Below are 41,187 nucleotides of genomic sequence, written 5' to 3' on the forward strand. Positions count from 1 at the left end.
CCGGCATGCGGACATCCTTGACATGCACGTGGTTGATCCGCCGGTGATGATTGTCGATTGCACGCAGTACATCGCCGCCGGCGAAGGCCAGATGGCCGGCATCCAGCAGGAGCGGAATACCCTCGCCGGAATATTTCATGAAGGCGTCGAGCTCCGGTTCGGTTTCGACGACTGCCGCCATGTGGTGATGGTAGGAGAGCGGCATGCCCTGTTGTGCGCACCATTCACCGAACTCGGTGACCTTGCGAGCATAGGCCTTCATCTCCTCGTCGCCGAGTTTCGGTTTGGTAGCCAAGGGCTTGGACCGATCGCCCTGGATCGAGCGACCGACCTCGCCATAGACGATGCAGGGCGCATTCACGGCCTTGAAAAGGTCGATCATCGGCTGGATGCGTTCCTTGTTCTTCGCCAGATCCTCGTCAACCAGCGTGCCTGAGAACCAGCCGCCACACAGCGTAACATCCGCCTCCCGCAGGATCGGCAGCATCACATCCGGATCGTTGGGAAATCGGCGGCCCATTTCCATGCCGGTAAAGCCCGCAGAACGCGATTGGCGAAGGCACTCCTCCAGCGAGACGTCGTCACTGAGCTCCGCAAGATCATCGTTCCACCATGCGATCGGGGACATGCCCAGTTTTGCCTTCACGTCATTCTCCATTCCGAATTGAGGTTTTGTTTTTGCCAGTCGAGAACCAGGCAGTCATCCTCGCTCTATAACCCGTCACCCCCTCTGGCCAGAGGGGGTGATCAATTTGTCACGACATTCAGTTCCCGGCCGACCTCAGCTTGATCGCTTCCTCATATTCCTTGCGCTTGGTATTGACCTCGCTGCGCTGGCTGACCTCAGGCACAGCGACATCCCACCAGAATCCACCCTCCTCGGTGGATATCAGGGGGTCGGTATCGATGACGATGACCGTCGTTCGGTCATTCCGTTTGGCTCGCTCCAAAGCGCTCTCCATGTCGGCAATGGAGCTCACCTTCTCGGATATCGCCCCAAGGCTGCGGGCGTGTGCAGCGAAGTCTATCTCCGGCAAGACCTCGTGCTTGGCGTCCTTCAGGAGATTGTTGAAGTTCGCCCCGCCTGTGCCCATCTGCAGCCGGTTGATGCAGCCATAGCCGCGATTGTCGAGCAGTACGATGTTGATCTTCTGGCCGAGCATCACCGATGTGGCGATCTCCGAATTCAGCATCAGATAGGATCCGTCGCCAATCATGACCACGACCTCATCGTCGGGCTTGGCCATCTTGGCACCGAGCCCACCCGCAATCTCATAACCCATGCAGGAGAAGCCGTATTCGGCATGGTACGATCCCGGAGCGCCCGCCTGCCACAACTTGTGCATTTCGCCCGGCAGACCGCCAGCCGCGTGCAGGACAGTGGCTTCGCTGCCCATGGTTCGTTGAACGGCACCGATGACCTGCGCGTCAGAAGGCAGCGATACATTTGTCGGGCCTGTGACCTTTGCCGCAGCTCTCTGCCATTCCGCCTTGCCATTTTCGGCTTTCTCGGTCCAACCTTTCGGAGCGCGATAGTTCTTGAGCCCGGCGGCAAGTTCGACCAGGCCCTCCCGTGCGTCACCCACCAGCGGCAACGCCCGGTGCTTGGCCGCATCGAACGGCTGGATGTTGAGGCCGATAAAGGTCTTCTCGGTATTCTGGAACAGTGCCCACGAGCCGGTGGTGAAGTCCTGGAGCCGCGTTCCGACCGCGAGGATGACATCGGCCTCCTGCGCCAGCCGGTTGGCTGCTGACGTCCCGGTGACGCCGACAGCCGCCATGTTGAGCGGGTGCCTGTCCGGCAGCGAAGATTTGCCGCCCTGGGTCTCGCAGACCGGAATGCCGGCCGCCTCGACGAAATCGGCGAGTTCGCGGGAGGCTTCGGAATAGATGACACCGCCGCCGGCGATCACCAGCGGCTTTTTGGCCGAACGCAGCGCGCCGATTGCGGCGGCGAGCTCGCCGACATCGGGCCGCGGGCGTCTCGGTGCCCAAAGCCGCTCCTCGAAGAAGCTTTCCGGATAGTCATAGGCTTCGGCCTGCACATCCTGGCACAGGGCGAGCGTGACCGGCCCGCATTCGGCAGGGTCGGTGAGCACGGTCATCGTTCGTTGCAGCGCAGGGATGATCTGTTCGGGCCGCGTGATGCGGTCGAAATAGCGCGAAACCGGGCGGAAGCAGTCATTAGCCGAGACGGTACCATCGCCAAAAGATTCCACCTGCTGCAGCACAGGATCCGGAACACGGTTGGCGAAGACATCGCCCGGCAGGAGAAGCAGCGGCAGGCGGTTGACATGCGCCAGCGCGGCAGCCGTCACCATGTTCGTTGCACCGGGCCCAACGGAACTCGTCACCGCCATCATGCGGCGTCGGAAAGTCGCCTTGGCAAACGCGATGGCGGCATGGGCCATCGCTTGCTCGTTATGGGCGCGATAGGTGGGCAGTTCTTCCCGCACCTGATACAGCGCCTCGCCGAGGCCCGCGACATTGCCATGGCCGAAGATAGCCCAGACGCCCGCAAAGACAGGTACTTTCTTGTCGTCGATCACCGTCATCTGCTGGCTTAGAAATCGCGTCAGGGCCTGTGCCATGGTCAGGCGTATTGTCTTCGTCATGTCAGTCTCCTCCCAACGCCACTAAAAGGCTCCGATGCTGCCGCCGGTTACCCTCCCCCTTGTGGGGAGGGAGGCTGCGAAGCAGCAGGGAGGGGTCTTTCTTCGATAGGTCCAAGAGAGACCCCTCCCTGGACCTCCGGTCCTTCCCTCCCCACAAGGGGGAGGGTAAAGAGGTGATGCCTTCTGCACGGTTATTACACATGTAGAAATTCTGCATTGCCAGATCTTCCTATGCCGCTTGTTTGTTGCGGCTGGCAAGCCAGGCCTTGGTCAATTTCTCGAAACGATCGGCCATGTCGTCGATCGCAGCCTCATCCGAGAGCTTCCCTGACAGCCAGCCTTCCGCCGCGTCCATGAACAATGTCCGGCCGACGGCAAAGCCCTTGACAATGGGTGCCCCAGCGGTTGCGGCAAACGCTGCCTCAAGCTCGTCATGCGGCGCTTCCAACCCAAGCAGCACGACACCGCGGCACCAGGGATCGTGCTTTTCGATCACTGCCTCGATGTTTTTCCAGGCCGTCGCCGAGGCCTGCGGCTCGAGCTTCCACCAGTCCGGTTTGATACCCAGCGTATAGAGTTCTTCCAGTGCTCGCGGAATGGTGTTGTCGTCGAGTTTGCCGTGTTTGCCGGCGATGATTTCGATCAGCAGCTCGCGTCCGACCTTGCGCGCTGCTTCGAAAAGCGTGCGCAACTTCTGCTGCTGTTCCAGCTTCAGATCGGCAGGATCGTCCGGGTGGTAGAAGCACAGACACTTAATGCAATGGTCCACCGGCCATTCCGCCAGCTGCGAGCCGATATCCTGCGAAAACTCGAAACGCAGCGGGCGCGAGCCCGGCAGTTCCACGGGCCGTCCGAGCCAGTCGAAATTATGACGCGCGAACTCGAACATCGCCTCGCGCCCAAACTTCTCGTCAAGCAGCATGCCGTAGCCGCCACGGCCAGCCGCAACCTTTGCCGCCGCCTTTACCGCCAGCTCCTTGAATGCGCGGATTTTGGCATCATCGGCACCGACCTTTTGCGCAAGATCTTCCAACTGCACACGGTGATCGATGGCGAAGGTCATCATCGACGGTATCTCGCGCCGCCGCGTCGTTGCCCAGTGCACGTGGTTGATTGCCTCGTCCTTGCGCAGGGCGTGAAATTTGCTGCCATGCTTGAGGAAATATTGCAGTTCTTCGAAGGTCGGAATCTCGGGTGCGCAGAGAAGGCGCGACACCGCGAAGGCGCCGCATGCGTTGGCCCATGTAGCGGAGGTCGCCAATGACTCGCCGCCAAGCCAGCCGCGCAGAAAGCCCGACATGAAAGCATCTCCCGCGCCGAGGACGTTGAACACCTCGATCGGAAAGCCCTTGCCGACGACGCCATCCTCGAGATCGTCGGAGATCGCGCCTTCGTAAACGATGCAGCCCATCGGCCCGCGCTTCAGAACGATCGTCCCGCTCGACAGCGACCGAATGGTCTTCAGCGCGCTGAGAAGATCCTCCTCGCCTGACGCGATCAGCACTTCCTCTTCCGTACCGACGATCAGATCGCAATCGGCAAGGACGGTCTTCAGATGGCTCGACACCGCATCGGAGGCGATATAACGGCTATCGCCCTCGCCGTGCCCTGCGAGACCCCACAAATTGGGCCGGTAGTCGATATCGAATACAACCTTCCCACCCGCTTCTTTCATCAAGCGGATGGCCTTGCGTTGCGCCGCATCGGGCTTTGGCTTGGAAAAATGCGTGCCGGTAACGACGACGGCGCGCGCCGAACGGATGAATTCAGGATCGACATCGCCCTCATCAAGCGCCATGTCGGCGCAGTTCTCGCGGTAGAATATCAGTGGGAAGCTCTTGTCGTTCTCGACCGAGAGGATAACGAGGGCCGACAGCCGCTCCGCATCTGTGATGATTCCGTTCGTCGCGACGCCTTCGCGCACCATCTGCTCGCGTATATACCGGCCGATCTGCTCGTCGCCCACGCGGGACAATAGCGCCGAGCGCAGGCCGAGCCGCGCCGTACCGATCGCTATATTGGCAGGGCATCCACCGACCGACTTGGCGAAGGAAGTAATATCCTCGAGCCGGGAGCCGATCTGCTGACCGTAGAGATCGACGGACGAGCGGCCGATGGTAATGACATCGAGCGCGTGGCCCGTATCAGCTCTGTCCATGATATCCTCCCGATAGACTGATAAACCCCGGCCCACACAGGCCAGGAAATTTTCCTATATGAAATAATAATTCTATCGAATCGTCAATATGGAATGTCTGTTCTTTTTCATATTCTACTATTTGACGAGACCCAGTGGTGTTGAAAATGCCCGATGCGATGTGTATATTTTGGAAGAACCATACACATCGGAGCTACCATGCGTACCAATATCGACCTGGACGATGAATTGCTTACCAAGGCCATGAAAGTGACAGGACTTTCCACCAAGAAGGCAACGGTCGAGGAAGCCTTGCGCATACTCGTGAAAAGACATGATCTGAAAAAGGTCATCGATGATCTCGCCGGCATCGGCTGGGAAGGCAATCTCGATGAAATGCGAGAAGGCCGTTTTTGGGACGATGATGGTCGTTTGGATAAATGATCGTCGTCGACAGTTCGGTCTGGATCGCCCACTATCGCAATATCGATATCGAACCTGTAAGGCGCTTCAGAGCGCTGATTGAGGTCGAGACAGTGATTGTGGGCGACCTTATTCTTCTAGAGCTGCTACAGGGTGCCCGCAGCGAAGCTGAGGCTGGACGGCTTGAGAGGGGCTTGCGGCAATTCGGCGTCCAAACCATGTTGTCTGCCGACACGGCAGTTCAAGCCGCGCGCAATTATCGGCATCTGCGTCGGCACGGTATAACCATTCGCAAGTCCATTGACGTTGTCATTGCCACCTTTTGCATTGAAGGCGGGCACCAGCTTCTCCATCATGACCGCGACTTCAATCCGATGACCGAACGCCTCGGGCTTCAAGTTTTCTAACCTAAACACTCCGCCGCTTCTCCGCCACACTGACCGTCAGCGCCATGGCGAGTGCCATCGTTCCCGATAGTGACCGGAACCCGGAGAAATCCCCTTCCGCCGCTTCGAACCACACCTTGGCAGACTGGGCGAGCGGCGAAAACGCGCTATCGGTAATGGCGACGACTGGCACATTGCGTGCTGCCAGCGCCGCCGCGTGCTCGATTGTCGCTGACGCATAAGGTGAAAAGCTGATGGCGATGGCGGCGTCGGTCGGCTGGGCAAAGGAAAGAATTTCCGGATCGATACCAGCTGTCGATTCGATCAACTGGTTGCGGATTTTCAGCTTGCCGAAGGCGTAGGCCATATAGGCGGTGATCGGATAGGAACGACGACGCGCCAGCAGATAGATCGTGTCTGCTCGCGCCAGGATATCCACAGCGCTGGCCAACACATCCTCTTCGACATTATGCGAAATCGTCTCGATTGAATGGCTAGCCGCGGTCAGAAATCCGTTGAGGATGACGCGGTTCTTGGAAAGGCCGTGCGTATCGCCGCGTAGCGCTGACAGCCGCTCCTCATAGGAAACCTGCCGCTCGCGCAACCGTTCCCGGAATACCGATTGCAGGCTCGTGAAACCATCGAAACCGAGATGCTGGGCAAAGCGGATCAACGTCGATGGTTGAACACCGGCCGTCTGGGCGATGCTCGCCGCCGTGCCGAAGGCGATCTCGTCGGGATTGCTTAAGGCATAGGCAGCGATCTGCGCCAGACGCTTCGGCAGCATCTCGCGACGGTCGAGGATCATCGTGCGCAATGCATCGAAATCCCGCGGTAACGACATTTCATTGTCCATGCTTTCCATCCCGAATCGTTTCCCGGTTGCTGCCCCTTGCCTGAGCAAAATATTTATATCAGGACGGATCAGTTATTCCATTTTTTCTTGTTATAGATTATTTCAATCGGAAACTGCAAGCGATGGGAGCAAGCGATGCTGGGCGTAGGACTGATCGGAACGGGCTTTATGGGAAAATGCCATGCACTGGCGTGGAATTCGGTTCGCGCCGTCTTTGGCGATGTGCCGGCGGTACGGCTTGTGCATCTTGGCGAAGCCAACACAGAACTGGCCGTGCGCCGCGCCAATGAGTTCGGTTTCCAGAAAGCCTCGGGCGATTGGCGTGCCGTCATCGACGATCCAGCGGTCGATCTGGTCTCCATCACCACCCCCAACCAGTTTCATCCGGAAATGGCGATTGCAGCACTGAAAGCCGGTAAGCATGTCTGGTGCGAGAAGCCCATGGCGCCAACATTCAGCGACGCGGAAGCCATGCTCGCCGCGGCGAAACAGTCGGGCAAAGTAGCAGCCCTTGGCTACAACTACATCCAGGGTCCGGCCATCCGCCATATCCGCAAGCTGCTTGCCGAGAAGATCATCGGCGACATCAACCATTTGCGCATCGAGATGGATGAGGACTTCATGGCCGATCCCGATGCCCTCTTCAACTGGAAGCACGAGGCCACCTCCGGCTATGGCGCGCTCGACGATTTTGCCGTCCATCCCCTGTCGCTGCTGTTCACATTGTTTGGCCGGGTTTCCCGCGTCATGTGCGATATGTCGAAGCCCTACGCCACCCGCAAGACCGCGAATGGCACGGACCGCACGGTCGAAACCTACGACAGCGCCAGCGTTCTCATGCATATGGAAAACGGCGTTGCCGGCACCTTGCAGGCCAATCGCTCCGCCTGGGGCCGCAAGGGGCGCATTGCGTTGCAGGTATTCGGCTCGAAGGGCTCTATCCTGTTCGATCAGGAACGCGCCAACGAGTTCCAGCTTTACGTCACCGCCGACCGCGCCACCGAACAGGGCTACCGCACCATTCTTACGGCGCCGCATCATGAGCCCTATGGGCAGTTTATCCCGGCTCCCGGCCATGGCCTCGGTTTCAACGACCTGAAGATCATCGAGTGCCGCGAGTTGATTAAGCGCATCAATGGCCAGCCCGCCCACCTGATCGAATTCGCCGACGGCCTCGAAATCGAGCGCACCGTGCATGCGATGGCGCGTTCGTATCAGGAGCAGCGCTGGGTGGATGTGCGGTAATTTTTTCAATGCAACCAACGACAACCCCTATGACGCGTTGCGTTATAGTGGTATATAATTTATTCTCAAGTCATGATTCAAAACTTTGCCGATCGTGAAACGCAGTTGATCTGCTCCGGTGTTAGAAGTCGAAAATTGCCATCTGATATTCAGGCGGTGGCCTTGCGAAAATTGCGTCTTTTAAATCAGGCACGGGTAGTGGAGGATCTCCGGATTCCACCCGGTAACCGTCTTGAAGCGCTTAAGGGCAATTTGGCAGGACGGCATTCGATCAGGATAAACGATCAGTGGCGCATTTGTTTCGTTTGGCAGGAAGGAGGCGCAAGAGATGTCAAAATCATCGATTACCATGACTAACAAAAATTGGCTGCCGAATCCGCATCCTGGCGAAATACTGTTGGAAGAATTCTTGAAACCCTTGGCCCTTAGCCAGAATGGCCTTGCCCGTGCGGTTCACGTTCCGCCACGACGCATCAATGAGATCGTATTGGGCAAACGAGACGTCACTGCCGACACCGATCTTCGACTCGCGCGCTATTTCGGCATCTCGGAGGGTTATTTTTTGGGACTGCAATCCGACTTTGACCTTTTGCAAAAACGTCGGGAAATAGACGGCGATTTAGCGACCATCGAGCCAAGAGCCGCGTGAGGGATGCGTGGTCGGCACGCACCCCTCACGCTTGTTTAAACCCTGATTGTCTTGCCTTCCTTCACCGACCTCACCGCTGCGTCGGCAAGCGCCAGCGCTATCAGCCCGTCTTCGCCGCTCGGCGCCGCCTTCGTGCCCTTCGCAATCGCGCTGATAAATGCGGCGATCTCATTGGCGTATGCCTCCGTATAGCGTGTCATGAAGAAATCGTGCAGCGGCGGGCGGGTATAGCCGCTACCGTTGGCGATCTCGATCGACACTGGCCGCTGGTTTTCCGCCGCGACCATGCCCTTTGAGCCATGCACTTCGATGCGCTGGTCATAGCCATAGGTCGCGCGGCGTGAATTGGAGATCACGCACTGCTTGCCAGACGCCGTCGACAGGATCACGCTGACGCTATCGTAATCGCCAAGCTCGCCAATCTTCTTGTCGACCAGCACTGAGGCATGCGCGGTGACAGCAACCGGATCTTCGCCGAGGAGAAACCGCGCCATGTCGAAATCATGGATGGTCATGTCGCGGAAAATGCCACCGGAACGGCTTATATATTCCGCAGGCGGCGCACCCGGGTCCCGCGAAGTGATCGTCACCATCTCCACGTCACCGATCTGACCATCGTCGATCGCCTTGCGTACCGCAGCGAAATGCGGATCGAAACGGCGGTTAAACCCGACCATCAGCGTAGCGCCCGTTTCACGCACCACCGCAAGGCATTCTTCGACACGCTTCACATCGAGGTCGATCGGCTTCTCGCAGAAGATCGCCTTGCCGGCCCGGGCGAAGCGTTCGATCAGGTCCGCGTGCGTATCGGTCGGCGTACAGATGATGACGGCATCGATATCCGAGGCTTTCTCGATCTCGTCGATGGTGCGGATTTCACAGCCATGCGCAGCGGAAAGATCCTTGGCGGCCTGTTCAAAGGCATCGGCGACGGCGACGAGCTTCGCCTCTGGGTTCGACGTCACCGCTTTCGCGTGAACCTTGCCGATACGGCCTGCACCGAGCAGACCAAAACGTACAGTCATTTCTTACCTCATTAAAGAAGCCCGGAAGTATCCCGGGCGTTATTGATCGATTTGGCCAGCAACTCCATTGTACGTGGTTCGACGGGGCTCACCATGAGGGAGGTGAGTTGATTGCAGGGGAGCCAAGGCTTTGAATGTTGGCCATTACAGCCGCAACCTTTCTTTCTTAGCGCCCCCTGCAACACTCAAGTCCCCTCATGGTGAGCCTGTCGAACCACGCACATGGTCATGCAAATCTGGCTAGCCCCGGGAGCACTGCTAAATTTTTCTCTTCTTCTGGCGATATACATCGACGATAACTGCGGCAACGATGATCACGCCCTTGATGATTTCCTGGTAATAAGCATCGACCCGCAGGAACGTAAAGCCGGAGATCATGATGCCAAGGATGATCGCGCCGATCACCGTGCCGGTAATGCGCCCGACGCCGCCGGCGAGCGAGGTGCCGCCGATGACGGCCGCCGCGATTGCGTCGAGTTCATAATTGACGCCCATGCCGGCCTGCGCAGTCTGTGCCCGGGCAGCGGTAACAATGCCGGCAAGTCCAGCCAGCAATCCGGCAATGGCGTACACCTTGATGAGATGTTTCTCGACATTGATGCCGGAAACCCGCGCCGCCTGCACATTGGCGCCGATGGCGTAGGTGAACTTGCCATACCGCGTGTAGCGCAAGGCGATGTGGAAAACGAGCGCCACGACGAGAAACACGACCACAGGCCAGATGCTCGTGCCGATGAAGTTGAACTGGTCAGTCAGGCCTGAAACCGGCGAGCCCTTGGTGTACCATTTTGCTATGCCGCGCGCCGACACCATCATGCCGAGCGTGGCGATGAACGGCGGTATCTTTGTATAGGCGATCAGCCAGCCATTAATGATACCGGCGAGAAGGCCGATGCCAAGTCCAATACCGATCGGAATGAAAAACGGCAGGTCCGTCAAGGCGGGATAGACCGGCCGCGCCCAGGTGGAGGCCTGCGCGAAACTCGCCGCAATCATCGCGGTTGCACCAACGACCGAGCCGGAGGAAAGGTCGATACCGCCGGTGATGATCACCTGCGTCACGCCCACTGCAATGATGCCGATGACCGAGACCTGCAGGATGATGATCCGCAGGCGCTGCACATTCATCAGGAAGCTCTGTCCGGCAAAAATCCAGCCGAGTATTTCGAAAACCAGCGCGATACCGATCAGCACCAAAAGGATATTGACCTCGGGTGGCATACGCCGGCGGTGTTTGCGCCCGAGTGCCGGTGTTGTCGCCTTGGCGGTTACTGGTTCGCTTGTCATTATTAATCCTCCCGATAATTCGAGGTGGGCTCAAATGCCTTTTGAGAATTCGTCCCGGCGCAACAACTGGAGTGGTACTTAAGAGCCCAAGCGTAGCGTACAGGAGGAATTATCGAATGGTTTTTCACTTGGAAGCGAGCTCCATCACCTTCACCTGCGTGGCTTCGGCACGATCGAGAAAACCGGTAACCCGGCCCTCGTGCATCACCATGACCCGATCGCTCATGCCGAGCACTTCCGGCATTTCCGACGAGATCATGATCACCGCGACGCCCTGTTTCGCGAGTTGCGATACGAGGCGGTGAATCTCCGCCTTGGCGCCGACATCGATGCCGCGTGTCGGTTCGTCGAGAATGAGTATCTTCGGATTGGTCAAGAGCCACCGGCCGATCAATACTTTCTGCTGGTTACCGCCGGAAAGGTTCTCGACCCTTTCCTCCATGTTCGGGGTCTTGACCCGCAACGTATCGCTCATCTTGGTGCACGCCGCGGTGATGCCCTTTTCCTGGACAAACCCATACTTGACGAAACGGTCCTGCAGCACCGCGATCTGCATGTTTTCAAGGACGTCGAGAATAAGCAGGCAGCCCGTTTCCTTGCGGTCCTCGGTGATAAAAGCCATGCCGTGGCTGATGGCCTGCGTCGGCGAAGTCATCTTGACCACCTCGCCTTTGATCTCGATGGTTCCGCTCGTCGCCGGTGTCACGCCGAAAATCGTCTCGGCAACGTTCGAGCGGCCAGAACCGACCAGTCCGGCAACGCCGAGGATTTCGCCCGCACGCACGTCGAACGACACATTGTGGAAAACGTTCTTCAGCGAGAGGTCTTTTACCGAAAGCACCACATCGCCGATCGGCACCTCTTCTTTCGGAAACATCTGCGTGATCTCGCGGCCGACCATCATCTTGATGATGTCGTCGCGCGTCACATCGGTGGAAAGATGCGTGCCGATATAGCGCCCGTCACGGAACACCGAGAACTCGTCCGCGATCTCGAAAAGCTCGTTCATCTTGTGGGTGATATAGACGATGCCGATGCCCTGCTCGCGCAGACTACGGATAATCTCGAACAGATGCGCCACCTCGCGCTCGGTCAGCGCCGACGTCGGCTCATCCATGATCAGGACATCGGATTCGTATGAAACCGCCTTGGCGATCTCCACCATCTGCCGGTTGGCGACGCTCAAATCCCGCACCTGGCTTTCCGGATCGAGTTTGATATTCAGCCGCTCGAACAGGTCTGCGGTCATATCGTACATCTTGCCGTGGTCGACGAAGCCGAAGCCGTTCTTCGGTTCGCGCCGGATCCAGATATTTTCCGCGACGGTCATGAATGGCATCAGGTTGAGCTCCTGGTGGATCATGGCGATACCATTTTCCAGCGCATCGAGCGGGGATTTCAGGCGGATCGGCAGGCCTTTCAGATGAACCTCGCCCTGATCTGGAATATATATTCCAGCAAGGATCTTCATCAGCGTGGATTTACCGGCGCCGTTCTCGCCCATCAGCGCATGAACCGTGCCGCGCTTGAGCCGGAACTGCACATTGTCCAGCGCCAGAACGCCAGGAAATTCCTTGCGGATGTTTTCGACGTTCAAGAGATATTCCGATTGCGGTACGGCGCCACTGGCGCGCACCGCTGCCATGGTCGAGGGACTGACTGCCATGATCATCTCCTCCCAGAGAGGCTCTATCATACACCGGAACGCAGCAGATTGACGCGTTCCGGTTAAAAGTTAAGCGCGGTGGAGGCCTTTTGAGAATTCAGCCTGACGAGGCAGGTGGTGCGGTTTTCGAGAACCGGAGCGCAGTGGACTATTTCGTCCATGAGCACCGGAAGCGCAGCAAAATCGCATCAGATGCCCGTCAGGGTGGATTGGCAAAGGTCTCCTCAATTAGACTTCTGATACTTCGACAGGTTCTCCGGCGTCACCAGTTCGAACGGCACATAGACCTTGGTCTCGACCTTTTCGCCCTTGGAGAGCTTCAGCGCCGCATCGACCGAACCCTTGCCCTGACCGGCAGCGTTCTGGAAAACTGTCACATCGAGGTCGCCGGCAGCCATGGCGGCAAGCGCGTCCTGTGTGGCATCGACGCCGCCGATAACGACGCTGTCCATCGAGCGGCCCGCAGCCTTCAGGGCCTGGATCGCACCGATGGCCATTTCGTCATTGTTGGAGACGACCGCATCGAATTCGAGACCAGCCGAAAGCCAGTTCGTCATCAGGTCGGAGCCTTCGGTGCGCGACCAGTTGGCGGTCTGTTCTTCGACGATTTGAAGCCCCTTGCACTCGTCGGTTGCAATCACATCATGCACGTCCTTGGTGCGCTGGCGGGCGGCCTGATTGGAGAGTTCGCCCATCATCACGACGATCTTGCCCTTGCCCTTGAGCAGGCGGCAGACTTCCTTGGTTTCCAGCGTACCGGATTCAACTTCGTTCGAAGCAACGAAAGCCTGCTTCTCCGGCAAGCTGTCGACATTTGCCGGCTCGCGGTTGACATAGACCAACGGGATGCCCGCATCGGCGGCAATCTTCGACATGGCGCCGGTAGCGTCCGTGTCGACCGGATTGACGATGATCGCATCAACCTTCGAAGCGATGAAATTCTGGATCTGGCTCTGCTGTTTGGCAACGTCGTTCTGCGCGTCCTCGACCTGCAGGTTCACGCCATCAAGCGTCTTGGCATAGTCCTGCATGCCATTGCGCAGGACGGTCAGGAAGTTATCGTCGAACTTCGCCATCGAGACGCCAATATTCGCGGCCGAAGCCGAACCAGCCATCAATGCTGAAACAGCCACTCCAAGCAAAAACTTTTTCATGTCTTCTCCTCCACAAATGGTGCCCCGGCTGCACCTGTTTTAATCCGGAACCCTTCATACCCCGATCCTGCCAACCCACCTTGTCCCTGGCTGGCAATATCTTGATATGAAGCGTGCGCGGCGTTTGCGCGCAAATCTAATCTGAACACCCATTACGGAATATACGGACCGTTATGCCCAGCTTCTGAAATATTTATTCCATTTTATGCAAGGAGCGTCAAGCGGGATTTGAGAGCTATAGACCAATTAATGAGAGGCTTCAGGTTGCACTGCTGTGCAGTCTGATTGCGGAACCTTCTGGGCGGCACGCGGTTTAACTCCGTAACCGGAGACAATCACATGCGCGTTCAAACATGGATATCGACGGCTGTTATTATCGTCCTGGCGGTCGCGGCATTCGTTTGGCTATACCCGGCCGGCGATCAAACACCCGGCCAACCTGCTCCACATGCGCTGGATCAGTCCAATTAACCCTTCCATCCAACACAAAAAGGATCAAATAGTGAATCGCAATGGCCTGTATCTGATTATTGGAGCACTTCTCGTCGCTGTTATCGGTCTCGGTATCTACGCCTACCGGGAGGAAACAAAGCCCGCAGGCGTCGAACTGAAAATCGGAGAGGGCGGCGTGTCGATCCAGGAGAACTGATATTCACGAATGGGCAACACGCGTTCTAATCGGAGAAATCCCGCCTATCCCAAAAATATGCCGATAAACACATGAGATCGGGAGATGAGAGGAGCGAGCTACCGCTCCTCTTTGGAATCAGCCGCCGCCTGGACGCGAATCCGCGGACCGACCACCACACGACGAACCGTCACTTGCAGTCTGCCAAGAATGGTCACATGAACCAGCGAATGATGCCGCAGGTGCACAAAGTAGGAGCAGAATGGCTGCGAGAGCTATTTTCATTATTTTTGTTTCCCCCAAATAACACATTACAACACGACGTAAACATCCGTGAATACAACCGGTCAAGTGTCGTAATTCGAATTGATTAGTTGTGGGACGTCGATGTAACTGTCCACCGGATATCTCTACGGTGTTACGGGAAATACGTTGCCACTTAAATCAACCCGGCCTTGATCGTATCCATGCTGGAGGCCAGCGCTTCGGACGGGTTTTCCAGTTCCTGCACTTCCCGTGCGAACGGTTCGAATGAAAACAGGCCGGTATAGCCCTGGTCGATCAATTCGCGCATCTGCCGAACGTTGCCAAGCCGGTCATCCTCGTCGACCAGTACCCGGTGCGGATCGCGCATTTCGCCAACCGCAAGATCAGGGTCGGCAACCCCTGAAATATGAACCATGCCGGTCATCGCCGGAAACAACTCGGGTTCGCCGGCAAGGTGGTGATGGAATGTGTCATGCACGAGTTTGAACCGGTCCCGGCCGCCGACTGCCTCGATCGCTTCCACCGCCTCGCGCTTTGAACGCAGCGAACAGATCTCGAAGCCGAGCGGTTCGACGAAACCCATGAGACCGCGCTGTTCAAGGATAGGCTTCAGTGCCGTCAATGCGGTGCGCAGGTTTGCCTGACGCTCGCCATCTGTCTGGCCGGAACCATCATTGACCGGGACAAGGACCAGTGCCGTCGCACCCGCATCGCGCGCATAATCGGCAAGCTCGACCGCCTCCCGTTCGCGCTCCGGCGTCCATTCGTTGAAGCGCTGCAGCGCATTGATCGTAGCGATGCGAACGCCTGCCGATTCAGCCATTGCCCGGACCTCTGCCGCCGGCGTTCCGTCGACGATAGCATTGCCGCCGAGGTCGTTGCGGATCTCCACATCGCTGAGGCCGAGCGACTTCGCCAGCTGGAAGAATTCCGCCGGTGTCATATTCGGCGCGGCGATATGGTTGATCGCAAAGACGGGGTGAGAAATCGTATCGCTCATCTGAATCATACTCCCGGTGGTACTTGAAGCGGCCTGCGCCCATGGGTTGCCAAGAGCCCGTTTGGAAAGTCGCGGCGGTGGCGCAACCATCTGTCGGAGCCGCTATTCCGTCAATTGCCGTTCTGGCTAAAAAACTATCATTTCTGATAGATTCCGATGCGTGAGAAAAAGAGAACTGGGTTTGCGGGATCCGGCGCGGCTTTTACGCAAGAATGTCTGGATCTGGCGCAAGAACATGCGAAAATGGAACATGAATCCTCGATTCCGGCGCAGGAATTTCAACCGGCGCGGGCAATTTGGTTGTAGCCGCGTGTAAATGCCGCTCAGATGTTCTCTGGAAGGTAGATATCGAACGGCAAAAAGGTCTGGCCCGGAGCGTTGGCCGCGCCGCTTTCGATGGCGTGACCCATGAGCTCCGTGAGTTCCCTGCAGAGCCTTGGCAAGGGAGTTGCGATGACCATGGTGACGATTTTGTCGGCCAGCGCTGCCCGCGATTCCGGGGTGATTTCATTGACGATCATCACCGGAGACTGTTCCAATTGCGCCTCGCGAATCGCACTGATCGCGCCTTCCATTCCACCGCCAGCCACATAGCAGCCGGCAAGGTCCGGATGGCGGCGCAGCAACTCCGACATCGCCTCATTGGTGATCTGTCGCGTCTCCAGATTGACCATCGTGTCGAGCACGGTGAACTCCGGCGCCTCTTCACGGAAGAAGGCACGAAAACCGATTTCGCGCAGTTCATGCCCATGAAAGCGATGACTTCCGACGAATATCGCTACTTTTCCGGGCCTTTTGGCGGCTTTCGTGATCATCCAGGCCGCCGTGCGCCCTACCTTGCGGTTGTTGACGCCGACATAGCCTTCGCGAATTCCAGCGGCATGGTCTGAAAGCAGCGAAAAAACCGGGATATTCTTTGCCTTCAATTCATCGACAGCGGCGGTGATCGACGGGTGGTCTGGCGCGACCAGGCCGATGGAACGGCAGCGTCCCGCCAGCGATTTCAGCTTGGCGACAATCTCGTCCGGCGCTTGTGATGCGCAAAACTCTATCGCAGGAACGCCGCGGAAATGCGAGGCTTGACTGACAGCATTCTCGATCTCCCGCGCGAACTCCTGATAGAAATAATGTCCGGGTTTCTGCAAGAGAAAGCCCAAGCGGTATTCAGGCAATTCCTGCCGCATACGCTGGCGGATCAAACCGGCCGCATGGTATCCGATGCTGTTGGCAGCCTCATACACCCGCCGCGCCGTTTCCTCACGCACTGGCAGCCGTCCGTTCAGCACCCTGTCGACTGTCGCGACACCTACCCCCGCCGCACGCGCCAGATCGGAGATTGTCGGCCTATTTGCCACCTCATGCGCTCCCTGATAGAATCTATCAGTCATTTATACCAATCTCTGATTGAAAATGATAGAATTTCATCATTTCAGATTGAGGCAGGTTGCAGCAACGCGTATCTTCTCCCGACTAATTGAGGGAGGTCTCATATGCAAGCAGCAGCGCTCACCATGCCGACAAGGCGGGATTACAGCCTTATCGGCCGTGACTCGCAACTGGCTGTGGAGTCGGGTCTTGCTGCGGCCGAATGGTATCACACCGACATCCCCCGCAAGCAGATGAAAGAGCTGATGAAGCGCTCCGATGGTCCGGCGATCCGCGACACAGCGATCTGGCTCGGCAGCATGTTGATCTTCGCCGGTCTTGGCGTTTATTTCTGGGGCACCTGGCTATGCGTGCCGTTTTTCCTCGCCTATGGCGTTCTGTATGGTTCCGCCTCGGATAGCCGCTGGCACGAGTGCGGCCACGGTACGGCGTTCAAGACACGCTGGATGAATGATATCGTTTATCAGATCGCCTGCTTCATGATCATGCGCAATCCTGTCACCTGGCGCTGGAGCCATACGCGGCACCACACGGACACGGTCATTGTCGGCCGCGATCCGGAAATCGCGGTTATGCGTCCACCCGATCTGTTGCGTGTCGCATTGAATTTCTTCGGTATTCTGGATGTTTGGCACGCCATGGGCGATCTCATCCGCAACGCTCTGGGAATTGTCAGCGCCGAGGAAAAGACCTTCATTCCCGAGCAGGAACAGCCAAGGGTCGTACGCATCGCCCGCATCTGGGCCGCGATCTACGTCGCCACGTCCGCCTTATCCTTGTACACGGGATCGATCCTGCCGCTGGTGCTGATCGGTCTGCCGCGACTGTACGGGGCATGGCATCATGTGCTCACCGGGCTTTTGCAACATGGCGGGCTTGCCGACAATGTCACCGATCACCGTTTGAACAGCCGCACCGTCCTGATGAACCCGGTGAGCCGGTTCATCTACTGGAACATGAACTACCACGTCGAACACCATATGTTCCCGATGGTGCCGTATCACGCGCTGCCGCAGCTGCATGCGATGATCAAGCATGATCTGCCGGCGGCAAACCCGTCCATCCTGCACGCTTACCGCGAGATGGTGCCTGCATTCCTGCGGCAGTTGCGCAACGAAGACTATTTCCTCAAACGGGAATTGCCGCCGACCGCCAAGCCCTATCGCGAGGAATTCCATGGCGAATCTGTCGCGGCAGCAGCGGAATAATAGTCCATAAACGACCGGGAGGATCGAACGATGAGCAACTGGGTAGAAGCCTGCACTTCAAACGACATAGACGAAGAAGACGTCATGCGTTTCGACCATGCGGGAAAGACCTTTGCAGTCTACCGTAGCCCCGACGATGAGTTTTTTGCAACGGACGGGCTGTGCACTCATGAACACATCCATCTCGCCGATGGGCTTGTGATGGACGAGATCATCGAGTGCCCCAAGCATAACGGTCGCTTCAACTACAAGACCGGAGAAGCCAAGGGCGCTCCCGTCTGTATCAACCTCAAGACCTACCCTGTAAAGGTCGAGGCTGGCAAAGTATTGATTCAGCTGGGATAATGGCGATGGAACGAGGAATGGTCATCATTGGCGCTGGCGAATGCGGCGTGCGCGCGGCTTTTGCCTTGCGGGAAAACGGCTATGGCGGACCCGTCACCTTGATTGGCACTGAAAAGCACCTCCCCTATGAGCGCCCGCCCCTTTCCAAGGAAGCGATGGTCTCGGAAGATCATCCGTCACCTCGCACCATAGCCGCCGAATCCCTGTTTAACGAAAAGAACATCGACTTCATCGGCAGCTCGACGGCGACGTCAATCGACCGGGGGGAGAAGCGCGTCGCACTCGAGGATGGCCGGCAAATACCCTACGAGCGTCTTCTGTTTGCGACAGGTGCTATTCCGCGCCCTCTGCCTCTTGCAGCGGGCAGCAAACATTGCACCACCTTGCGCAGTTTTGAGGATGCACTTGCCATCCGGGCAAGGTTTCAGCCTGGAGCACGCATCGTCATTGTCGGCGGCGGATTCATCGGACTGGAACTTGCGGCCAGCGCTCGCAAGCGCGGCGCGTCGGTGACAGTGATCGAGGCGCAAAGCCGTATCATGATGCGCGGCGTCCCGGAGGAAATCGCCAAGGTCATCGATACGCGCCATCGCGACGAAGGCGTGACCATTCTATGCGATACCGGAATTGTCTCCTTTGCTGACAATGCCGAAAACGTTGCGATCACGCTTTCGACAGGAAACGTCATCGTGGCGGACCTCGCGATCATCGGCATAGGCGCGACGCCGGTCACTGCGCTGGCCGAAGCGTCCAGCCTCGAAACCGGCAACGGTATTGTGGTCAATGACTGGTTGCAGACCAGCGATCCGGATGTTTACGCGGCTGGCGACTGCTGTATCTTCCCGCTCGCTGTTTACGGCGGGCGCCGGGTGCGGCTCGAAGCATGGCGCAATGCCCAGGAGCAAGGGGCGCTGGCCGCGCGCAACATGCTCGGGGCACAGGAGCCGCATCAAGCGGTACCCTGGTTCTGGTCGGATCAGTATGAACTCGGTCTGCAGGTCGCTGGCCTTTCGGACGAGGGTACGCAAACGATCCGGCGCGACCTCGGCGATGGCGCCTTCATTCTGTTCCACCTTGCTGCCGATGGCCGTCTTGTCGCTGCAAGCGGCATCGGCCCCGGCAATTCGGTGGCGAAGGACATAAGGCTTGCCGAGATGCTCATTGCCCGTGGCGCGACGCCGGACATTGCCCAGCTTGCCGCATCGGACGTGAAACTTAAATCACTGCTTGCGGCCTAGGATGACCATGAAAAGCCAACGACCTACCGTCGCCGACATCCTCGCGCTGAAGGGTCGGCGTCAATTGACTATGCTGCGTGTGGAAACGTTGGAGGAGGCGGAGGCCGCCGAGCGAGCCGGCGTAGACATGCTATCTGTCCCGCCAGCGCTGCTTTCGCCCGAGTTTCGGGATGCCGCGCCATCGGTCTTCGCAGTGCCGGGATTGGAATATGGTGATTTCGTAACTGCAGAAGAATACATCCGCGCGGCGTTCAAGGCGCTTAGGGCGGGCGGCGATGCGGTTTATTGCGCCGCGAGCCTCGCCACCGTACGTAGCATGCGTAACGAAGGGATCCCTGTTTGCGGTCACGTAGGGCTAATCCCGTCGCAGGCGACTTGGACCGGCGGTTTCAAAGCTGTAGCGAAAACGGCCGAAAGCGCATTCGCGGTATGGCGACAGACCAAAGCGTTGGAAGATGCTGGCGCATTCGCAGCAGAAATAGAAGTTGTGCCTGTTCCGATTGCGACAGCAATTTCCGAGCGCACATCTCTGTTCATGATTTCAATGGGCGCCGGCGCGGGCTGTGATGCGCAGTACCTGTTCGCGCAAGATGTTCTTGGCTCGAATCGCGGCCATTATCCACGTCACGCCAAGGTATATCGCAACTTCAACGCCGAATATGACCGCCTGCAGCAGGAAAGGGTCGCAGCCTTTGCGGAGTTTGTCGCCGATGTTCAATCGCAAGTCTATCCTGGCGCGGAACATACAGTCGGAATCCCGCAAGACGAGTTGAATCGGTTTCTAAAAGAACTTTCAAGCAGTTAAAGACGTTTCAAGCCTCAATTTCAACATTGCCGAGTGGCTTTGAACAGCACGCAAGCACATAGCCCTCGTCGATCTCGTCGTCGAGAATACCGCCATTGTGGTCCATGTCGACCTCGCCGGAAATTTTCATAACCTTGCAGGTGCCGCAGAGCCCCGATTCACACGCCGCAGCAATGCGTATCCCCGCACCGCGCGCGGCCTTCAGGATCGTTTCGCCCGGCGCACATGCCACTTCCATACCCGACATGGAAAAACTGACCATCGCGGATCTCTCAACGGCCTCTGTCGATATCGCGTCCATCATCGGCAGCACCGGTTCGGCGGCCGGTCCGAAACTCTCCTGGTGGTAATGCGTCATGTCGAAGCCGGATGCTTCGAGCATGGTGCGGACATCGCGCATGAAGCTTTCAGGCCCGCAACAGAAGATGGTCCTGTCCTTGAAGTCCGGCGAAAGCAACGGCAACCTTGCCTCTTCGAAACGACCGCGAATACCGGTCCACACCTGCCCCATCTCGTGTTCCTTTATAAGGAAGGCAAGCTTCAGGTTCGGCATGCAGCTCGTCAGGTATTCGAGCTCCCTGCGGAAAATAATATCGCTGGGCCGGCGTGCGCAGGTCACGAAATTGACGTCGCTTTGCGGGGCGCAATCGTGCATCCAGCGCGTCATCGACATCATAGGCGTGATGCCCGAACCCGCCGAGATAAACAGGTATTTCTCGCCCGGATGCTTGCGCATGGAGAAATCGCCAAGCGGCCCGAATGCCTTCAACCGCGCACCCGGCGTCAGATGGTCGAGCATCCACCGCGCACCTATACTGCCATCCTGGGCTTTCACGGTCACGGCAATGGTGAATGGCCGCGATGGGCTGGACGACAATGTAAATGTGCGCAAGACGGCTTCCGGCTGCACCGGCAATTCGAACGTCATGAACTGGCCTGGCTCATAGCGAAACCAGTTCTGATTGTCCGATTTGAACGTGAACGTCTTCACATTGGGCGCTTCCTCGATGACCGACAGGCACTCCAGAAGATGCAGCCGATCATTCCATGGCTGCATCTGATCGAGGTGTGGATAGGTCTGAGGAAGCGTCATATTCATCATGCTACCTTGCTGAGTTTGGTTTCGCTGGAAAGCCTTGTTTCCATGGAATTGCTGTACCATTCGAGGAATTGCAGCACGCCGCCTTCGTGTTCGACCGAGTATGGACCCGGTTCATAGGCAGGCGAGCGGATACCGAATGCATTTTCTTCAACGATACGGCGGTCCTGATTGTTGGTCTCGAGCCAGACATGGGTCAGTTCTTCGAGATTGTAATCGACACCTTCGACCGCGTCCTTGTGGACGAGCCACTTCGTCGTGACCTCGGTCTCGTTCGGTCCAAGCGGAAGCACGCGAAAGGATATCGCCTGATCGCCGAGAACGTGGTTCCAGGTGGTCGGGTAATGATAGAGCAGCAGCGAACCGATCTGCTGGGCGTTGACGTCATCACTGAGTTGTCTGCCGACTGCGCGCCTGCCACTGATCGTATAGCTCTCGGCACCGCTGAGCAGCGGTACGCGTGTGGCACGATATTGCCCGTCTTCTGCGATACGGAACACACTCGGGAGGCCGACTGCCTCGCACTTCTCCCAATGCGCGACCATTTCAGGATCCTCTTTGGAGCCCTGGATCCCAGTAGCGCTTGGCGCTTCGGGGAAGGTCTTGCACAGTTCCGGGTGGTTGGCGACGCAGTGGTAGCATTCGCGATTGTTTTCCCAGACGAGCTTCCAGTTGCCTTTTTCGACAATCGAACTCTGGAATGCCACCTTGGTTTCGGTCAGGCGATGCGGCGCGAGATAGGGTTCGAGCAGAGCGCGTGTCGGGCCGAAATCCGGAGCGACGGGCGCGAGGCAAATGAAGATGTAGCCGCCGACGCTTTCGCAATGCACCGTTTTCAGGCTGTGCTGGCTGGCATCGAAATCGTCTCCCATCTGGCGGGCAAACAGCAGGCGGCCATCCAGTTCATAGGTCCACTGATGGTAGGGGCAGACGAGCTTCGCCGCGGTGCCCCTTTCAGCAGCACAAACGCGCGAGCCGCGATGGCGGCACGAATTGTGGAAAGCGCGGATCTGTTTTTGGCGGTCGCGTACGATCACGACCGGATAGTCGCCAACCTGAACCGTGAAATAGTTGCCCGGCTTGGCCACCTCGCAATCATGGCCGATGAACAGCCAATCGCGGTAGAAAATATTTTCCATGTCGAGACGGTAGTAGTCCGGATCGGAATAGAATGCCTGTTCAAGTCCGTAGCCCGGTTTCCGGTTCCTGAGATTCCGGAGCAGTTCGTTCGTTAAGTCCATGTCGTGTCCTCGCTCTTATAGCCCGCGAAAGAACTGACTGGTGGTGAAGGAGGACCTCCGCGCAAGTCAAACGTCGCCTGCACAAAATCATGCTCCTTGATCGCCCACCGCGATCAGTCGGTTTATCTTCCTCAAGGCTGGTTTCCGGGCTCTGGAGTTGCCGTTTCCGGCTTCACGGCGCCTTCCCGGGATATCCTCCCAGTGGCTGTTTTGCCGTGGTTCACTCCACTACCGTTGCGGGGGCAGCGCCGGGTTCAAACCGGCTTCCCAATTCTCCGCTCTCTCCCTGGAAAGCGGCACCTCAAGCGTCTTGATAAGAGCACTCGGCTGAACAAAAGAATAGGCGCGGAAACGACATCGCATTTACGCAAGACGACACGGAAGAAATACCCCCCGAGTTTAAGCTTTGTACAAATACTGTTTGATCGATTCCGGCTTCATCTCGATCGAAAAGCCCGGCAGGACCGGCGGCATGTAGGCGGCATTCTGAATATTGCACGGGTCGACGAAATGTTCATGCAGATGGTCGACATATTCGATAACCCTGCCCGCCTTCGTACCCGACACCGCGACATAGTCGATCATCGACAGGTGCTGCACATATTCGCAAAGGCCAACCCCGCCCGCGTGCGGCCAGACCGGCAGATCATACTTCGCCGCGATCAGCAGCACTGCCAGCACCTCGTTGAGACCGCCCATGCGGCATGAATCAATCTGCACGACGTCGATCGCACCCTCGGCTATGAACTGCTTGAACATGATGCGGTTCTGGCACATCTCGCCTGTCGCAACCTTCACCGGGTGAATTGCCTGCCGAATCTTGCGATGCCCGGCAACATCGTCCGGGCTCGTCGGCTCCTCGATGAAGAACGGCTTGACGAAGGCGAGCTTGTTTACCCAGTCGATAGCCTCGTTGACCTCCCACACCTGATTGGCATCGATCATGAGGATGCGGTCGTCACCAATCACCTCGCGGGCAATCGTCAAGCGGCGGATGTCATCGTCGAGATCGCGGCCGACTTTCATCTTGATGTGATTGAAACCTGCGTCGACGGCTTCCTGGCAAAGGCGACGCAGCTTGTCATCGGAATAGCCAAGCCAGCCCGCCGAGGTTGTATAGCAAGGATAACCTGTCGCTTTCAGATCAGCGATCCGGTCTTGCTTGCCCTTCTCCGCCTTGCGCAGAAGCCCCAGTGCCTCGTCGCGCGTCAGCACGTCGGTCAGATAGCGGAAATCGACAATACTGACGATCTCTTCCGGAGTCATTTCGCCCACCAACTGCCACACCGGTTTCCCCGCTTGCTTTGCCAGAAGATCCCAAACCGCATTGACGACCGCACCGGTTGCAAGGTGCATCGCGCCCTTGTCCGGTCCGATCCAGCGAAGCTGGCTGTCGCCTGTGACGAAATGCCAGAAGCGGCCAGGATTTTCCTTCACCCAGTCGAGTTCAAGGCCAATGACAAGGTGCTTCAGCGCCTCGATTGCGAGACAGACGATTTCATTGCCGCGCCCGATGGTGAAGGTCAGGCCGTGGCCAGCGAGACCATCCTCATCCGTATCAAGCACGACATAGGCTGCCGAATAGTCCGGATCGGGGTTCATCGCATCCGATCCATCGAGGCTTTGCGACGTGGGAAACCGGATATCGAAAACGCGAAGATCGATAATGCGGGTCATAATATTACTCCTGTGGAGACCTCTAGACGGTCCAGCCACCATCGATGTTGTAAGCTTGACCCGTGGTGTATGTCGCGCCGGCGAGATAGACGGCAAGGTCGGCGATCTCTTCCGGCAAGCCGAGACGCCCCATCGGCTGGCGCGCGATGAAAGCTGCCCGCGTCGCGTCATAATCGCCGCCAGCACGCATGCGCTGTTCGAGAGACGGGCTTTCAACCGTACCTGGACAGATGGCGTTGCAGCGAATGCCCTGTGTAATATAGTCGGCGGCCACCGCCTTGGTGAGACCCAAGACAGCCGCTTTGGTCACGCCATAGGCAAAACGGTTCGGGACACCCTTAACGCTGCTGGCGACAGACGACATATTGACGATCGCGCCATCCTTGCGCTCGATCATACCTGGCAGAACAGCCCGGATCGTTCGGATCATGGCGCGGACATTGAGGTCCAGCGCGAAGTCCAGGTCCGCGTCCGGCATCTCGAGAATCGAGCCACCGTGCACAAAACCGGCACAGTTGAACAGCACGTCGATTGCACCAAGTTCGCCGATCACCTGATTGACTTCGTCCGTCTTCAGCACGTCGAGCTTGCGCGGCTTGATCCCCGCCTCTTTCGGCAGCGCATCCAGCAGTTGCTGGTTTATATCCGTCGCGTGCACGATTGCGCCTTCGCGGGCGAATGCAAGCACCGAGGCGCGGCCAATGCCCTGCCCTGCGGCTGTGATCAAAACTCGCTTGCCTTCAAGCTTACCAGTCATTGTAAATCTCCAATCACTTATGTCGCCTTGCTCTTGCGCTCGGCTATGAGAATATGGTCGGCGGCAAGCACGACCTCGTCACGTTGATTGATGACCTCGCAGCGCTCGACGACGCGTCCGCTGCCGGACCGCTTCGGGTCATCATCCTTGGCGCTGATTGTTACGCGTGTGCGGATCGTATCGCCAATGAAAACCGGCCGGACGAAGCGCAGGCGATCATAGCCATAGGAAAACGCCACCGGATTGATCAGGCTTGCGGTGAGCCCAACGCCGATTGAAAAGATCATCGTGCCATGGGCAACGCGCTGACCAAAGGGGGTGGTCTTCGCAAATTCCGCATCCATGTGATGCGGAAAGAAATCGCCCGTATGGCCGGCGTGCACCACGAAATCAGTCTCGGTAATGGTGCGTCCCGTCGTGACACGCACATGCCCGAGTTCATAGTCCTCGAAATAGATGGCTTGTTCGGACATTCAGGCCTCCGGCTTCCGTGCGAGCGGGGTAGCTGGCGTCGCACTCGATTGATAGGCCGCTTCGACCAGCGCCATTGTATGCCACGCATCCTCGACGGAACTGACAAGTTCCTGGTCCTCGCCGCTGGCGTAGCGCTGGAGGTTGGCCATGCGCCCGACAAATGCGTCTGGAAACCATGCGCCTTGCAAGGGGACGTTGATCCAGTCGGATCCGCCCTTCGAATAGATCATCAATTCGTCCGGCTCACCCCGCGGATAATCGAGATTGACCCCGAGCTTTACATAGGCCGCACCCTCCGTGCCACTGATGCGGAATTCGCAGGCCTGGAATTTGCGACCGAATTTGTGATCATGATTGACCGATAGCGCGCAGCGCACCTTGTCGTCGTAGTCGAGAATGGCACTCGTTCGCGTCTGCGCTACCTTGTGGTTGGGATGGCCAAGTGTCTTGGCGTGGACACCAAGCGGATTACCAAGGATCTGCCGGATCAGGTCGATATAGTGAATCGAGTGCATGGCGATCTCGACACGCGGTAAGCCGTTCAAGAACGGCCACAGAGACCATGGCGTATCCAAGGCGAGCCATGCATCGAAATCGATCACTTCACCAAGCCAGCCTTGCCGGATCGCGTCCTTAAGTGCGAGCATCATCGGAGCGAAACGCAACTGGAAATTGACCGCTGCGGTGATATTGCGCTCGCGGCAGATACGGAGGATTTCAGAGGCTTCCGCAAGATCGCTGCCCATCGGTTTCTGAATCAACGCAAAGGAACCCTCCGGCAGGGCCTTCAGTATATCGGCATGACGTGAAGGTGGCGTAGCAAGATCGAAGATCGCATCCTCGACGGCGGCGGCTTGGGTAACAGAAGCATAGGCTGTGACGTTCCACTCATCGGCCAGTTTCTGCGCCTTCGCCTGATTCGGATCGAAGAGCCCGGCGATCGGAAACCCGCCTTTTCTATAAGCTGGATAGTGCGCATCGCCGACGATGCTGCCCGCGCCGAAGGTCACGATCGGGCGTGGTTTCGCCGGAAGCGGCCAGCTTTGCTGCAAGGTTGCGGGGTCAAAACTCATCATGCGGTCCTTCAATCGAGATGGAACACTTCTTCCATCATCGCCCACCACTCGCCTTCGGCCCGCGAATCGAGCGGCTCCTGGCAGGGCATGCACACAGCCCACCATTCCTTGTTCTTCGGATTGGCAGCCATTTTTTCCATATCGGCTTTGAAGTCGGTCCCGTGATATTCCCATGTTCCGAACAGGACGTTCTCGGGCTCACGCAGGAAGATCGTGTAGTTGCGGATGTTGCAGCTCGAGATCAGTTCAAGGATCTCCGGCCACACCGCTGCATGCAGACGCTTGTACTCAGCGACCTTGTCGGCGTTCAGCCCGATCATCATACCCATGCGTTGCATCGTCAGACCCTTATCTCGGTCGTGAATTCGTCGACACTGCGTGACTTCACCGCATCCCAGTCCCAGTCTATTCCGATGCCGGGCTCGGACGGAGCAACCGCGTAGCCATTTTCGATGTGCATCTGTGTGTGCGTAAGGTCATCGAGCTGCGGAATATACTCGACATATTTGCCGTTTTGCACAGCGCAGGTCAGACTTACATGCAGCTCCATCAGGAAATGCGGACAGACCGGCATGTCGAATGCCTCTGCCGTGTGTGCCACTTTCAGCCAAGGTGTGATGCCGCCAATGCGGCCAACATCGACCTGCACGATGGAGCAGGCGCGTTTCTGCATGTATTCGCGGAAATGCCGGATCGAATAGAGCGACTCGCCAACGGCAATCGGCGTTTGTGTTGCCGACGAAAGCCGTACGTGACCGTCTATATCGTCGGCCGGCAGCGGCTCCTCAAGCCAGGCAAGATCGATGTCGCGCAGCACCTGCGAGCGGCGAATGGCTTCGTCCAAAGTGAAGCCCTGATTGGCGTCGGTCATGATCTCGAAACCCGAACCAACCGCGTCACGGACTGCCGATAGCCGGTCCAGATCCTCGGAACCATGCGGGCGGCCGATCTTGACCTTGGCGCCTTTGAAACCCTTGGCCTTCGCCTGCAGCGCATCGTCGACAAGCGCCTGCTTCTCGATATGAAGCCAGCCACCCTCGGTGGTATAAAGTGGGCAGCGATCCTTCGCGCCACCTGCCAGTTTCCACAGAGGCAGGCCCTGCTTCTTCGCGCGCAAATCCCAGAGCGCTATGTCGACGGCGGCAAGGGCAATCGCCGTGATCGCGCCGATGGTCGTCGCATGGGTCGCGAATTCGAGATCGCGCCAGATTGCCTCGATCTGGTCGGCATCCTTCCCGAGTAGACGCGGCGCAAGGTGATCAGACAGCAGCCGCATGACGGATGAACCACCGGTGCCAATCGTGTAGCTATAACCAGTACCCACCGCACCATCACTGTCGGTGATCGTCACGATCGGCGTCTCTTGGCTGACGAAACTCTGGATCGCGTCGGTGCGCAGCACTTTCGGCGGCAGATCCACCATGCGCAATTCAACTTTTTCGATCTTGGCCATTGGAATCACCCCCGCAGCGTTTTGCCGGTTTCAGGCGAGAACAGATGCGCCTGCGACAGGTCGAAACTGAATTTTACCACTTCACCGGCGCCAATGGGACGTGGATTGAGCATGCGTGATACCCATTCACGCTCTGCCATGGTGATGAAGAGCAGTGTCTCATTGCCGAGCGGCTCCGTGATCGAAACAGGCAGTTCCATTTCATGCACGTCTGTGGCTTCGCCGGAACTGATCCCATGTCCGGTCGGGTAAATGTCATCGGGGCGCAGGCCGAAAATCACTTTATCGCCGGCAGCGACCTTGCTGCGGAACTCCGCCGGAAGCGGCAGGGTCTGCCCGCCGGCAAAAACCAACTTTCCATTGTCCACAGTCGCCTCGTTGAGATTCATCGGCGGAGAACCGATAAACCCGGCGACGAACCGCGTGGCCGGTCGTTTGAACACTTCCTCGGGCGTTCCGACCTGTTCGATGTGGCCATCGCGCATGATGACGATGCGGTCGGACAGCGTCATCGCTTCGACCTGGTCATGCGTCACATAGATCATCGTCGCCTGCACCCTCGCATGCAGACGCTTGATCTCGGTACGCACCTGCGTGCGCAATTTTGCATCGAGGTTGGAGAGAGGTTCGTCGAACAGGAATACGTCCGGCTTGCGCACGATCGCCCGGCCCATGGCCACGCGCTGGCGCTGACCGCCGGAAAGTTGCGACGGGCGGCGGTCCATATACTTGTCGAGATCGAGGATCGCCGCAGCCTCGTTGACCCGCGTATCGATTTCGGCTTGCGCAATTTTGCCGATCTTGAGCGAGAAGCCCATGTTCTCGCGTACTGTCATATGCGGATAGAGCGCATAGGACTGGAACACCATGGAAATGTTGCGCGCACGCGGCGGCAGGTCGTTCACCGGCTTGCCGCCAATTTCAACGACGCCGCCACTGATGTCCTCGAGCCCGGCGATCATGCGCAATGTCGTGGATTTTCCGCAGCCGGACGGGCCAACCAGCGCGATGAATTCGCGGTCCTTGACCTCGAGGTCGATGCCATGCACCACATCGACATTGCCATAACTCTTGACGAGCTTTTTGAGTGTTACGGGAGCCATGACAAATTAACCTTTCACCGCGCCAAACGTCAGTCCGGATACGAGATGCTTCTGAATGATGAACGTTAAAGTGAGCGCCGGGATGATCATCACCACCGCAAGCGCGCACATGCCGCGCCAGTCGATGGTGAACTCTGACGTATAGTCGAGAAGGCCGACAGGCAGTGTCTTCGAATTCACCGACCGGGTGATCTGCGAGGCCAGCGCATATTCATTCCACGAGGTGAGAAAGGCGAAGATGCCTGCCGACGCGATACCTGGTCCGGCCAGCGGGAATTCCACCTGCCAGAAAGCCTGCCAGCGCGTGCAGCCATCGATCTGCGCAGCTTCCGCCAGATCTTTCGGCACCTGGCGGAAGAAACCGTCGATCAGCCAGATCGTGAATGGAACATTCAAGGCCACATAGATAAGGATCATCGCGAAATGCGTGTCGATGATGCCGACGCGGGCAAAGATCATGAACAGCGGTAGCGACAGTGCGATACCTGGGACAGCGCGCGTCAGCATGAAGCCGAGGAACACACCCGATTTTCCCTTGAACTTGTAACGGGCAAAAGCATATCCGCCCGCCATGCCGATGATCAGCGCAATGATTGTCGAGGTGATTGAAATGATCAGGGAATTGCGGAAATATTCCCACACCGGAATGCCGCCCTGCCCTGCACCGCCAAACATGGCACGATAGGCGTCGAGCGAGATGTCGCGCGGTATCCACACCGGTGGCTTCGCCATGATCTCGACTGTCGGTCGCAGCGAACTCAAGACGATCCACAGGCCCGGCAAGCAGATGACCAGCATCGCCAGGAACAGGCCGATAAAATGCGCGACTTTGAGCCAGCGGCGTTTCAGACGATGCGAACTGTTCTTGTCCATCTTACCACTCTGCTCCGATTTGCTGGCGCGCGGCAGCGAGCTTTCTGAAGAAATATACGGTGAACAGGATCGAAAGCAGGATCGAGATATATGCCATCGCATTGGCAAGACCCATGCGCGCATCGCTATAGGCCGTGCGTCCGACCAGTGTCCACAGGAGTTCGGTGCGTTTGGCCGGCCCGCCATCGGTCATGATCTTCACGATGTCATAGGCGCGAGCCACGTCCAGCGATCGGATCGTCATGGCGATAAAGGCAAAAGGCATCAGATATGGCCAGGTGACGTAGCGGAATGTCTGCCAGGGCGTGCAGCCATCGACCCGCGCCGCTTCTACTGGTTCCTGCGGCATCGCCAGAAGTCCAGCCAGGATCAGGATGGCAAAGACGGAAGTTGAAGACCATACCTCGGCAATGATGATTGAAAACAGCGCCAGATTGCCATCGATCAGCCAAGGTATCGCGTTAGTGGTCAGCCCCAGTGACTGCAGCGCATTGTTGACGAAACCGATATTGTCGTTGAACAGGAACTTGAACTGGAAGCCGACCAGTACCGGCGAGAACATCATCGGGAACATCATCAATGTCCGCAAGATGCGTTGACCGCGCGTCGCCTTGTTGACCAGCATGGCCAGGCCAAGGCCGAGGAACATCTCGGCATTGAGTGCGATGGTGAGGAGCAGGATGGTACGGCCAAATGCCGCCCAGAACTCGTAGTTGGTCAGAACGCTCACGTAGTTACGAACGCCGATGAATACCCAGATCGATTCCGGCTTGGTCAACCGGAATGGCGTGAAGCTCGAATACAGCGAAAACAACAGCGGCAACACGATAACGGCGGCAAGAACGATGATCGCGGGCAGCAACAGGAGCGTAGGCGCCGATAATTTGGGGAATTTCATCTGAAATATTGGCCTTCTGGGACTCTGCATTTCCACTTCGACCCTCCCCGTTGTGGGGATGGTGGCTGCAAAGCAGCCGGTGGGGTCTTACCCATTTCTCATGCTATGCTGATCGAAAAGCCCCACAGGGACCTGCGGCCCCTCCCTCCCCACAAGAGAGAGGGACCGCAGTGCTTGCCACTAAAGCTTGCCGGCATCCTGAAGGATTTCGGTCGCCTTTTTGGCCGCAGTGTCGAGTGCTTCCTTGGACGTCTTGTCGCCAAGAATGGCCGATTGCAGTTCCGGATAGACGGCGTTGGAAATCTCGATCCATTCGGCCAATGGCGGAACCGGGAATGCGTTCTTTGCTTCTTCCTGGAATGCGTTAAGCACCTCGGTCTTGTAAGGATCGCCTTTGGCCTGCTCGATGTCCCATTCCCATACCGCCGTGCGCGTCGGCAAGGGGCCGGCCTTGGCTTCGAGCTTCTGGCTGTCCTCGTTGGTCAGCCACCAGACGAGCGAGGCCGCAGCGTCCTTGTGGGCGCAGGCTTCCGTCACCGAGAAGCCATGATGACCCGACCAGCCAGTGCGCTTGCCGGACGAACCAGCAGGCGCCACCTTCACGCCGACATTGCCGGCAACTTTCGAGGATTTGGGATCGTTGAAGAAGCTCGCCCAACCTGGCCAATCAAGATTGATGGCAATCGACCCCGATGCAAAACCCTGGCCGAGATCGTCCCAAAGGTAGTTGGTCGTGCCTGCCGGAACAGCTTTCGCCTTGTAGAGGTTGACGAACCAGTCGAGCGCCTTGACACCAGCTTCGGAGTTGAAGGCCGGCTTGCCGTCCTTGTCGATATACTCGCCCCCGTCGGCAATCAGCATTTCATAGAATCGGCCGTTGATCGCCTCTTCCTTGCCGGCAAACTGCGTGCCGTAGAAATCCGGCGCCTTCGTAAAGAAGATTGCCTGATCGCTGACCTGCTGCCACGTATCGGGCGGTGTAAGATCATAACCGTACTTTTCCTTGAAGGCCTTCTTGTTGGCCTCGTCGGCATAAATACTCTTCTGGTAATAGAGTGCGGAAACGTCGAACTGTGCGCGCGGCAGCATGACCAGTTTGCCGTCCAGCGTCGACGACTTGATGTTCGTCGGGACGAAGGCGGCAATTTCTTCTGCAGGAAGCAGCTTGTTCAGGTCGGTATAGATATCGGGATATTGCGGCGCGAATGATGAGTGGTTTGAACCAACGCACCAGTTCAGACTGCCTGAAGCGATATCCGACTTTATCTCCTTGTCGAGTTCGAAATGGTTCTTCTTCGACAGGATGTTGACCTTGGCGCCGGTCAGCTTTTCCCATTCGCCGATACGCTCGTAAAGCGGCTCATATTGCTGTCCGCCGATAAGCTTGGCGTCGATCGTTACGCCGTCGAACTTTCCCGGCAGATCTGCACCAAGTGCAGCTTGCGCGCTGAAAATCGCGACAACGCCAGCCGAAACACTGGCCAACAGATTTTTCATGGTTCCCTCCCGTAATCGAGTGGCCGCTCCCCGGCTCTCGCAATTTTGCAACACCCACATATGAGCGTTTCATTCATATACAAACATTTATGCGCTTGACCGTCAAGCATGGAAACTGCTTTCCTACGAATATCGTCTTCGTATATGAGTAGGGAGCGAGGGGAGACTTGGTCATGATAGAGGACGACGACAGCGATCGTTATCGCGCGCCTGCGCTTGATAAGGGTCTGGACATTCTTGAGCTTCTTTCCGGTATCGATGGTGGCCTCACGCAAGCAGAAATCGCCAAATTCCTCGGCCGCAGCCCCAATGAATTCTACCGCATGCTCGATCGCCTCGTACGCCGCGGATATGTGACGCGGCTTGAGGGCGATCGCTATTCGTTGACGTTGAAGCTGTTCGGGCTTGCCCAGTTGCACGCGCCTGTCCGCCGCCTTGCTTCCTATGCGACACCGCTGATGCGCGAACTCGCGGTGATGTCGAAACAGGCCAATCAGCTCAGTGTTTTCGACCGCGGCGCAGCCGTTGTCGTCGCCCAGCAGGAGGCGCCGGACTATTGGGGCATCTCGATCCGGGTTGGTTCCCATATCAGCCTGTTCAACACCGGTTCCGGTCATGTGCTTCTGGCATTCCGCTCCAATGAAGAGCGCGCCTTGATGATCGCCGAGTATGAGCAGCATGCGGACGATATCGCCCAACCGCCTGATTTCCGCGAGCGGCTCAACCAGATCCGCGAGCGCGGCTACGAGATCATGCCGAGCGCGCAGACGGCAGGGGTCTTCAACGTTTCCGCACCTGTGCTCGGCCCTGATGGAAGGGCGATTGCCGCGTTGACCTGTCCATATATCCAGCTGCTGAATATCCCGGATGCGCCGGGCGTCGATGATGCCCGCAAAATGCTGGTAGCCACGGCGCAGAAACTCTCGGAGCTTGCCGGGGCGGATGTCGTCCATTCGAGTGTTCTGCGCCCGGCATGAAAGGAAGCAAGCAATGCCACACATGCCGATAATCGACACCCATCTGCATCTCATTGACCAATCGGTATTGTCTTACCCTTGGTTGTCAGGCACCGAAGCGCTGAACCGCAATTTTCTCTATGAGAAATATGCACTGCAGGCTCATCGCGTCGGTATCACCCATGCGTTGCACATGGAGGTCGATGTCGCTCCGACGGACATACAGGCGGAGACGGATTATATTGCATCTCTCGCGAAGCGCGGCGACAGCATCATAGCCGGTGCAATTTCGGCCTGCCGTCCGGAGGAACATGGCTTCAGGGTGTTCCTGGAGCGCCAACAGATCAACCCTCTGGTAAAGGGCTTCCGCCGCGTGCTGCACGTCATGCCCGATGAACTTTCGGAAAATCCGCTTTTCCGCGAGAACATTCAAAAGCTTGGCGGCACGGGATTAACCTTCGACCTGTGCGTTTTGCCGAGACAAATCGACAAGGCGATCGCCCTCGTCGATCTCGCGCCGGACGTGCAATTCATCCTCGACCATTGCGGCGTTCCGGACATCAAGGCCGGCGCTCTCGACGAATGGCGCGGCAAGATCAGCGATATTGCGAAGCGGCCGAATGTCACCGCCAAGATTTCCGGTGTGGTGGCCTATGCGGATGCAGAGACCTGGCGGGTCGAAACGCTGGCGCCTTACGTCAATCACGTCATAGAATCGTTCGGCTGGGATAGATTAGTTTGGGGCAGCGACTGGCCCGTCTGTACGCTTGGTGGAGGCCTCGCCACCTGGGTCGCAGCAACCCATGCTCTGCTTTCAGGCTGCAGCCAGGAGGAAAAGACCAAGCTGTTTTCGGGAAATGCCCGCCGGATCTGGAATTTGAACTAGTATCCCGTCTGAATAAGCTTGCCTGTCGTATCCTCGCGCTTTACCTCTGAAACTCACGATCAAGCTTGAGATGCGGAGAACCAATGGCGGCGGAAATAAGCGGACCTGACCTTCTGAGTGTAGTCGTGCTGCTTGGGGCTGGCGTCGTCGCCGTGCCGCTGTTCAAGCGGCTCGGGCTCGGCTCTGTTCTCGGTTACCTCGCCGCTGGTCTGGTTATAGGCCCCTTCGGCCTCAAGTTCTTCTCCGACCCGCAGACGATTCTGCATGTCGCGGAGCTCGGCGTTGTCATGTTCCTCTTTCTCATCGGCCTCGAAATGCAGCCATCCCGATTGTGGGGATTGCGCAAAAGCATTTTCGGCCTCGGAGCGCTGCAGGTCGGCGTTTGCGCACTGCTTCTCACCGGCCTCGGCATTGCCACGGGTTTTCCGGTTGCCCAGTCATTCGTAGCGGGCGCTGGTTTCGTCCTGACCTCTACGGCAATCGTCATGCAATTGCTGGAAGAGCGCGGCGAGATCGCCACACCGCAGGGCCAGCGCATGGTTTCGATCCTGCTGTTTGAAGACCTCACCATCGTTCCGCTTTTGGCATTGGTAGCGTTCCTCGCGCCAATAAGCGCCGAAACGGCCGGGGGATTGCACTGGACCAACATCGGCATAGGCATCGGCGCGATTGCTGGCATCATTCTCGCCGGCAAATACCTGCTCAATCCGCTATTCGGATTCCTCGCGCAGTCGCGTGCCCGTGAAGTCATGACTGCAGCTGCTCTGCTGGTCGTTCTGGGCGCTGCCCTGATCATGCAGGTCAGCGGTCTTTCCATGGCCATGGGCGCATTTCTCGCTGGTGTGCTTCTCTCCGAATCGACCTTTCGCCACCAGCTTGAAGCTGACATCGAACCTTTCCGCGGCATTCTGCTGGGATTGTTCTTTCTGGCGGTCGGCATGTCGCTTGATCTGAGCGTCGTCGCAGCCAACTGGAAGATGGTGCTATTCTACGTCGTCGCCTTCAAGCTGGTTAAAGCTACGGGGATATATATAGTCGCCCGCCTGCTCAGCTCGTCCAATCGAGAGGCGCTGGAGCGCGCGGTCATCATGGCGCAAGGCGGCGAATTTGCCTTCGTCCTCTACGCCGCTGCCACGGCAGTCGGCATACTCGATGGCGAAGCCAATGCCATTTTGACGGCGATCATCATCTTCTCGATGGTGCTGACACCGCTTCTCCTTGTCGCCTTGCGATATCTCATGCCCGAGGAAAAACAGGACCTCCAGGAAGTCGACATTGCGGAGGGCCTGACCGGCAATGCCCTCATCATCGGCTTTGGCCGGTTCGGTCAGATTTCCTGCCAGCCTCTGCTGATACGGGGCGTCGACATCTCCATCATCGACAATGACGTGGAGATGATCCAGGCTGCATCACAGTTCGGATTCAAAGTCTATTATGGCGACGGCACACGGCTCGATATCCTCCACGCGGCCGGGGCCGGCCGGGCGCAGGCGGTGCTGATCTGCGTCGACAAGGCCGAAACAATCCTCACAATCGCCAATCTGGTCAAGGCGGAGTTTCCGATGGTCCAGATCTATGCGCGGGCCTATGATCGCGGCAATACGATCGAACTCATCAAGCTCGGCGTCGATTTCCAGATGCGCGAGACATTCGAATCCGCATTGATCTTCGGTGAAAATACCTTGGTCGGCCTGGGTGTGGACCCGCAGGAGGCGGCGGATATTACGGCAGATGTACGCCGCCGCGACGCCGAGCGTCTTGACCTGCAGCTCGCCGGTGGCATTCGCGCCGGCGCCGATTTGATGAGGGGCAACGCGCCGGTTCCCGGTCCGCTTATCAAGCCGCGCCAGACCGGCCGCGCGCTCAACGAAGAGACTGCGAGCGTGCTGCCAGCGGCTCAAAAGGCCGATGCCAACTAAGACGGGGGAACAGTCATGCCTGAGATCGAACAAACGACCATTGCCGACATCGTCAATTTCTGGCGTGAGGCGGGTGAAGACAAATGGTACGTCAAAGACGAGGAATTCGATGAGATTTGCCGCCAGCGCTTTCTCGAAGATCATTTCGCCGCCGCGCGCCGCGAATATGAAGGCTGGGTCGAAACACCCGAAGGCGCGCTGGCGCTCATGATCCTGCTCGACCAGTTCCCGCGCAATTTCTTCCGCAACACCGGGCACATGTACGCGACCGACACGCTGGCTCGCCTGTACGCTGGCCGGGCGTTGGAAAAGGGCCACGACCTGTCATTCGAGCCGAAACTGCGCGCCTTCTTCTATCTGCCGTATATGCATTCAGAGAATGTCGATGACCAGCGCCGTTCAGTGGAGCTATGCCGTGAAGGCGCCCCGGCAAACCTCGAATATGCCGACCACCACTATGACATCATCCGCCGCTTCGGCCGCTTCCCGCATCGCAACGCCATTCTCGGCCGCACCACCATCGAGGAAGAGCAGGCCTTCCTCGATGGCGGCGGGTTTTCGGGTTAGAGGCGGTGTGAACCGCCTCCCTTATTCTCTGGCTCAAAGGAAGAAGAATTGTTCGGTCGGGTCTCCGGCCGATTTGTTTACGTAGAGGGCGATTTCTGCTCCCCCGATACCATCTATGTTGCCCAGAATGATATTGTAGTTCACGAGTTCGTCCGTCCCAGCGAAGAAACGCAGTTCGCCAGGTTCCCCGCTGAACTCCCCGTCCCCGATCCATTGAAATGCGTCATTATCCTCTTGGGTATTAGAATTGGCGTCAATCAAACTAAGATCGATTTGATCGAAATCGACATCATCAACGGTAAAGTCCTGTATGAATACCCGCGAAAAGAACGGATCCAGTTCGTTGACGGAGCGGAAGAAAAAGATATCTGACCCGGCTTCCCCATAAAGTTCCTCGTCGCCACCTTCCGGGCGGGTGACCCCTGAGGTCAGCACATCGTTCCCGAAGCCACCGAAGAGCGTGTCGTTTCCGCCGCGACCGTCGAGAAGGTCATTACCGTCGCCACCGAGTAGTATGTGATCTCCTGAATCGTCGATAAAACGATCGTCGAACGCCGTCAGACTGTATCTCTCTATACCGGAGATGTTGTAGAGCCGCTCCTCTCCGTCGTACGCGTACCGCATTTGGCTTGTGCTCGCGGCAGTGCCTGCGAGCGACGCGGTTTGGTCTGTTAGTTCAATGTCTACTTTGTCAGAGCGGTCGTGCATGTCCATGTGGTCTAACTCTTCGACTTCGACTGCGGCGACGTTAAATAATGCGCCTCCGCCGCCGTTGATTGAAGAGCCACTAGCGCCGAAACCTTCGGTGTCACTCGCAACGAATCGATCGTTGCCAAAGCCTCCATCATATTCGTTAAGTCCGGCACTCCCGTTTAAGGTATCGTTTCCATCGCCGCCAAGCGAGCTATCGTCGCCAGGTCCGCACTTGATAGTGTCATTTCCGGCGCCGCCTTCGATAACATCATTGCCAGCACCGCCGTCCATCGTATCGTCGCCATCATCGCCACGCATCGCATCGTGGCCTGCACCGCCGTCCATCAGATCGCGGCCGGCACCGCCGTGCATCCCATCGTTGCCGTCGTCGCCGGACATGGTATCATCGCCGCCGCTACCATGTTCCGTATCGTCGCCCCGGCCGCCCACGATCGTTCCGCCCGCTGCTGCAAGAGTAGCAAAACCGGCAACCGCAGCTGCCGCGCCGACGATGCTCAGTTGATCATTGCCATGGCCGCCGATCATCGTGTCGGCGCCGCCACCGCCATCGGCGGAAAAGCCGGTAAGACTGGCCGAGCCGTCGAAGACATCCGCGCCCGCCGTGCCGACGAAATTCTCGATGGAGATGAAAGTATCACCTTGCGCATCGCCGCCGCTGCTGACGCCGCCAAGCAAGAGATGCACCGGGCTTGCACTGGTGGAATAATCGGCCGTGTCCGTGCCGGTACCGCCGTCGAGCACATCGGCCCCAACACCACCGATGAGAATGTCATCGCCGCCCATGCCGTATAGCTTATCGTTGCCGGCAAGTCCCGCGAGGACATTCCTGTGAATGTTGCCGGTGAGCGTATCGTTAAAATTAGATCCAACGACATTCTCGAATCCGCCGATGGTGTCGCCCTGCGCATCGTTGCCCGGGCCGGAGCCAGAGCCGGAGGTTGTGCCGCCGCCGCTATCGTTGAGTGTCACCTTCACGCTTGAACCGGATTGCGCGTAGCCGAGCGTGTCAATACCGGCACCGCCATTCATCCTATCGCCGCCAGCGCCGCCTTCGACATAGTCATTGCCGTCACCGCCATCGAGTAAGTCACCGCCCTTGCCACCCTCGACAATATCCGATCCGCCGCCGGCATCGATCTCGTCGTCGCCGCTATTGCCGAGAATATGCTCGTTGGCATTCGTACCATCGAAGTCATTGTCAGCGTTACTGAGCGAAATTTCGATTGTGCTTGGGTCTATGCCGAGAAGTTTCAGCAAGCCATTTGGAAGATTGATTGCCATGATAGTCCTCCCGTTCGCGCTGTGCGGGGAAGACCATCGTTTCGGGGCCCCTCACCCCTCACAACTGCGGACTACATCATACGCCTTACTATGGATTAAATAAAGATATTGATGGTAACTGTTCTTAGTTGAAATATGTAATGCAAAAGAACTATACTCCCGAAGAGAAAGACTGTACGTTAACTATTGAAAACGTTGTCATTTTGGAAATATTACACGTAAGGCTACAAATGATCGCTAACGGCAAATTATCATCCGCCTCTTGAATGGCAGCCTCCAGACTGTCATTATACGGGTATCTGGCACCTTTCAATTTTCACAATGACAGCCAGTCAAACAGGGACTGACCGCGCATCGATGCCGGACGATCAATCTGAAGAGCCTCCAAGTCCGGACTTGCGAAGCATGCTGACTCTGCATATGCGGCGTCAGCAAAAAGTACCTGTGATTTCCCCATCCCGACATTTTGCCTGCGCCGCAGCGTCATCCGCTGACGCCGCTGCACGCTGAATCTATTTAAGGACCCGACAGCCCGATGGACTGGACACTGGACTGGATTGCCGACCCCAACGCCTGGATTGGTCTTGCCACGCTTGTCGTGCTGGAGATCGTGCTCGGCATCGACAATCTCGTTTTCATAGCGATCCTTGCCGACAAACTGCCGCCGCACCAACGCAATCGTGCGCGGCTTGTCGGCCTCTCGCTGGCCCTGATCATGCGGCTTCTGCTGCTCGCCTCCATTTCGTGGGTTATCCAGCTGACCACGCCGCTGTTCAGCGTCGCTGGACTGGATTTTGCCGGACGCGATATCATCCTCATTCTTGGCGGCATCTTCCTGCTGTTCAAGGGCACCATGGAGCTGCACGAACGGCTGGAAGGCCATATGTCGGCCAAGGAAAGCAATGTCGCCCATGCGGTGTTCTGGCAGGTCATTGCCCAGATCGTTGTCCTCGATGCCGTCTTCTCGCTCGATAGCGTGATCACCGCCGTTGGCATGGTGAAATATCTCGAGGTCATGATGATCGCGGTCGTCATTGCCGTCGGCGTGATGATGCTGGCATCGAAACCGTTGATGACGTTCGTCAACAAGCATCCGACCGTCGTCATTCTCTGCCTCGGGTTCCTGATGATGATCGGTTTCAGCCTGATCGTCGAAGGCTTCGGTTTCCACATCCCGAAGGGCTATCTCTATGCCGCCATCGGCTTCTCTGTGCTTGTCGAGGCTGCCAACCAGGTCGGACGTCACAACCGCGAAAAACGTATCACCACGATGGATCTGCGTGATCGCACGGCAGGCGCGGTCCTGCGGCTGCTCGGCGGCGGCCGCAGCGATACCCCGCACTCTGATACGCTGGATGTTATTGCTGAACACAGCGCAGCGGGAGATGTCTTTCATCCGGAAGAAAAGGAAATGATCCGCGGCGTGCTCGATCTCGTTGAGCGCCCGGTCCGTTCGATCATGTCGCCACGCAATGAAGTGGAATGGCTGGATCTCGACGAGACCAACGAAGAGCTGCTCGCCGAAATCCGCACCCTCGCCCACAGTCGCGTCGTGCTTGCCCGCGGCCGCGTCGATGAATTCGTCGGCGTTGCGCTCACCAAGGATCTGCTTTTCGCCATTCTCGATGGCGGCAAGATCGATTGGGAAAAGGTCACCCGCCAGCCGCTTATCTTCCATGAAAACGCCAATGTACTTCGCGTCATGGAACAGTTGCGGGGTTCATCGGTGCAGATGGGCGTGATCCTCGATGAGCACGGCTCGTTCGAAGGGGTGGTTACCCCGACAGATATCCTCGAAGCCATCGCCGGCGAGTTCCCTGAAGAAGGCGAGGAAAGCCCGATCCTTGAACGTTCGGAAGACGGTAGCATGGTGGTTGACGCCTATATCGACATTCGCCGTCTTGGCGGGCTGATCGATCGCGATCTGGTCGATGAGGGTGACCGCTATACGACGCTTGCCGGCTATATTTTATGGAACCTCGGCCATATCCCGGCCGAAGGCGAGAGGCTCACCGTCGACGATCTCGAATATGAGATCGTCGAGATGGATGGCCGCAATATCGGCAAGGTGCGGATCTCCCCGACGCAAACGGCCGCGTTTATCTAGGGCATCGGTTTTTCCATTTCCAAACATATTTGTTGACGCCAAATTGCGGCGTTCCTGGCCGGGGAGGCACGGTGGTCTGCGGAGCTAGCCAGCTAGACCGCGAACGTGCGGGTACCATAAACTTGTTGACGGGTGCGATGACCCGACCTTAGGGCGGCATGCTCAGCAACACTTTCGCCGCGCGCGGGACGTCCAACGTGCTGCCCGCAAAAAGCCGAGATGTTATCTCTTATTCGCATCTTTCGGGGTTCGAGCCAGCAAGCAATGCTGAGGGTGACCTGATATCCTC

General features: G+C 57.6%; 38 protein-coding genes and 1 riboswitch (1 of these 39 running past the window's edge). Of the genes, 15 read left to right on the forward strand and 23 right to left on the reverse strand.

The annotated features are described in order from the left end of the window. From iolE to LB462_RS26590, 3 genes are all read right to left on the reverse strand, one after another. Positions 1–646: the 5' portion of a myo-inosose-2 dehydratase gene (gene iolE / locus LB462_RS26580; protein ID WP_224514296.1), read on the reverse strand. 272 nt of this gene lie to the left of the window's left edge; 646 of the gene's 918 nt are visible here — the first part of the coding sequence; it begins with the start codon at positions 644–646; its stop codon lies off the left edge, out of view. A gap of 118 nt (positions 647–764) precedes the next feature. Beyond that, positions 765–2,615, reverse strand: a complete 1,851-nt coding sequence (gene iolD / locus LB462_RS26585; protein WP_224514297.1) for a 3D-(3,5/4)-trihydroxycyclohexane-1,2-dione acylhydrolase (decyclizing) — start codon at positions 2,613–2,615, stop codon at positions 765–767. Between the two features lie 229 nt (positions 2,616–2,844). Then, positions 2,845–4,773: a bifunctional 5-dehydro-2-deoxygluconokinase/5-dehydro-2-deoxyphosphogluconate aldolase gene (locus LB462_RS26590; RefSeq protein ID WP_224514299.1), complete on the reverse strand. Its 1,929-nt coding sequence runs from the start codon at positions 4,771–4,773 to the stop codon at positions 2,845–2,847. A gap of 198 nt (positions 4,774–4,971) precedes the next feature. Here LB462_RS26590 and LB462_RS26595 point away from each other — a divergent pair, with 198 nt between their 5' ends. Together LB462_RS26595 and vapC are read left to right on the forward strand one after the other, a co-directional pair. Further along, positions 4,972–5,196 carry a type II toxin-antitoxin system VapB family antitoxin gene (locus LB462_RS26595; RefSeq protein WP_112530495.1) on the forward strand — a complete coding sequence of 75 codons (225 nt, stop codon included), beginning with the start codon at positions 4,972–4,974 and terminating at the stop codon, positions 5,194–5,196. Next, entirely contained in the window at positions 5,193–5,582 is a 390-nt protein-coding gene (vapC, locus tag LB462_RS26600; protein ID WP_224514302.1) for a type II toxin-antitoxin system VapC family toxin, read from the forward strand. The genes LB462_RS26595 and vapC overlap by 4 nt, the downstream gene beginning before the upstream one ends. A gap of 1 nt (position 5,583) precedes the next feature. On the opposite strand, the gene LB462_RS26605 is transcribed toward vapC, so the two are convergent. Next, positions 5,584–6,417, reverse strand: a complete 834-nt coding sequence (locus tag LB462_RS26605; RefSeq protein WP_224514304.1) for a MurR/RpiR family transcriptional regulator — start codon at positions 6,415–6,417, stop codon at positions 5,584–5,586. Positions 6,418–6,552: 135 nt separating this feature from the next. Between LB462_RS26605 and LB462_RS26610 the strand changes: the two genes are divergently transcribed. From LB462_RS26610 to LB462_RS26620, 3 genes are all read left to right on the forward strand, one after another. Beyond that, on the forward strand, positions 6,553–7,662 hold the full coding sequence (locus tag LB462_RS26610) for a Gfo/Idh/MocA family protein (RefSeq protein WP_224514307.1): 1,110 nt from the start codon (positions 6,553–6,555) through the stop codon (positions 7,660–7,662). Positions 7,663–7,734: 72 nt separating this feature from the next. Next, on the forward strand, positions 7,735–8,019 hold the full coding sequence (locus tag LB462_RS26615; RefSeq protein ID WP_224514309.1) for a type II toxin-antitoxin system RelE/ParE family toxin: 285 nt from the start codon (positions 7,735–7,737) through the stop codon (positions 8,017–8,019). Next, the gene (locus tag LB462_RS26620) at positions 7,991–8,311 is read left to right on the forward strand and encodes a HigA family addiction module antitoxin (protein ID WP_224514311.1); all 321 of its coding nucleotides are present in this window, start codon (positions 7,991–7,993) and stop codon (positions 8,309–8,311) included. Before LB462_RS26615 ends, LB462_RS26620 begins: the two co-directional genes overlap by 29 nt. A 35-nt stretch (positions 8,312–8,346) precedes the next feature. On the opposite strand, the gene iolG is transcribed toward LB462_RS26620, so the two are convergent. The 4 genes from iolG to LB462_RS26640 form a co-directional block, all read right to left on the reverse strand. Next, positions 8,347–9,336: an inositol 2-dehydrogenase gene (gene iolG / locus LB462_RS26625; RefSeq protein WP_183661622.1), complete on the reverse strand. Its 990-nt coding sequence runs from the start codon at positions 9,334–9,336 to the stop codon at positions 8,347–8,349. 258 nt (positions 9,337–9,594) lie between these two features. Next, the gene (locus tag LB462_RS26630; RefSeq protein WP_224514313.1) at positions 9,595–10,623 is read right to left on the reverse strand and encodes an ABC transporter permease; all 1,029 of its coding nucleotides are present in this window, start codon (positions 10,621–10,623) and stop codon (positions 9,595–9,597) included. Between the two features lie 124 nt (positions 10,624–10,747). After that, on the reverse strand, positions 10,748–12,289 hold the full coding sequence (locus LB462_RS26635) for a sugar ABC transporter ATP-binding protein (protein WP_224514315.1): 1,542 nt from the start codon (positions 12,287–12,289) through the stop codon (positions 10,748–10,750). A 224-nt stretch (positions 12,290–12,513) separates the two neighbouring features. Continuing rightward, entirely contained in the window at positions 12,514–13,443 is a 930-nt protein-coding gene (locus LB462_RS26640; protein WP_224514317.1) for a sugar ABC transporter substrate-binding protein, read from the reverse strand. A 502-nt stretch (positions 13,444–13,945) separates the two neighbouring features. Between LB462_RS26640 and LB462_RS26645 the strand changes: the two genes are divergently transcribed. After that, positions 13,946–14,092 (forward strand): hypothetical protein, encoded by a 147-nt coding sequence (locus LB462_RS26645; protein ID WP_210003223.1) that lies wholly within the window; start codon positions 13,946–13,948, stop codon positions 14,090–14,092. A gap of 418 nt (positions 14,093–14,510) precedes the next feature. Here the strand turns inward: LB462_RS26645 and LB462_RS26650 are convergent, their stop codons facing one another. Next, positions 14,511–15,338 (reverse strand): TIM barrel protein, encoded by an 828-nt coding sequence (locus tag LB462_RS26650; RefSeq protein ID WP_255627831.1) that lies wholly within the window; start codon positions 15,336–15,338, stop codon positions 14,511–14,513. Positions 15,339–15,661: 323 nt separating this feature from the next. Next, positions 15,662–16,693 (reverse strand): LacI family DNA-binding transcriptional regulator, encoded by a 1,032-nt coding sequence (locus LB462_RS26655; RefSeq protein ID WP_224514363.1) that lies wholly within the window; start codon positions 16,691–16,693, stop codon positions 15,662–15,664. 135 nt (positions 16,694–16,828) lie between these two features. Here LB462_RS26655 and LB462_RS26660 point away from each other — a divergent pair, with 135 nt between their 5' ends. The 4 genes from LB462_RS26660 to LB462_RS26675 are packed head-to-tail and all read left to right on the forward strand — an operon-like array spanning position 16,829 to position 20,320. Next, positions 16,829–17,932 (forward strand): fatty acid desaturase family protein, encoded by a 1,104-nt coding sequence (locus LB462_RS26660; RefSeq protein WP_224514319.1) that lies wholly within the window; start codon positions 16,829–16,831, stop codon positions 17,930–17,932. 30 nt (positions 17,933–17,962) lie between these two features. After that, the gene (locus LB462_RS26665) at positions 17,963–18,277 is read left to right on the forward strand and encodes a MocE family 2Fe-2S type ferredoxin (protein WP_224514320.1); all 315 of its coding nucleotides are present in this window, start codon (positions 17,963–17,965) and stop codon (positions 18,275–18,277) included. Then, the gene (locus LB462_RS26670; protein WP_224514322.1) at positions 18,277–19,515 is read left to right on the forward strand and encodes an NAD(P)/FAD-dependent oxidoreductase; all 1,239 of its coding nucleotides are present in this window, start codon (positions 18,277–18,279) and stop codon (positions 19,513–19,515) included. The genes LB462_RS26665 and LB462_RS26670 overlap by 1 nt, the downstream gene beginning before the upstream one ends. 7 nt (positions 19,516–19,522) lie before the next feature. Further along, the gene (locus LB462_RS26675; RefSeq protein WP_224514324.1) at positions 19,523–20,320 is read left to right on the forward strand and encodes a 3-methyl-2-oxobutanoate hydroxymethyltransferase; all 798 of its coding nucleotides are present in this window, start codon (positions 19,523–19,525) and stop codon (positions 20,318–20,320) included. Between the two features lie 7 nt (positions 20,321–20,327). Here the strand turns inward: LB462_RS26675 and LB462_RS26680 are convergent, their stop codons facing one another. The 12 genes from LB462_RS26680 to LB462_RS26735 form a co-directional block, all read right to left on the reverse strand. After that, positions 20,328–21,419 (reverse strand): FAD-binding oxidoreductase, encoded by a 1,092-nt coding sequence (locus LB462_RS26680; protein ID WP_304610458.1) that lies wholly within the window; start codon positions 21,417–21,419, stop codon positions 20,328–20,330. Further along, positions 21,419–22,660, reverse strand: a complete 1,242-nt coding sequence (locus LB462_RS26685) for an aromatic ring-hydroxylating oxygenase subunit alpha (protein WP_224514325.1) — start codon at positions 22,658–22,660, stop codon at positions 21,419–21,421. The genes LB462_RS26680 and LB462_RS26685 overlap by 1 nt, the downstream gene beginning before the upstream one ends. Positions 22,661–22,778: 118 nt before the next feature. Next, positions 22,779–22,979, reverse strand: a riboswitch (cobalamin riboswitch). Between the two features lie 80 nt (positions 22,980–23,059). Beyond that, positions 23,060–24,337, reverse strand: coding sequence for an L-fuconate dehydratase (locus LB462_RS26690; RefSeq protein WP_224514326.1), 1,278 nt, complete (start codon positions 24,335–24,337; stop codon positions 23,060–23,062). Between the two features lie 22 nt (positions 24,338–24,359). Next, on the reverse strand, positions 24,360–25,094 hold the full coding sequence (locus tag LB462_RS26695; protein ID WP_112530469.1) for an SDR family oxidoreductase: 735 nt from the start codon (positions 25,092–25,094) through the stop codon (positions 24,360–24,362). 17 nt (positions 25,095–25,111) lie between these two features. Next, complete coding sequence (locus LB462_RS26700; protein ID WP_112530467.1) at positions 25,112–25,567, reverse strand: MaoC/PaaZ C-terminal domain-containing protein; 456 nt, start codon at positions 25,565–25,567, stop codon at positions 25,112–25,114. Beyond that, entirely contained in the window at positions 25,568–26,641 is a 1,074-nt protein-coding gene (locus tag LB462_RS26705) for a Gfo/Idh/MocA family protein (protein ID WP_224514367.1), read from the reverse strand. It lies immediately after the preceding gene. Between the two features lie 11 nt (positions 26,642–26,652). Next, positions 26,653–26,982 (reverse strand): L-rhamnose mutarotase, encoded by a 330-nt coding sequence (locus LB462_RS26710; protein ID WP_224514328.1) that lies wholly within the window; start codon positions 26,980–26,982, stop codon positions 26,653–26,655. A 2-nt stretch (positions 26,983–26,984) separates the two neighbouring features. Further along, positions 26,985–28,097 carry a mandelate racemase/muconate lactonizing enzyme family protein gene (locus tag LB462_RS26715; protein ID WP_224514329.1) on the reverse strand — a complete coding sequence of 371 codons (1,113 nt, stop codon included), beginning with the start codon at positions 28,095–28,097 and terminating at the stop codon, positions 26,985–26,987. A 5-nt stretch (positions 28,098–28,102) separates the two neighbouring features. Next, on the reverse strand, positions 28,103–29,200 hold the full coding sequence (locus tag LB462_RS26720) for an ABC transporter ATP-binding protein (RefSeq protein WP_224514332.1): 1,098 nt from the start codon (positions 29,198–29,200) through the stop codon (positions 28,103–28,105). A 6-nt stretch (positions 29,201–29,206) separates the two neighbouring features. Next, positions 29,207–30,073, reverse strand: a complete 867-nt coding sequence (locus tag LB462_RS26725; protein ID WP_224514334.1) for a carbohydrate ABC transporter permease — start codon at positions 30,071–30,073, stop codon at positions 29,207–29,209. A gap of 1 nt (position 30,074) precedes the next feature. Next, positions 30,075–30,971 carry a carbohydrate ABC transporter permease gene (locus LB462_RS26730; protein WP_224514336.1) on the reverse strand — a complete coding sequence of 299 codons (897 nt, stop codon included), beginning with the start codon at positions 30,969–30,971 and terminating at the stop codon, positions 30,075–30,077. 180 nt (positions 30,972–31,151) lie between these two features. Then, positions 31,152–32,468 (reverse strand): type 2 periplasmic-binding domain-containing protein, encoded by a 1,317-nt coding sequence (locus LB462_RS26735; protein WP_224514337.1) that lies wholly within the window; start codon positions 32,466–32,468, stop codon positions 31,152–31,154. A 173-nt stretch (positions 32,469–32,641) separates the two neighbouring features. On the opposite strand from LB462_RS26735, the gene LB462_RS26740 reads away from it, so the two are divergent. The 4 genes from LB462_RS26740 to LB462_RS26755 all read left to right on the forward strand — a co-directional run bounded on the left by LB462_RS26740 (position 32,642) and on the right by LB462_RS26755 (position 36,796). Next, positions 32,642–33,445 (forward strand): IclR family transcriptional regulator, encoded by an 804-nt coding sequence (locus LB462_RS26740; protein ID WP_255627844.1) that lies wholly within the window; start codon positions 32,642–32,644, stop codon positions 33,443–33,445. 13 nt (positions 33,446–33,458) lie between these two features. Further along, complete coding sequence (locus tag LB462_RS26745) at positions 33,459–34,310, forward strand: amidohydrolase family protein (RefSeq protein ID WP_224514338.1); 852 nt, start codon at positions 33,459–33,461, stop codon at positions 34,308–34,310. Between the two features lie 83 nt (positions 34,311–34,393). Then, complete coding sequence (locus LB462_RS26750) at positions 34,394–36,229, forward strand: monovalent cation:proton antiporter-2 (CPA2) family protein (RefSeq protein WP_224514340.1); 1,836 nt, start codon at positions 34,394–34,396, stop codon at positions 36,227–36,229. Between the two features lie 15 nt (positions 36,230–36,244). After that, positions 36,245–36,796, forward strand: coding sequence for a DUF924 family protein (locus LB462_RS26755; RefSeq protein WP_224514341.1), 552 nt, complete (start codon positions 36,245–36,247; stop codon positions 36,794–36,796). A 33-nt stretch (positions 36,797–36,829) separates the two neighbouring features. Here the strand turns inward: LB462_RS26755 and LB462_RS26760 are convergent, their stop codons facing one another. Continuing rightward, the gene (locus tag LB462_RS26760) at positions 36,830–38,791 is read right to left on the reverse strand and encodes a calcium-binding protein (protein WP_224514342.1); all 1,962 of its coding nucleotides are present in this window, start codon (positions 38,789–38,791) and stop codon (positions 36,830–36,832) included. Positions 38,792–39,326: 535 nt separating this feature from the next. On the opposite strand from LB462_RS26760, the gene LB462_RS26765 reads away from it, so the two are divergent. After that, positions 39,327–40,898, forward strand: a complete 1,572-nt coding sequence (locus LB462_RS26765; RefSeq protein WP_224514344.1) for a TerC family protein — start codon at positions 39,327–39,329, stop codon at positions 40,896–40,898. Positions 40,899–41,187: the final 289 nt, after the last annotated feature.

This window comes from Phyllobacterium chamaecytisi, from assembly GCF_020164455.1.
Taxonomy (GTDB): domain Bacteria; phylum Pseudomonadota; class Alphaproteobacteria; order Rhizobiales; family Rhizobiaceae; genus Phyllobacterium; species Phyllobacterium chamaecytisi.

Coding starts and splice junctions, on each gene's coding strand:
- iolD (WP_224514297.1), bottom strand. CDS start 2,615: ATGACGAAGACAATACGCCTGACCATGGCACAGGCCCTGACGCGATTT.
- LB462_RS26590 (WP_224514299.1), bottom strand. CDS start 4,773: ATGGACAGAGCTGATACGGGCCACGCGCTCGATGTCATTACCATCGGC.
- LB462_RS26595 (WP_112530495.1), top strand. CDS start 4,972: ATGCGTACCAATATCGACCTGGACGATGAATTGCTTACCAAGGCCATG.
- vapC (WP_224514302.1), top strand. CDS start 5,193: ATGATCGTCGTCGACAGTTCGGTCTGGATCGCCCACTATCGCAATATC.
- LB462_RS26605 (WP_224514304.1), bottom strand. CDS start 6,417: ATGGACAATGAAATGTCGTTACCGCGGGATTTCGATGCATTGCGCACG.
- LB462_RS26610 (WP_224514307.1), top strand. CDS start 6,553: ATGCTGGGCGTAGGACTGATCGGAACGGGCTTTATGGGAAAATGCCAT.
- LB462_RS26615 (WP_224514309.1), top strand. CDS start 7,735: ATGATTCAAAACTTTGCCGATCGTGAAACGCAGTTGATCTGCTCCGGT.
- LB462_RS26620 (WP_224514311.1), top strand. CDS start 7,991: ATGTCAAAATCATCGATTACCATGACTAACAAAAATTGGCTGCCGAAT.
- iolG (WP_183661622.1), bottom strand. CDS start 9,336: ATGACTGTACGTTTTGGTCTGCTCGGTGCAGGCCGTATCGGCAAGGTT.
- LB462_RS26630 (WP_224514313.1), bottom strand. CDS start 10,623: ATGACAAGCGAACCAGTAACCGCCAAGGCGACAACACCGGCACTCGGG.
- LB462_RS26635 (WP_224514315.1), bottom strand. CDS start 12,289: ATGGCAGTCAGTCCCTCGACCATGGCAGCGGTGCGCGCCAGTGGCGCC.
- LB462_RS26640 (WP_224514317.1), bottom strand. CDS start 13,443: ATGAAAAAGTTTTTGCTTGGAGTGGCTGTTTCAGCATTGATGGCTGGT.
- LB462_RS26650 (WP_255627831.1), bottom strand. CDS start 15,338: ATGAGCGATACGATTTCTCACCCCGTCTTTGCGATCAACCATATCGCC.
- LB462_RS26660 (WP_224514319.1), top strand. CDS start 16,829: ATGCAAGCAGCAGCGCTCACCATGCCGACAAGGCGGGATTACAGCCTT.
- LB462_RS26665 (WP_224514320.1), top strand. CDS start 17,963: ATGAGCAACTGGGTAGAAGCCTGCACTTCAAACGACATAGACGAAGAA.
- LB462_RS26670 (WP_224514322.1), top strand. CDS start 18,277: ATGGCGATGGAACGAGGAATGGTCATCATTGGCGCTGGCGAATGCGGC.
- LB462_RS26675 (WP_224514324.1), top strand. CDS start 19,523: ATGAAAAGCCAACGACCTACCGTCGCCGACATCCTCGCGCTGAAGGGT.
- LB462_RS26680 (WP_304610458.1), bottom strand. CDS start 21,419: ATGAATATGACGCTTCCTCAGACCTATCCACACCTCGATCAGATGCAG.
- LB462_RS26685 (WP_224514325.1), bottom strand. CDS start 22,660: ATGGACTTAACGAACGAACTGCTCCGGAATCTCAGGAACCGGAAACCG.
- LB462_RS26690 (WP_224514326.1), bottom strand. CDS start 24,337: ATGACCCGCATTATCGATCTTCGCGTTTTCGATATCCGGTTTCCCACG.
- LB462_RS26695 (WP_112530469.1), bottom strand. CDS start 25,094: ATGACTGGTAAGCTTGAAGGCAAGCGAGTTTTGATCACAGCCGCAGGG.
- LB462_RS26700 (WP_112530467.1), bottom strand. CDS start 25,567: ATGTCCGAACAAGCCATCTATTTCGAGGACTATGAACTCGGGCATGTG.
- LB462_RS26705 (WP_224514367.1), bottom strand. CDS start 26,641: ATGAGTTTTGACCCCGCAACCTTGCAGCAAAGCTGGCCGCTTCCGGCG.
- LB462_RS26710 (WP_224514328.1), bottom strand. CDS start 26,982: ATGCAACGCATGGGTATGATGATCGGGCTGAACGCCGACAAGGTCGCT.
- LB462_RS26715 (WP_224514329.1), bottom strand. CDS start 28,097: ATGGCCAAGATCGAAAAAGTTGAATTGCGCATGGTGGATCTGCCGCCG.
- LB462_RS26720 (WP_224514332.1), bottom strand. CDS start 29,200: ATGGCTCCCGTAACACTCAAAAAGCTCGTCAAGAGTTATGGCAATGTC.
- LB462_RS26725 (WP_224514334.1), bottom strand. CDS start 30,073: ATGGACAAGAACAGTTCGCATCGTCTGAAACGCCGCTGGCTCAAAGTC.
- LB462_RS26730 (WP_224514336.1), bottom strand. CDS start 30,971: ATGAAATTCCCCAAATTATCGGCGCCTACGCTCCTGTTGCTGCCCGCG.
- LB462_RS26735 (WP_224514337.1), bottom strand. CDS start 32,468: ATGAAAAATCTGTTGGCCAGTGTTTCGGCTGGCGTTGTCGCGATTTTC.
- LB462_RS26740 (WP_255627844.1), top strand. CDS start 32,642: ATGATAGAGGACGACGACAGCGATCGTTATCGCGCGCCTGCGCTTGAT.
- LB462_RS26745 (WP_224514338.1), top strand. CDS start 33,459: ATGCCACACATGCCGATAATCGACACCCATCTGCATCTCATTGACCAA.
- LB462_RS26750 (WP_224514340.1), top strand. CDS start 34,394: ATGGCGGCGGAAATAAGCGGACCTGACCTTCTGAGTGTAGTCGTGCTG.
- LB462_RS26755 (WP_224514341.1), top strand. CDS start 36,245: ATGCCTGAGATCGAACAAACGACCATTGCCGACATCGTCAATTTCTGG.
- LB462_RS26760 (WP_224514342.1), bottom strand. CDS start 38,791: ATGGCAATCAATCTTCCAAATGGCTTGCTGAAACTTCTCGGCATAGAC.
- LB462_RS26765 (WP_224514344.1), top strand. CDS start 39,327: ATGGACTGGACACTGGACTGGATTGCCGACCCCAACGCCTGGATTGGT.